Genomic DNA, 52,690 nt, shown 5'->3' with positions numbered 1-52,690 from the left:
TAGCTCAAATTGATCAAACCACTAAGGATAATGTAGAGATTGCTAATGAATCAGCTATTATTTCTAGTACAGTAAGTGATATAGCTAATAACATACTTGAAGATGTGAAAAAGAAAAGGTTTTGATTGATTGTTCACTAACACCTAGTTTGAACTAGGTGTTAGTAGAATTTACAAATAGATAATTTAATAATTTAGTATTTTTTATGCTATGATTTTATTGATTTAAAAATAAGGACTATCAATGAATCTTTGGGATAAAAAAGCTAAGAGCTACGCAAGATACAATCAAAAACTCAATTCCATACAAGAGCAAAGTTTTAAAGAATTAGAAAAACTAAATATAAACTTTAAAGATAAAAAGATTATAGATATAGGATGTGGCACAGGAGTATGGACTTTACACTTAGCACAAAATGCAAAAGAAATCACTGCTCTTGATAATGCAAAAGCTATGTTAGAAATTTTAAAAGAAGATGCTAACAAGCTCCAACTAACAAATATCAAATACGAAAATTGCACTTTTACAGAATGGATAAATAAAAATCAAAACGCTCAATTTGACATAGCATTTTTAAGTATGTCCCCTGCTTTGCAAGACAAAAAAGACTATTTAAACTTTATGCGATTGGCTAAAATTCGAATTTATCTTGGCTGGGCCGATTATAGAAAGAGTGATTTTTTAGATCCTATATTTAAACATTTTAATACAGAATTTAAGGGTATTTATAAACAAGATTTGGAAAGTTATTTGTTAGAAAATAATGTGAAATTTCATAAATTTATCTTTGATGAAACACGCATAGTAGAAAGAAAAAAAGATGAAGCCATAGAAAATACCTTGTGGCATTTAAATATGAATGGAGTTAAAGCTTCTAAGCAAGATTTAGAAACTTTTGTGAAAGGCGATATCAAAGAAACCATACAATCAAAAATCAAACTTTTGATTTTTTAATCCTTGAGATAAAATTCTATCTTAAGGTAGATATATAATCTTGTAATACTGAAATATTTTTATCAAAATGCTCATTTTATAAAATTAAACTTAAAAGTAATTTTAGATTATTTTAGTTATTATTTTGTTCTAATATTATTATAGGAGATTTTATGGATATAAATACTGTATTGATGATGATTTCAGACAAAATTCCATCCAATAGCTTGCCCCTTGTGCAAGATAAGCTTAAAAATGCAAGTGAAGATAAAATCAACTCTCTTGCTATCTTACCTTTTAAAAGTCATATTATAGGTTTGATCTTAGGTCTGTTTTTAGGTGCCTTTGGAATTGATCGTTTTTATAAGGGTGATATAGGTTTGGGTATTGCTAAACTTATAACTTGGTTAGTAGGTGTTGTTACCATTTGGATTTATATCGGTGGTTTAATTTTATTCGTTTTATGGATATGGTGCATTGTGGATTGGTTTTTAGTATGGAAAGGCATCAAAAAAGACAATCTTAATAAAATCTTAGCTGTATTATAAAAATAGCAACTTAGATAAAAACTAGTTTTAAAACTAGTTTTTATTTTACTCTAAATTTTAAACTTTCCCCCGCCATAAAAGGAACTACTTTTTCATTCTCGTTTTTATATTCGTTTGGAACTTGCCATTCTTGATTTTCTAAAACAATGATTTTTTCTTTTTCAAAGGTTAAATTATGCATCTTGCAAGCGTTATCCGAAATAAATCTTTGTAAATTAGCTTCATTTGAATTTTTACTAAAAAGATCAGCCAAAACACAAAGTGCTACACTCGCACTAAATACACCCGCTGCACAACCGCAACATTCTTTTTCATGCTTAGGATGTGGTGCACTATCGCTTCCAAACATCACTTTTTCATATCCACCAAAAGCAAGCTCACAAAGCGCTTCTTTATCTTTATAATGCTTTGCTATAGGCTTGCAAAAAAGATGAGGCTGCATTTTTCCACCGATAACATCATCTAAAGTGATGATTAAATGATGTAAAGTAATGGTTGCATATAAATTTTCATAATCTTTCAAAAGTTCACATAAGGTTTGAGTCGTAATATGCTCCATAACAATCTTAAGACGCGGAAAATTTTTAGCTAAATTTTCATAGATTTTAGCAAAATTGCTTTCCCTATCCATCACAAAATCATTGGTTTCTCCATGTACCAAAAGTGGAATTTGTAAATCACTCATCGCTTCTAAAGTGGGTTTTAAATTCTCTATATCAAAACTTGAAACCCCACCTTTTGAATTTGTGGTAATACCCGCAGGATAAAGCTTGATACCAAAAATTTCATCCTTAGCACTTTCAAGAAATTTTTCATCATAATTTTTAAAAAAAAGAGTCATTAAAGGAGTGAAATTCTCATTTTCACAAGCATTTATTATACGCGTTTTATAAGATTTTAAACTCTCTAAATCACAAAGCGGTGGAACTAAATTTGGCATAATCACACCCGCACGAAAATCTTTAGCACTAAAAGGTGCAACCAAGCTTAGCATGTTTTTATCTCTTAAATGCAAATGCATATCTAGTGGGTTTTTAAGTGTCATTTTTTCTCCTAAATCAATCAGCAAATTTTATCCTATAAAGCTAAAAATAATAATAAAAAGTGGTTCTAAGATAAAGAATACTTAAAATAAAAATTTATTTTCTAATCACAAGGGATGCAAAGTTGATAAAATCCATTTTTCAACTTTTTAAAAAGCTTTTTTTCTTCTAAAAATTTAAAAGTGGCGATGATGGTAGGTTTGCTTTGGTTTAATCTTGCTTCAAGCTCGCTTATTTTTATCATCACAAAACCATTTTCATCCGCATTTTCACATAAAAATTGAAGCAGCTCAAAGCGTTTTTTACCTAAAATTTCTCTCATTAAATTTTCAATTTTTACAGCCATAATTTTCCTAAGATAAATCCCCAAATAAAAAGTGCTAAACACACACTAAAAAATACTGCCGCACTTGCACAATCTTTAGCAACTTTAGCTTTTTCATGCCATTCATTTGTAATCAAATCCACACAAGCTTCAATAGCTGAATTTAAAGCTTCAGTGATTAAGATGAGAATTAAAACAGTGATTAAAAACAAATGCTCCAAAAAGCTTACATCTAAAAAAAAGCTAAAAACGATAGCGGGGATAATCACACAAAGCTCTAGCCGAAAAGCCATTTCATTTTTAAGCAGGGCTAGAATTCCTTCTAGAGCATATCGTGCATTGTTTAAAAGATGATATTTTGGTTTCATTAATTGGCCTTTAAGGTTTGATTTAATAAATCATAATCTGACTCATAAACCATGGTTTTAACATCAAAATAACCCAAAAGTGTGCTGAAAAGATTATCTTGAGAAAGTTTTAAGCCTTTATGATTTTGAGCTGTCATCATGAGTTTTTTATCATTGCTCCAAAAAATGACAGGGATATGAGTTTGATAGCTTGGCGCTATAGCATAAGGCATTCCGTGTAAATAAATTCCATTTTCACCCAAACTTTCTCCATGATCTGAAAGGTATATTAAAGAACTCTCATAATCTTTTTTTTCTTTTAAAAGTTTGATAATCTCACTTAAAAGATAATCCGTATAAAGCAAAGTATTATCATAAGTATTGATTAAAGCTTCACTATCACATTTTGAAAGTTCATTAGTATCACAAGTTGGGATAAATTTTTTAAATTCGCTTGGATAACGCTTATAATAAGCTGGTCCATGAGAGCCTTGTAAATGAAGAACTATGATATTTTGAGTATCTAAGCTATCTAATCTTTCTTTTAAAAAAGGTAACAAATTTTCATCCCAATCACTAGAAAGTTGCTGTTTATCTGATAATCTATCGCAAACCCCTTTACACTCACCTGAATTATTATCTATCCAAGAAGCTTTTACGCCTGTTTTTTGCAAGATATCCATAACATTTTCTTGATATTCACTACTTGAATAGTTTTGACGCTTTGAAAGAGAAAACATACAAGGCAGACTCACCGCTGTAGCAGTGCCGCATGAAGAAAAATTATCAAAAAATACTACATTATCTTTTTTGGTATAAAAATTGGTATCATTTTTAGCATATCCACCCAAAGAGTAATTTGCCGCTCTAGCGGTTTCACCCACTACCAAAACTAAAAGTTTTTTAGTGTGATTGTTTTCTCTATAAGCATCATTAGCTATAGTTTTAAATTCTGGCTTAACTTTTACAAAACGAACACAATAGCGATATACGGCATAAATTGGATAAAAAGGAACATTATACATTCTTATTTCATTGTAAGTTCTAAAAAAAGGTATAAAGGTTTTACTTAAAGGCACAAAGGCGATTAAAAAGATAGAACAACCCAACAAAGCACTTAAAACTCTAACCCGTATCTTTTTAAAGAAACCTTGCTCTGTATTATTTTCAATACGAATTCTTAAAATAAAAACACAAAAAAGCAAGACGACAATAGCCAATAAAACCAAACGCCAACTTAGCAAATCTTTCACTTCTTTTATGTCAGTTTGCATAACATTTTGTATCATATCTGAATCAATTAAAACTCCATAAAAAGTGATAAAATAAAGACTGGTACAGGATGATAAAATAAAAAATATAGACAATATTTTAGTTAAATATTTTACAAAAATAAGTGAAAAAATCATATGAACCAAACCAAAATAAGCTACGATAAAAACTAAAGTAAGCAGTAAATTTTGGGATAATTTTTCATAAACAAATGAATGTAAATTAAAATTTAAAAGTGTAATGAGTATGGAATTAAAAAGTACAAATCCAAACCAAGAAAGTTTAAATTTAAACATATTCTCCCCTTAAAAATAACTAAAAAGCAAAGTTTAGAAAGAAAAAACTAACCATTAGTAATATTTTTTATTAATTATGATATTATTTTTATTTCAAAAATTTAAGGATTAACTGATGAAACTACTTTCATGGAATGTCAATGGCTTAAGAGCTATTTGTGATAAAAATGCGCTTGATTGGATAATAAAAGAAAATATTGATTTTATAGGTTTTCAAGAAATTAAAGCACATGAAGATAAATTTCCTAAAAAAATTTATGAATACCCTTTTAAGCATATGTATTCTAATTCTGCCAAAAGGGCTGGATACTCGGGTGTTATGAGCCTTTGCAATTTTGATAGTGAAGTTAAAAAATGTGAATTTTTTGATGATGAAGAAGGCAGAGTTTTAGAACATCGTTTTAAAAACATAGCACTTTTTAATATCTATTTTCCAAATGGACAAAAAGATGAAGAGCGTTTAAGCTTTAAGATGAAATTTTATGCGAAATTTTTGGTGTATTTAGAAAAACTTTTAAAGGATGGCTTTGAAATTATCATTTGTGGTGATGTCAATACCGCACACAAAGAAATCGATCTTACCCATCCAAAGGCAAATGCCAATACCTCGGGATTTTTACCGATAGAAAGAGCTTGGATTGATGATTTGCTAAAACTTGGTTTTATTGATACTTTTAGAGAGATCAATGGCGATATCAAAGAAAAATACTCGTGGTGGAGTTATAGAATGAAGGCAAGAGAAAGAAATGTGGGCTGGAGAATCGATTATTTTTTCATTTCAACAGGTTTAAAAGACAAGCTGAAAAATGCTTTCATAAGAGATGATATTTTTGGTTCAGATCACGCACCTGTAGGCATAGAAATAGATATTTAATATCCCAAAATGGGATATTATTTTTTAATGAGTTTTTTTGCCCTTTCCCAAAGTCTTACGCCTAACTTTTTAGCTTTTTTTGAATTTAATTCTTTGTATTTTTCCCCTGCTACTTTCTCAAGCTCAAGAATTTCTTGCTTAAAGCGATGCAGTTTTCTTTGAGTTAGTCTATTAAAATCATTGATTTTTGGGTTTTTCTTGATATCATTTAAAACCAAAAGCAATTGCTCCCTACTCTCAACAGCAAGGCGTTTGAATTTAGCAAAAAGATTATCAAGCTCATGCTCTAATAAATTTTCAACTATATCCTTTGATGGATTTTTTTGTTCTTTAATTTCTCTTTTTAAAAGTGCGATAAAATCATCTTCTATGCCTATTAACTCTTTACTTTTTAAACTCACATCTTCTTCGAATTTTGCGTAAGCAAGTGTAGTTTTAAATTTTTCCATAGCTAAAGAAATTCCATCTCTAGTCCCTTTAATCGCACCAAGACAAAGATCTTTAGCATAAGCTATAGATTCATTTGCTATCTCAAAAGCTGTATTTAAAATAATACTTGAAATTTTTAAAATACGCTCTTTTTCAAAATGTGCCTCGCAAATAGCATTGTAAACAAGACTTTTGGCAATTTCACTGCTAGTAAGTTCTATATCTTCAGCTTTTTCAAGAGTAGTTAAAAAAGCACTTTCAGCAGTTTCTTTTAAAATTCCAAGCATTTCTATATCAAATAAAATCGCATCATTTAATCCGCTGCTAAATTCATCGCAAAAAGAACATTCTTGTAAGATATTTTCAAATTCAAGGAAATTATCACTGATTTGATTTTTAATTAAATTCTTTTGATTTTCGATTTGTTTGTTTAATAATTCTGCCTCGCTGATGTATTCATAAAGGACATTTTGAGCATCTCCTACACTAGCTTTTACCAAAGCTTTGATAACTTTTGCAACATTTTCATCATCAAATAAATCAAGTTTTTTCAAAATGGTTAAAAACTCAACCAAAAGTGAATTTAAAATCTTTTTAGTGCTGTGTGGATCTTGTGAAATTTGCTTATACGCAAGATTAAAACTTAAATCCTCAAGCAAGTCTTTCACTTCATCTTTTTTGAGATTGGATAAAGAATTCTCAAATATAATCAAAGTATTTTTCATTTAATCCCTCTTTCTTAAAGCACAAATTTGGCTTTAGCTTTTAATTTTTCAAAAATATCCAAACGATCCTTTTTGCTATCTACATAAACACTGAGTAAAAAACTTTGATATTTTCCACTAGAACTTGCATTAGAATGTTTGTATTTAAAATCTCTTTGTCCCAAAAGCTCTTCAAACAAAGCTCCTGCATGAACATGCGCTTCAAAAATCACCTTATAATCCCAAAAAGTAGGATAATTAACAATAGGCTCTTGTTTAAGATCGCACAAATTTACCACTTTTACCCCCTTCTTTGCTTTCAAGTACAATTTCACTTATTTTCATTGTTTTATCGATGGCTTTAATCATATCATAGATAGTTAAAAGTCCTATGCTAACGCCGCTTAAAGCTTCCATTTCTACCCCTGTTTTACCCTCGCATTTTACCGTTACTATAAGTTTAAAAGTATAATCTTTAGGAAATTCAACTATATCTGTCTCAACCTTAGAAATCATCAAAGGATGACACATAGGGATAATTTCACTTGTTTTTTTAGCACCCATGATAGCTGCTATAACAGCAGTTTGAAGTACGGGGCCTTTTTTAGAAGTATTGTTTTTTATAGCCTTAAAAGCTTCTTCGCTCATACTGATCATACCGCTTGCTGTAGCCACTCTTTTACTTATATCTTTTTGGCTTACATCTACCATTTTAGGGCGGTTGTTTTCATCTAAATGAGTCAATTCCATAATCAACCTTTTTTAAAAAATATAAAAAATTATAGCAAAAGCAATCAAATTTAAGCTAAAATTAGATTTTATTTTGTTTATCAAGGAGTAAATAATGGCTTATGATGATGAAGATTTAGAATTTGATGATTATGAAGGTGAAGAGGATGAGTATGCTCACAATCATCACAAATCCTATAATTATGATGATGATGATTATGACTTTGATGATGAAGCAAATGATGATGATTTTTATGAAATGGATTAAAAATGAGAAAAATTCTTAGTAAAAAAGATATAAAAACGCTAGGACTTTCATCTTTAGGTGGAACCTTGGAATTTTATGATTTTATTATCTTTGCATTCTTTTCAAGTTATATTTCAAAAAACTTCTTCCCTGAAAATTTAAGCCCTTTTTGGCAACTTTTTAATACCTATGGCATATTTGCAGCAGCTTATGTAGTAAGACCGCTAGGCGGTATAGTGATGGCACATTTTGGCGATAAATTTGGGCGCAAAAAAATGTTTATGCTAAGTATTTTGCTTATGGTAATACCAACTTTTGCACTGGCCTTTATCCCTTCTTATGAAAGTATTGGTTATCTTTGTGTAGTATTTTTAATGCTTATAAGAATAGCTCAAGGTATTTCCATAGGAGGAGAATTACCCGGTGCTTGGATTTTTGTATATGAGCATTCACCGCAAGGACAAAGAAGAACTTATATAGGCTTTTTAACAGCTTCTGTGGTGGGTGGAATTTTACTTGGAAGTATAGTATTTTTATTGATGCACAAAATTTACACTCAAGAAGAATTATACGAATGGGCTTGGAGAGTTCCTTTCTTTTTAGGTGGAATTTTTGGACTTATTTCAATATATCTTAGAAAATTTTTAAGTGAAACTCCTGTTTTTGAGCAAATGAGAAAAGAAAATGTTTTAGAAAAATTTCCGCTTAAAGAAGTATTTAAAAGAGCAAAAGCAGGTGTTCTTATCTCTATGCTAATCACTTGGGTTTTAACAGGTTGTATTATTGTAATGATTTTATTTATCCCAAAATATATGGCAGAAATTTTACAATTTGATACCAATTTCCAAACTTATTTACAAATGGGTGGAATTTTCTTTATTTCTTTGGGTTGTATTATAAGTGGAATTTTAGCTGATAAAATAGGTATTTTTAAATCTAGTATTATTTTTTCCTTGTTTTTTGGCTTAGCTTGTGCGTTTTATTTTCACTTTCTTTACAATACAAATGCCGATATAACTCTAGTCAGTATTTTTTACTTGCTAGCTTGTCTTTTTGGTGGAGTGATGAATTTTTGTCCTTTAATAATGAATGAAGCTTTTGAAGCAAAGATTAAATTTTCAGGACTTTCTTTTTCTTATAATATCGCCTATGCCATTGCAGGAGGTATAACCCCTCAACTTACACTTTTATTGCATAAATTTGCATTTGCAAATTTAGATAATGCGTGGCGTTTTTCTTTGGGTTATTATATGTTTTTAATCGTTTTATTGGCTTTATTATCAGCTTTTATTTTTAGATATCTTAATAATACCCAACGCACATACTCTCAGTGATTTTTATACGCTTTTCAAAAGGCGTGGGGCTAAAAAAATGGCATTTTTCTATGTAAATATGCTGATAATAATTTAGCCCTAAAAAATCATAAAATTTTTTTAAATTTACAAATTTAATACCATGAATTTCTTTTAAATCTAAAAGTTTATAGATTGAAGAATTATTTTTTTTTACAAGATGCGATGGAGCTAATCCCGTAAAAGAACAAAAAGCACTTGCTAGCACAAAACCACTTAAATCGCTACATTGTTTTAAAACTTCTCGATGTTTTTCTAAAATGGAATTCTTGTGTAAAAAAATAATACGAGTCCCTTGATATCTACCAATTTCTACTTTTTTCCAAAATTTATAAGCATTTTTTGAAATTCCAGCTAAACGATGAAATTCCGCGTTTAAAACATAATGATCTAAAAATTCATTAGGAGGTAAAATGATACTTTTCATTAATTTAATAAAATAAACAATTTAACCTTCTTTTATTAGGTTTTCTTTAGCTTCTTTTGGAAGTTTTGAAATAAAATTATCAAGATTAAAATCAATCCCTTGACTTCGAGCCTCATTAATCAAAGCGATAGAAGCCTTGATATTAAAAGAAGAAAAATTATTATGAGGTGTAAAAAGATGATCAACAACTGAAAGAGCGTAAGCTGATTTTTTAACCTCATTTCTAGCTGCGTGCGGAGAGCGAGCAAAACAAATAGTTTCAACTAGCATATCATCAAATTTCCAACGATAAAGCAAAAATCCTAAGAATGAAATATGATCAACACCTAAAAATTCATTCTCTACCATAGATAAATCACTAAAATTATTTTTTTCCAATCTAGCTAAGAACTCGGCATCTTTTTTATTTTGAATAAGAAAATTAGAAAAAACTACAATACCAAGTCTTAAAAGCATAGAACAAGGCACTAGTAAATGCGATAGCTTTTTATCCTCATTGCCCAACCAATCCATGATAAAAGAAGTTTCCTCGCTGCATTTATTTACAAATTCTGTCGTGCTTAATCCATAAGGTGATACATCGATTTTAAAACTATCTCTAATTGAATCTGCCATGATAGTATTAACGATATTACCTATACCCAAAAGAGAGACAACTTGAGCCAAAGAGGTGATTTCTCTTGAAAAACCATAAAAGGGAGAATTAGCCAAGCGTAAAAGCTTAGCAGTCATTAAAGGATCACTTGAAATAATATTAGCAATTTCATCAATTTTTACATTAGAACCCGATTCGTTGATATATTTTCTTAGTTTATTTATAGTATCAGGCAAAGGAGGTAAAACTTCAACACTTCGAAGTAAAATTTCATTCATATCAGTTGCCATATATTTTCCTTGGGCTATAATTTTTATTAATCTATTATTATAACTAAATTTTAATTTACTTATACGATGATTTTTAATATATATGCAAGAAAGTTTCTAAAATGGCCTTATTGTGTTACAAAACTCTATGGCTTATAAGTGATATTTTAATTTTATTATCATATAATTTTTATGATTTTATTAATAAATCCTAAATAAAATTAGTTTTTAATGAGTTGTATTTTAAAATTTAAATGCAGTTTATATTGACAATCATGAGTTAAGATTTAAATCTTAACTCATTAAATTAAAGCGCTTTTTTTGCAGCTTCTGCGATTTTTGCAAAAGCAGCAGCATCATTCATTGCTAAATCAGCTAGAATTTTTCTATCAAGCTCAATGCCTGCTTTTTTAAGTCCATTGATAAATTTAGAATAACTTAAATCGTTTAATCTGCAAGCAGCATTGATACGCACAATCCAAAGACGGCGAAAATCTCTTTTCTTGCGGCGTCTATCACGATACGCATAAACAAGACTTCTTTCTAATTGTTCTTTTGCTTTTCTAAAATGTTTGCGGCGTCCGCTATAAAAACCGCGTGCTAATTTTAGAACTTTTTTATGTCTGCGGCGTCTTACAACACCTGTTTTTACTCTTGCCATTTTTATTTCCTTTCATAAAGTGGCGTCCATTTTGGAGCTTGCCCTTAAATTTTTAGCAACTTAAGGAGAGTTTGAATGACTTATGTCAAAAACTTAAATTCCTAGCATTTTTTCTACAGCTTTTACATTAGTGCTGTGCACATATTTAGCTGTGCGAAGATCACGCATTCTTTTTGCAGGTTTTTTAGTCAAAATATGGCTTCTAAAAGCAGAGCCTCTTTTGATTTTATTTTTACCTACTTTAAAGCGTTTAACTGCGCTTTTTACGCTTTTCATCTTTGGCATACGCTTTCCTTTCGGATAAATTTTTAAATTTTTTCAAAAAGAAAAGCTAAATGCTAGCAAATTTTTGCTAATTTTTGACTGAATTTTGTATTTAAAAAACTTGGCACACCTTTTGCTTATAAAAAACTAGCAATATTTTTGAAAGATTTAAAATGACTATAAATTCGGCAAACCCTTATCAAAATTTGGCCCTATCCAATCCTTTACAAAATAGCCAAGCTTTGAATTTAATCAAAGATAAAAAAGGTTCAAATTTAGAAGAAAATGAAAACAATTTAGAAAATTTAAATTATATTTTTAACACCACTTCTTATGCAAGTGAATTTAGCTTTAGGATAGACGAGAAAGGTTTTTTTGAAAAAGATTTAAATAAAATCGCTAATATACCTGAATCTTATAATATCAACATCAAAAGTGTTAGAAATATAGCCAAAGAATTAACAAGACAAGATGCAACTTTAAATTATAACAAAATAGACCTACCCTATCTTTTAAACAGCTATTATAGCTCGCTAAAGTCTGTCAATTTAGAATTTAGCGAAAATGATAATGCTAATTTAAGTCGCGATATGATTTCAAAATTTGCCACCGGATTTTCTACTGAAAATGGGGAATTTTTAGGCAAAATTTCAAGAATTTACAACAATCAAGAAGAATTAAACTCCGCGCTAAACAAAACTCTAAGCCTAAATACTTTAATGCTAGATAACAAAATTACTAATTTTCACTTCGATAGAGCTTTAAACAATACCTCATCTAATGAAATTTTAAAACCTTACCTAACCAAAAATGCTGAAGTTTCAAAATCAGGGCTTTTGATGAATTTTATTTATCATGATATCAAAACACAAAATGATAACGAGCTTAATTTTTTTATGAAACCTGCGAGTTTGGATCTCAATGCTCATACTAATTTTCAAAAAATCCTTAGAGGGGAAATGGATATAAAAGACTATATCAAACAACAAAACGAACAAAAAATGAGCTTTGATTTATATCTTTATGTGAATGGAGTAGATAAAAAAACCGCTTCTCAAGATAAGCTTTCAGTTTTTTTTCAACAATATGTCAATTATCAAAAAGATATGGATTTAAGAGAATTTGCAAATTCAAGCTCTATCTTCCAAATTTATATTGATGAAAATCATAGCGAATTTAACTCTCTTAAAGAAGAATATCAAAGCCAAAATAAAGATTTAGAAAAGCTAGATAATGCTAATAATATGCGTTCTAGCTCCATAGAAAATTTCTTAGATCGTCGTCAAAAACAAGCCAATTTAAATAAGATATTAAATTCTTATTTATCAGTATTACTTTAAAGTAATTTTATAAATATTTAAAAATACAAATTTTAATCCATAATTCTTTGTATTTTTTTACTTTAATATTCATATTTTTGCTATAATTTTTAAACTAGAATTTATATTTTTCTGTTATTATCCATTTTCATAAAAAGATAAAAAATATCCGAATTAAAATTTAAGGAAATTAAAGTGAAAGTATATTTAGATAATAATGCAACAACGATGCTTGATCCAAGCGCATACGAATTAATGTTGCCATTTTTAAAAGACATGTATGGAAATCCAAACAGTCTTCACCAATGGGGCAGCGCAACTCATCCTGCCCTAAGAGAAGCTATGGATAAACTTTATGCGGGACTTGGCGCAAATGATTTAGATGATATAGTTATAACATCCTGTGCTACTGAAAGTATCAACTGGGTGCTTAAGGGTATATATTTTGATCATATTTTAGATAAAGAACGCAATGAAGTGATTATCTCTAGCGTAGAACACCCTGCTGTTGCTGCTGCTGCTTATTTTTTAAAAAGTCTTGGAGTAAAAGTCATAGAACTTCCTGTAAATGAAGAAGGAGTTTCTACTGTAGAAGATTTGCGTAAAGTGATTAGCGATAAAACAGCACTTGTAAGTGTTATGTGGGCTAATAATGAAACAGGAATGATTTTTGATATTCAAAAAATGGCAGAAATTACTCATGAATTTGGAGCGCTTTTTCATACAGATGCTACCCAAGCAGTAGGAAAAATCAAAGTAAATTTAAACCAAGTAGGAGTTGATTTTGCTTCATTTTCAGCTCATAAATTCCATGGACCAAAAGGTGTAGGCGGACTTTTTATCAAAAAAGGTCTTAAGCTTACTCCACTTTTACACGGTGGAGAACACATGGGTGGTCGTAGAAGCGGGACTTTAAATGTGCCTTATATAGTGGCTATGGGCGAGGCTTTGCGTATTGCAAATACTATGCTTGATTTTGAAGATTCTCATATACGCCGTTTAAGAGATAAACTAGAAGATCAAATTTTAGCCTTGCCTGATACAACAGTGGTTGGAAAAAGAGAACACCGTGTGCCTAATACAATCTTAGCAAGCATTAAAGGAGTTGAAGGCGAAGCAATGCTTTGGGATTTAAATAAAAATGGTATAGCTGCAAGTACGGGCTCAGCCTGTGCAAGTGAAGCTTTAGAAAGCAATCCTATCATGGAAGCAATCGGAGCTGAAAATGACTTAGCACATACAGCTTTAAGGCTTTCTTTGTCACGTTTTAACACTGAAGAAGAAATTGATTATGCAGCAAAACAAATTAAAAATGCAACACAGAGATTAAGAGCAATTTCTTGCACTTATGCTTATAATCCAAATAATTACAAATAAGGATGAAAAATGGGAAAAAATAGTTTAATTGGTGGATCCATTTGGGATGAGTATTCACAAAAAGTTCAAGATAGAATGAATAATCCTCAACATATGGGAGAATTTAGCGAAGAAGATGCTAAAGCACGCAATGCAAAATTGATCGTAGCTGATTTTGGCGCAGAAAGTTGCGGCGATGCGGTAAGACTTTTTTGGCTTGTAGATGAAAAAACTGATAAAATTATCGATGCAAAATTTAAAAGTTTTGGTTGTGGTACAGCTATAGCAAGTAGTGATACTATGGTAGATCTTTGTATAGGAAAAACTGTAGATGAAGCAGTAAAAATCACAAATTTAGATGTGGAATTTGCTATGCGTGATAATCCAGAAACTCCAGCTGTTCCACCTCAAAAAATGCACTGTTCAGTTATGGCTTATGATGTAATCAAACAAGCAGCAGCGCATTATAAAGGCATAAGTCCTGAAGATTTTGAAGATCAAATTATAGTTTGCGAGTGCGCTAGGGTAAGTCTTGGAACTATTAAAGAAGTGATTAAACTTAATGATTTACACACTGTAGAAGAAATCACACAATATACTAAAGCGGGTGCTTTTTGTAAATCCTGTATCAAACCAGGCGGACATGAAAAAAGAGATTATTACCTTGTAGATATTTTAGCTGAAACTAGAGCTGAAATAGATAGAGAAAAACTCAAAAATACAATGAAAAGTGATGTGGCTTTTGATGAAATGACCGTAGTGGGACAATTAAAAGCAGTTGAAAGTGTTTTAGATGCTGAAATTCGCCCTATGCTTCATAATGATGGTGGAGATTTGGAAGTGATTGATATACAAAAGGCTGAAGGTGCAGCAATTGATGTTTATATTCGTTATCTTGGTGCTTGTAGTGGTTGTTCTAGTGGAAGTGGTGCAACACTTTATGCTATTGAAACAATTTTACAAGAAGAATTAAGTCCAAATATACGCGTTATGCCAGTTTAAAAAAATAGCAAGATAAAATCTTGCTATTTTATAGCTTTTGCTTGCAAATCAAGGGGTGGTAAATTTTCTATATAAATACTACGACTTGGGAAAGCAAAGGTTAAACCATTTTTTTCAATTATACGCATAAACTCAAGCATTAAACTTTGTCTAGCTTCTCTAAAATCTTTTCCACCTATTTCTTTGATATAAAAATAAAGCTCTATATTAATACTACTATCTGCAAATTCACTTAAAGCCACATAACAAGCATTTTTATAACCCTCAAGATCATTGATAGAAACTAAATTTTGACGATATTTTGTTGTATGATCGCCATACTTTAATGCTCCATCATCTTCATGTGCTACTAAAGGACTTGTATATAAAAGCTCTTTTAAATCTTTCACACAATTTTCTAATTTTTCAGGAGTAGCATCATAACCAACACCCAAATACATTTTAACATGACGCCCCATGCGTCTTTTGCTCCAATTTTTGATATTAGCTCCCATAATAGTTGAATTTGGTAAAAATACAAGACAATTATCAAAAGTTCTAATAGTAGTTTTTCTAAGTCCTGTTTCAACCACGGTTCCTTCTATGCCTGAAACCTCTACCCAATCTCCTTGATTAAAGCTATTATCAAAAAGTAAGAGTATAGAAGCAAAGAAATTTGCAATGATATCTTTCGCCGCTAAAGCAACAGCTAAACCACCAATTCCCAAAGATGCAATAATAGCCGAGATATTAAAACCAAGTTGTGCTAAAATATAAAGAAGTGCGATCACAAAAATAACAAAATATAAAATTTTAATGACTAAATTTACCACTTCTTTTTTGCCACTCTTTTGTGCAAGTTTTGAAACCAAAACCACGCCATATCCATCAAGTATCCTTAAAATCAACCAAGCGATTAAAACAGCATAAACTATGTGGAAAAGATTACTTAAATTAATACTTAAAGGAGCAGGATAAGTTGCTATTGTAAGACAAAGTGAAATGGCATAACAAATAAGCAAAAAACCCACAGGTTTTTTAATATTGTCTATAAAAATAACCTTAATATCATCTGCATCGCTTTTATTGTGATAAACTAAACGAACGAGGATAAAATAAACTATATTTGAAAAAAAGCGTCTTAAAGACATAAAAAAAACTAAAACTAAAATCGAAATAACTATCTTACCCGTATTTATAAAATCAATATTGGCCATTTCATTGATACGATCTATCCATACTTGAAGTTCAAGCAAAGAAAAAATATAATTACTTTCTAACAAATCTGCATTCGCACGCAAATATTTTAAAATTTCTACATAAGCATCCACAGCATTAAAAATCATTTCTTCTTTATTGGAAATTTTCTCTAATTCAGATGGATTATTGATTTTAGCTTTATAAATACTAAGATCTATATTGGTTGAATTTTGCAAATTTTCCATTGCCTTATCGACCGTAGAGATTATACTTTCACTATTTGCTGCATTTTTAAAAAGTCTTTCAAGCTCAAATAAAGACGAATAAAAACTTTTAACAACATCTAAATACATAATATTTAAGGTTGTATCTACATAAACATAAGGTTTGTTTATGCTCTTCTTTTGTAAATCTAACAAATTTTGCCTTGTTTTTAAAAAGCTTTCTACTGCTTTTTCATTGATTTGTTGCTTTACTATCATATCGGGCATTTTAGAAAGAATAGACTTTTTATCTTTTTCAAATTCGCTTAAAATTCCATCATAGGAACTTGAATTTTCATCATTATTTTTTTTAAATTCTTTAATTTGGCGATTTAAATCGATATATTTTTGCACCAAACTATAAACACTCTTATCTTGCGCACTTGCATTGGTATCTATAAGACGAAATTCATCCCCCCAAAGACATGAAATACCTAAAAGAAACAAAATGATTATTTTTTTCATTGCGTTTTCCTATTTTGAATTAATTTAAAAATTTTAGCCTTAAAATCATACTCATATATTTCACCCGTTTCGATGATATAATACCAAGCATGCACTTCTAATCTTCCCTCATCTAAAGCTTCTTGCACTCCAGGATAGGTAAAAATATTTTGCAAAGAATTCACTAAGTTAAGTTTTTCAGTAAGCCAAGAACGCATAGCTATATCATCTCTTGCAAAGATCGTAACATCCCTTTTTATAGGATCAAGCATAGTGAGCCATTTTTTTACATTAGGAATTTTATCCAATTCTTCATCAGAATAGTATAATGCATTACAACCACCACAATTACTATGTCCACATACAACGATATTCTTAATGCGTAAAGAATTTAAAGCATATTCTATTGCTGAAGTAGTCGCTAAATAATCCTGACCCACGCGATAAGGTGGGACAATATTTGCAATATTTCGTATCACAAAAAGCTCACCTGGGCCTGTATTGGTGATTAAATTGGGGATCACTCTAGAATCAGAACAACCTATGAAAAGAGTATGAGGATTTTGCTTATTTTTAAGACTTTCAAAAAGTTCTTCATGCTCTTTAAAATCCTCTTGCATAAATTTGATCGCACCGCTAATAAGATTATCCATATATCAACCTAATTGAAAAATCTTAAAATTATAACAAATTTTCAGCAAAGAATTTCACCTACAAGCAAACATTCGCAAATTAACTCTTTATTAAATTTTTTATGCTAGAGTTCGCTCAAGATTTAAGTTAAAATCGAAATCTTTTAAGGAGGATGAATATGAGTCTTTATGATAGAGACTATTCACGATCAAGAGAATTTGAAAACACTCGTTCAAGTGAACTTGGTATTTTTATTAAACAAACTTATCAACTTTTTGCGGCTTCTCTTTTAGCAGCAACTGTTGGTGCATATGTAGGAATTTATGCTTTAGCGGCATTTTTTATACAATCACAAGTAACCTTTTGGATACTTTTTGCTGTTGAAATAGGACTTTTGATTGCCTTGCAATTTAAAAAACGCGAAGCTCCATTGAATTTAATTTTACTTTTTGGTTTTACTTTTTGTTCAGGCTTAACCCTAACGCCATTACTCATTTCTGTTCTTGCCCTACCAGCAGGTGGAGTAATCATCGCTCAAGCTTTTGCTCTAACAACAGTAGCTTTTGCAGCGCTTAGTATTTTTGCTATGAATACCAAAAAAGATTTCACACTAATGGGTAAAGCTTTATTTATAGTTTTAATCGTGGTTGTAGCGGCTTCTTTGCTTAATATCTTCTTCCAAAGCAGTTTATTAAATTTAGCTATTTCAGCCGTAGCAGCGATTTTATTTTCATTTTATATTCTTTATGATACACAAAATATTATTCGCGGAAACTATGAAACTCCAATTGAAGGTGCTGTAGCGCTTTATCTTGATTTTGTAAACCTTTTTGTATCTTTACTTAATATCCTAAGAAGTTTCAATAGTAGATAATTTTTTGCGGGAAAGTCCCCGCAAAATTCTTAAAATTTCAAATCTTTTCAAGTTTTATTTAGTTACAATATCTAACTCAAAAAATTTTTAAAATTTAGGAAAATTTATGATTACTCTTTTAACTATTTTGCAGTTTGTCATCGTCGTTATTATTTGTATAGCTGTTTTACTTCAAAAGAGCTCAAGCATAGGACTTGGAGCTTATAGCGGAAGCAATGAAAGTTTATTTGGAGCAAAAGGACCCGCAGGATTTTTAGCGAAATTTACTTTCATCATGGGAATTTTACTTATTGCAAACACTATAGGTTTAGGATATTTATACAATAGTACAAGTAAAGATTCTTTAGCTGAAAAAATCAAAATTGAAACAAATACAAGCATTCCTACTGCTCCAAATGCTATAAACGTGCCAGCTATTCCAAGTGCTCCACAAATACCTAACGAATCAAATACAAGTAAGTAATTTATAAGGAAAAAATATGATTAATGAAATTTTAAACAAACAAAAAACTCAAAGTGAAAAAAGCTTAGAAGCTTTAAAAAAAGATTTTACTACCCTACGCACAGGTAAAGTCAATACACATATCTTAGATCATATTCAAGTAGATTACTATGGCTCTTTAACTCCTTTAAATCAAGTTGCAACCGTTTTAGCAAGTGATGCTTCAACAATAAGCATTACTCCTTGGGAAAAACCTATGTTAAAAACTATAGAAAGCGCTATTGCAGCAGCAAATATAGGGGTAAATCCAAACAATGATGGCGAAAGTGTAAAATTATTCTTCCCTCCAATGACAAGAGAGCAAAGAGAAGAAAATGTAAAACAAGCAAAAGCTATGGGTGAAAAAGCAAAAGTTTCGGTAAGAAATATTCGCAAAGATGCAAACGATGCCGTAAAAAAACTTGAAAAAGATAAAGCCATTTCAGAAGACGAAGCTAAAAAAGCCTATGATGAAGTGCAAAAACTAACAGATACTTATACTGCAAAAATCGATGAAAGTGTAAAAAACAAAGAAAGCGAACTTTTAAAGGTTTAAAAATGGATTTAGAGCAAATTTATAAAGATTGTGGGGCTTATTTACAAGGACATTTTTTACTCAGTTCGGGTAAGCACTCTGAGTTTTATCTTCAAAGTGCTAAAGTCTTAGAAAATCCAAAATTAGCAGCAAGACTTTGTGATGAGCTTACTAAAATTATAGCCGAATTTAATATAGAATTTGACAGCATTTGTTCTCCTGCTTTGGGAGGAATTTTAGCAGGATATGAACTTGCTAGAGCTTGTGATAAACGCTTTATTTTTACCGAAAGAGTTAATGGAGAAATGACTCTAAGACGCGGTTTTGAGGTAAAAGAAGGCGAAAGATTTATCATTTGCGAGGATATCATCACAACGGGCGGAAGTGCTTTAGAAAGTGCTAAAATCATAGAAAGCTTAGGAGGAAAAGTTTTAGGTTTTGCAGCATTGGCAAATCGCGGTTTTTGCGCGGTTGAAAATTTAAAAAATCCTAGAAAACCGAGTGCAAAACTGCCTGATAATTTACCTCTTTTTACTTTAGGAAATTTTGATTTTCAAATTTATGATGAAAATGATTGTCCGTTTTGTAAAGAAGGAAGTAAAGCTATTAAGCCAGGAAGTCGCGGAAATTAAATGAAAACTAAGGCAAAAATAGCCTCTAGATGGTTAAGATTTAGAGCTTTGCTTATAGATATATTTTTAATTTATGTCCCTATCTTATATTTATTTTATTTTTTATTGGGCTCTAAGGAGGCTTTTTTAAACAACTCCTATATCACAGCCCTATGTACTTTCTTATTTGGTTTTATTCAAGCTTTATTTTTAGCCTCAAAAGCTCAAAGTCCAGGGCTTAAGGCTTATGATCTTTATCTAATCGATCTAAAAACGGGTAAGAAAATAACTTTTTTTAGAATTTTATTAAGATATATTATATTTATTATAAGTTTTGGGTTGATTTTTGGTTTATTTATAAGCTTTTTAAGAAAAGATAAACTAAATTTACATGATATTCTAACCCAAACTTGCATAGTCACAAAGATATGAAAGAAAGGTAAAAAATGCAAAGAAAAAGAATTTATAATCCAGGCTCAAATGAAACATTAACAGATCGTAAAGTTTTTAGCGGAAATCCTCATGGAATCTTAAATTTTACAAAAGCAAAATACACTTGGGCTTTAAAATTATGGGATTTAATGGAAGCAAACACTTGGTTTCCAAAAGAAGTAGATACGACTAAAGATGCATTAGATTATCGCTGTAATTTAACTGCAGGTGAAAAAAGAATGTATGATCTTGTTTGGTCTCAGCTCATTTCTATGGATAGCTTTCAAACCAACAATCTAGCTGATAATATCAATCCTTACATCACTGCTCCTGAAATCAATGCGGTTTTAGCACGCCAAGCTTATGAAGAAGCTAACCATTCAAAATCTTATGCAGTAATGGTTGAAGCCATTTGCGATAATACGGATTTAATCTATGAAATGGAAAAGCACGATGAAACCTTGCGCGAAAAAAATGATTTTATTTCAAGTATCTATGAAGAATTAGCGGGCGATGTAGATGATAATAAACTTCTTTTGGCCATGGTAGCAAATCAAATTTTAGAAGGAGTATATTTTTATAGTGGATTTACTGCGATTTACGCGCTTGCAAGAGCAGGTAAAATGCTTGGTTCTGCTCAAATGATTCGTTTCATTCAAAGAGATGAAATCACTCATCTTTTACTCTTTCAAAATATGATCAATTCAGTTCGTAAAGAAAGACCTGATTTGTTTAATGAAAACAATATCAACAAAATTTATGATATGTTTAAAAAAGCGGGCGATTTAGAAATCAAATGGGGCAAATACATTACTCAAAATCAAATCATGGGTTTTACAGACGATATTATAGAAGAATACATCCACTATCTTGTAGATCAAAGACTTGTTGCTATCAATCTTGATAAAATTTACAATGCAAAACACCCTATCAAATGGGTAGATGATTTTTCTAAATTTAATGATCAAAAAAGCAATTTCTTTGAAAGTAAGGTCACAAACTATTCTAAAGGTAGTATAAGCTTTGATGATTTTTAAATTTCTTGGAAATTAACTTTTATGAAAAAAGATTCTTATACAAAACCAAATAACACCTTGCTTTGTGATTTTTATGAATTAACCATGATGCAAGGTTATTTTCTAAATGGTTTTGAAAACAAAATAGCTTATTTTGATATATTTTTTAGAAAAATTCCCGATCACGGCTCTTTTGCTATATTTGCAGGACTTGAGGATATTTTAGACTTTGTATCTTGTTTGCATTTTGATGAAGATGATATAGCCTATTTGCACTCTCAAGGGATATTTAAAGAAGAATTTTTAAGATATTTGAAAAATTTTAAATTTAAGGGCGAAATTTATGCCATGCAAGAAGGCGAAATCATCTTTCCTAACGAACCCTTGATGATCATCAAAGCCAATGCTATTGAAGCACAAATTCTTGAAAGCTTCTTACTTTTAAGTATCAATCATCAAAGCCTAATTGCCACAAAAGCCAATCGTATCGTAAGAGCAGCTAAAAATCTTAGCGTGCTTGAATTTGGCACGCGAAGAGCTCATGGAAGCGAGGCGGCACTCAAAGGGGCAAGAGCGGCCATAATAGGAGGTTGCAAAGCTAGCTCTTGCACACTTGCAGGGAAAAATTATAGCATTATGACAAGTGGAACTATGGCGCATTCTTGGGTGCAAATGTTTGATGATGAATTGAGTGCTTTTTGTCATTATTTAGAACTTTATCCTCAAAATCCTACCTTACTCATCGATACTTATAATTACAAACAAGGGCTAGAAAACGCGGTCAAAGCATTTAAAAAATTTAAAATCAAACAATGCGGTGTGCGTATTGATTCTGGAAATTTAGAAATACTTAGCAAAGAAATTCGTACTATCTTGGATAAAAATGATTTAAAAGAATGCAAAATCATCGTTTCAAATTCTTTAGATGAAAAAAGCATAAACAAACTGCTTAAAAATGATGCACCTATTGATGCTTTTGGGGTAGGCGAAAAACTCATCACTGCTTCAAGTGATCCTATTTTTGGCTGTGTTTATAAACTCGTTGCCATAGAAGAAGATAAACTCATCACGCCTAAAATTAAAATCAGCGAAGACAAACAAAAAATAACCCTACCGCATTTTAAAAAACTTTTTAGAATTTATGACAAAAACACTCAAAAAATGCTTTTTGATGAGCTTTATATTTATAATGAAAAATTACCTAAACTTGATGAAAATTTAGAAAGAAAAGAACTTTTAAAATGTGTTTTTAAAGAGGGTAAAATTCTTAATAAACAAAAAAATGTAGAAGAAATTGCCCTATATGCAAAAAGTCAAATTTCAAAGCTGGATGAGAAATTTCTTAATTTTAACAACAAAGAAAAATATAAAATCAAACTTTCAAAAGATTTAACAAAGCTAAGACAAAATTTTACAAACACAACTCTATGAAATTTTGTCGATATAGCTCAAATGCTCCATTTGTCTATTTAAAATGGATAAATTTGAGCTTTTTCATAAAAACAGCGTTGTTAAAATTTTAAATCAATCCAAAAAATCATTTTTAAATTCAACATAATTTAAAGCAGATTGTTTTAAAAATGCCACTTCTTCATCGCTTAGTTCGCGTATAAGTTTTGCAGGGTTTCCAAGTATGAGTGATTTGGGTGGAAATTTCTTGCCTTTGGTTACCACACTACCTGCACCCACTATACTATCATCTCCTATAGCTGCATCATCCATAATCACTGCATTCATCCCCACAAGCACACGAGAGCCGATCTTGCAAGCATGGATCACGCAATTATGCCCTATAGTAACATCATCTCCTATGCAAGTAGGAAAGCCTGCATCTTTTAAACTTCCATCTTTATTAAATTCTCTATGCCACACATGGATAGTGGTTAAATCTTGTATATTTGTTCTTTTACCGATTTTAATAAAATTAACATCGCCTCTTAGAACACAATTAAACCACACACTGCTTTCATCACCTATCTCTACTTCTCCTATAATCTTAGCACCCTCTGCAACAAAGACATTTTGACCCAAATTTGGAAATTTATCTTTAAATCGAATAAGCATTTTCATCCTTTTTTATTTTTAGTATAACCAAAATATCAATAAGAAAAACAAATTTTTTAGTTTTTAATCAAATTTTGAAACTTTATTCGTTACAATTTGTCATTTACGAGGAGAAAAAATGAACGCATTTGAGCAAAAACGATGTCAAAGTATGGCCGAAGAAATCGCACAAAAAATATTCATCAACGAAGAACTTTTTAATGCTTTTTGTCAAATTCCACGCGAAATTTTTTCCCCGCTTAAAGCCCATGCTTATCGTCTTGATGCTTTACCTTTAGCTAATTCTCAATGGATCAGCTCTCCTTTAACCGTGGCTAAAATGACTATGGCTTTAAATTTTAAAGATGCGGACAGTGTCTTAGAAATAGGCTGTGGAAGTGGTTATCAAGCAGCGATTTTAAGCAAGATTATAAGGCGTGTTTTTACCATAGAACGCATAGAAAATTTAGCCAAAAAAGCAGCACAAACCTTTAGAGAACTCGAGCTTTTTAATATTAATGTTAAATTTGAAGATGGACAAAATGGATGGAAAAATTATGCGCCTTATGATAGAATTTTATTCTCTGCTTATACGACACAACTTCCTGAAATTTTACTCGATCAGCTAAGTGATGGGGGCATACTTGTAGCCCCTATTTTGCACAATGGCAAACAATTTATCACTCGCATAACCAAAAACGGTACTCATTTACAAAAAGAAATTCTAGAAGAATGTCTTTTTGTACCCATAGTAGATGGAAAAGAATAAATTTTTATCAATAAAAAATTTATTCAAAACTTTTAAAAACCTTTCTTAGCTTCTCGCTCATTTCATCTATATGGCTTTTTTCTATGATTAAAGGGGGTAAAAATCTCAAATCATTCTCCCCACAACTGATAAGCAAAAGAGAATTTTCTTGACATTTTTTAATCACCTCAGCTACTTTTACACTTTTATCAAGACTAAGCCCTTGCATAAAACCCAAACCTTTTCTTTTTTTACAAAACCTGAATTCTTTGATAAGATTTTCCAAACTTTGCTCTAAATAAGGCGTAAGTTTAGAAACATTTTCTAAAATTTTTTCTTTCTTAAAAATTTCAAAAACCGCATTAACACCTGCACAAACTAAAGGATTTCCTCCATAAGTACTTCCATGATCGCCTGCTTCTAAGGATTTTTGTGCTACTTTTTCGCTCACTACAAAAGCTCCGACACTAAGCCCACATCCCAAAGCTTTAGCAGAAGTCATTACATCAGGTAAAATTCCTGAATGCTCGTAAGCAAAAAATTTACCACTTCGCCCCATGCCGCATTGAATTTCATCAGCGATTAACAATATATCTTTTTCATCGCAAAGCTTTCTTAAAGCCTTGTAAAAATCTTTTTGAGCAGGATTGACACCACCTTCTCCTTGCACACTTTCTAAGATAATAGCGCAAGTTTTTTCATTGACTAAGCGTTCTACGCTTGAAAAATCATTATACTTTGCAAATTTAACACCTGAAATTAAAGGCTTGAATGGTTTTTGGTATTTTTCATTAGCGGTTAAAGATAAAGCTCCTAGTGTTCTTCCATGAAAAGAATGTTTAAAGGCTATAAAATTTCCACCCTTGATACCTTTATTAAAAGCATATTTTCTAGCGACTTTCATCGCTCCTTCTATACTTTCTGCTCCTGAATTTGTGAAAAATACACGCTCTAAGCCACTCGCTTTAGCTAAATGCTTGGCTGCTTGGGCTATGTTTTCATTATAATATAAATTGCTAGTATGTAAAAGTTTATCAACTTGGGCTTTAATCTTAGCATTAAATTCAGCATGGTTATATCCTAAAGCACATACACCTATACCACTTGAAAAATCAAGATATTTTTTACCCTTATCATCTAAAAGGTAAACCCCTTCTCCGCTTTCTAAAACAATATCAAAACGCTTATAAGTAGGGATAATATGACTTTGCTCTTTATAATTCATTTTCATCCTTTAACCCACTAAAGTCCCAATACCCTCATCGGTAAAAAATTCAAGCAACAAAGAATGCTTCACGCGTCCATCTAAAATATGCACTTTCTTAACTCCACTTTCACAAGCATCTATACAAGATTTTAATTTTACATGCATACCGCCTTGAATTTTGTCAACCAAGGCTTTTGCTTGGGTTATAGAAATTTTAGAAATTAAAGAATTTTTATCTTCAAAATTCTCATAAAGTCCTGCAGTATCGGTTAAGAAAGCAAGTTTTTCCGCCTTTAAAGCTTTGGCAATAGCACAAGCTGCATCATCGGCATTGATATTGTAAGTATTGAAATTTTCATCCATTCCAATAGGAGCTATGATGGGTAAAAAATCTTTTTCTAAGAGATCTTGCAAAACACTTGAATTTACCTTTTGTATCTCGCCTACAAAACCTAAATTCTCATCCTTTTGCACGCATTCTAAAAGTCCCCCATCCTTGCCACAAAGCCCTATAGCTTTAACACCTAAATTTTGCAAGCTGTGAACTAAATTTTTATTGATATAATTTAGCACCATACTTGCTACTTCTGTTGTGGCTTGATCACTCACCCTAAGTCCGTTATTAAACTCACTTTTTACGCCTAATTTTTCGCACATTTTGGAGATATCTTTACCCCCACCATGAACGATAATAGGCTTTAAGCCTACAAGCTTTAAAAGAGCTATATCTTGCATCACACAATGTTTAAGCTCCTCATTTTCCATAGCTGAGCCGCCGTATTTTATAAGTATAATTTTTGAGCTGAATTTGCGTATATAAGGCAAAGCTTCGATTAAGACATTTGCTTTTTCTAAATATTTTTGCATGATTTACCCTCAAACATTAAAACTAGTTTGATTGTGAGAATTGAGCGATAAATCATAATAATTCGCATCTTCTCTTAAGGTAAAACCATAATGCTTCCAAAACTCATTACCCAAATCATTGCTCTTAAAGGCTATCAATGCGATCTTGTTAATCTTCTCAGATTTTAATGCCTCAAGGCAAAATTTTGTCATTTCATGGGCTATACCCTTTTTTCTGTGATCTTTATGCACGCACACATGATAAAAACCTCCTGTGCGACCATCATGCCCACAAAGTATACTTCCAACAATTTCTTGATCAATCACAGCTACTGCGCTAAGGTTTGGGTTTCTATCTAAAAATTTTTCTATATTTTCTTTACTATCATCAATCGATCGAATTCCAAAACCTTTGATATCACACCAAAGCTTGTAAACTCCTTCATAATCACTTTTTTGCATTGCTCTAACTTGCAATTTTTATCCTTTACAAATTTGCAAAGAATTTAAGTCCTTCATCTTCATCAAAATCAAACATTAAATTCATATTTTGAACAGCTTGTCCTGCTGCACCTTTGATTAAATTATCAATAGCACCTAAAACAATAATACGATTTGTGCGTTCATCGATGCTGAAATTTATATCCGCAAAATTGCTTGATTTAACCCACCGAGTCTGCGGAAACGACTGCGGTGGTAAAAGCCTTATGAATTTCCTGTCTTGATAATATTTTTGATAAATTTCACGAATTTCTTTTTCACTTACAGAATGTTTTAAATTTGCATAAGCAGTAGTTAAAATTCCCCTTTGCATAGGTACTAGATGAGGGGTAAATTGTAAAGTGATTTTCTCTCCTGCTGCATAGCTTAAATGCTCTTCGATTTCAGGGGTATGACGGTGTGAAGCTAATCCATAAGCCTTGATATTTTCATTTACCTCACAAAAAAGATTTTCTACTTTTGCACTTCTTCCTGCGCCGCTGACTCCACTTTTTGCATCGATAATCACCGAATTTAAATCAATCATCTTTTCTTTAAAAAGCGGATAAAGACTAAGTATAGAGCAAGTAGTGTAGCAACCAGGATTTGCGATTAAATTTGCATTTTTTATCTCTTCTTGATAAAGCTCACAAAGTCCATAAACTGCATTTTTTAAAAGCTCTTGATTAGGATGAGTAAATTTATACCAAAGCTCATAATCTTTAGGATTTTTAAGACGAAAATCAGCGCTTAAATCTATGATTTTCATCTTTTTTAATAAAGACTCGCTAAAAAGTTTAGCACTAAATTCATGCGGAGTAGCGGTAAATAAGACATCAAGTTCAAGTTCATCTAAATTTTTATCTTCAAAATTTAAATTTAAAGGCGTGTTGGGATAAAGCTTCGTATAGCTTTGCCCCACACTTGAACTAGAACCTATATAGGAAATTTCTACTTTAGGATGATTCAGTAAGATACGCACAAGCTCATTACCTGCATATCCGCTTGCTCCCAAAATTCCTACTTTTAATCTCATTCCTAGTCCTTACTGAATTTCAAATGGCTTAATTATAGACAAAAAATGCTTAAAATAACACTTATGGGTTTATAAAATTTGATAGACTCTTACAAAAATACTCATATATCTCAAAAATTATCACGAAGCTTTTTGTATACAAAGACAATGGACGCTAAGATTTGCTACTAGATTTTAATGCCTTTTGATGGATTAATAAATTAAATATTTTTTTTTAAGTATGTATAATTGTTCGTGTATATGAATGGAACGATTTTTAAGATTGCGAGAGGCTCTAAAGGTCGGGTATTTTTGCTCTAAAATTTGACATTTACCTAAGCTTTGCAAACGCTTTAGAAATTTTTCTTTCTTTACAAAACCCTCACAATTATAAGAAAGCAAAATGATTTTGGCTTTTAAATCATTGATAAGCTCAAACAAAGCATCTTCTGCTTGTTTTTCTTTATTAAAAATACTTCGGTTCCAATCTCTTGGTATACCAGAAATCTTTGAAATTTCATCAGGCCTTTGATAATTTGCGATTAAATTAAGCATAAAATAATTCGAACTATAAGGGTGTTGATTATAAGGAGGATCAAGATAAGCCACATCGATATTTTCAAGCTCTTTTGCAAGTAAGTTAGCATCCTTTTGCACCACTTCAAATTCACAAGAAAAATTTGAAAAAATAGGCATTTTAAGCTCGATATCACCTTTGATACGCTTTAAGGCATTTTGCGCCTCTCCACCAAATTTACCCACTCCATCTCTACCCTTATAAAAACCCTTAAAAACTCCACTAGTATTTGAATGCACACTTGCTTCATAGATTAAAGGCGCTATAAAAAAATGCTTTAACTCTTCAGGAATTTCCTTTTCGATTTTTTGTCTTAAAGTATCAAGATATAAAGCATTTTTAAGAGTATAAAAAACGCGTTCATCTTTTTGGATGCAAGCCTCATTCTTTGGAGCATAGAGTTCACTTATAAAACCTGCTTGAAATTCTAAATTTTGGGTTAAAATTTTATGATAATGTTTTAAAAGCTCGGTTAAATTTTTATCTTTATTAGAAAGATAACATTTGTTGATAAGTTTGGAATAATTTTCTAAATCATTGGCTAAAATATAATTTGAGTGTGCTTTTGCAAAACGACTTACAACACCTGAGCCACTAAATATATCACAAAAACTAAATTTATCTTTACCAAGTTCTTTTTTAGCTACCTTAAAGCCCTTATTTAAAAATCCTAAAAGTGCTCTTTTATTGCCTAAATAAGTAATGATTTGTTCTTTTAAAAAAGAGGGATTTTCCTTCAAAATTTTTAAACCTTTAAAAAGCTTATCTGTAAAAACAGATTAAGCTTTTTTTGGAGTTACAAGCATATTAACATAGCGTCCTTCAAAATTTGGCTCTTTATCACGATTAGCATCATTCTCTATCATAGTCCAAATTTTTTCAAGCAAAGCTACACCTGCTTCAGGAGTCGCCATTTCACGCCCTTTTAAGAACACACGAAATCTCACATGCTTACCTTGTTCTAAAAATTCTAAAGCATGTTTTACTTTGTAATTTATATCATTTTGAGCAATTTTCACAGAAAGTTTAATCTCTTTAATATCGATTACTTTTTGTTTTTTCTTTGCTTCTTTTTGCTTTTTTTCTTGCTGATAACGGAATTTTCCATAATCCATAATCTTACAAACAGGTGGCTTTGCATCTGCAGCTATCATTACAAGATCAAGTCCTAAACGATTTGCAATCTCTAAAGCTTCATCACTGCTGATAATGCCATATGCTTTGCCATCATCACCTATACATCTGATTTCGTCCGCTCTAATTTCTTCGTTGAGCAATACTTCTTTTTCTTTACTCAAAAATGTACCTCACTCATTTTCTCCTTAACTAATTTAATAAATTCGTCCAAGCTAAGATTTTTTTGTTCTTTAGCTCTTCTATCTCTTAAAGCAACGCTTCGCTTTGCCACCTCTTCATCGCCCAAAACTAAAATCATAGGTAATTTTTGTTTTTCAGCAGTGCGAATTTTCTTACTTAAGCTCTCATTTTTCTCATATACTTCGCTATCGATATTTAATTCTAGCAAGGCTCTTTGAATTTCTTTCGCATAAGCAATATGAGAATCAGAAATCGGCACTATACCCACTGCGGTTGGTGCGATAAAAAATGGAAACTCCCCTGCGCAATGTTCAGTTAAAATTCCTATAAATCTTTCAAAAGAACCTAAAATCGCACGATGCAACATTACAGGCTGCTTTTTCTCATTGTTACTATCTGTGTATTCTAGCTTAAAGCGTTCAGGAAGATTAAAATCTACTTGTATGGTACCACACTGCCATTTTCTTTTTAAAGCGTCAGTGATTTTAATATCGATTTTTGGCCCATAAAAAGCACCTCCACCCTCATCAATGCCATATTTTAAGCCTTGTTCATCTAAGGCTTCTTTTAAAGCTTTAGTAGCTGTGTCCCAAATTTCATCATCGCCTATAGCTTTAGCAGGTTTGGTTGAAATTTCCATCTCATAACTAAAGTCAAATAATTTCATCAAATTATCAACAAAGGCTAAAATTTCAAGCACTTGCTCTTTGATTTGACTTGGCATACAAAAGATATGCGCATCATCTTGAGTGAATTCTCTTACCCTAAAAAGTCCATGCAAAACCCCACTTTTTTCATGTCTATGTACCACGCCATATTCAAAAAATTTCAAAGGCAAATCACGATAACTTCTTACATCACTTTGATAAATTTTAATATGCCCCACACAGTTCATAGGCTTAATGCCATATTCTTGTTCATCAATTTGTGTAAAATACATATTTTCTTTATAGTTTGCATAATGCCCGCTAATCTTCCATGCATCTGCTTTTAAAAGCTCAGGCCCACGCACAGGCTCATAACCACGCAAGCGATGAATTTTATAAAGCATATGTTCAAGTTTAGATCTAAGTCTTGCACCATTACTCAACCAAATAGGAAGTCCACCCCCTATCTCATCATCAAAAGTAAAGAGTTTAAGTTCGGTTCCTAATTTTCTATGATCGCGTTTTTTAGCTTCTTCTATGATTCTTAAATGCTCTTTTAAACTTTCTTTATCTGCAAAAGCAGTACCATAAATACGCGTAAGCATTTCTCTTTTTTCATCGCCACCAAGATAAGCTCCCGCGACGCGTGTAAGTGAGAAGTTGCGTAAAAATTTGGTATTAGGCACATGAGGACCACGACAAAGATCCTCAAATTCTCCTTGTTTATAAATACTTACTTTTCCATCAGGAATACGGAGTAAAACTTCTTGTTTTAAATCATCGTCTTTAAATTTAGCAATAGCTTCGTTTTTTGTGATTTCATATTTTTCGATTTCTTGTTTGGCTTCGACTAATTCTTTCATCTTTTTTTCAATTTTTGCTAAATCTTCTTCGCCGATTTTAGAATTCACACGAAAATCATAATAAAAACCATCTTCTATAACAGGACCAACGAAAAATTTAGCCTCAGGATACAAACTCTTAATCGCCTGTGCCATTAAATGCGCACAAGAATGACGGATTACTTCTAAACTTTCTTTAGAATTATCAAAATAAATTTCTTTTAAATCAATAGAATTCTTACTTTGAGAATCAACTATTTTTTCATCATCTAAGTATGCAATAACTTCTTTTTCCATAACTTTTAACCTTATTTTGCTCACTGACTCTGTGAGTGTTTATAAAGTTCTAATTTTAGCTTTCTAAGACTTAATTTTTTTTGAAATTCAGCTTATTTTTAAAAAAATCTTAGAATAAATTTAATATTTGTTTATAACTTAAACTCACTCCCAGAATTTAAAATTCCGCTATAATACAAATAAAAAAATAAAATTCCCAACACTATCCTATAAATTCCAAAAGGAATAAAATCAAATTTTGAAATGAATTTTAAAAAGAATTTAATCACAAAAACCGCTACCACAAAAGCTGTAACAAAGCCTATACTTAAAGGGATTAAAGCATTAGCGTTGCTAAGAAGTTCAGGTTCTTTGTAAATACTATAAGCAGTTGCAACTATCATCGTAGGGATAGCAAGTAAAAAGCTAAATTCAGCTGCTGTTTTGCGGTTAAGTCCTAATAAAAGTCCACCTATAATACTTGCTCCACTTCTTGAAGTACCTGGAATCATTGCTAGAGATTGGATAATACCTATGCAAAAAGCTTGTAAAAAACTCACTTTTTCTAAAGAATTGGTTTTGTATTCTTTATTTTTATGAGCTAATTCAATAACAATAAAAACAATACCACCTAAAATAAGCATCACAACTACTACATAGCCATTAAAAAGCTCTTTTAAATACTTATAAAGCACAAATCCTATAAGCCCTGTAGGAAAAAAACCAACTGCAAGTTTAAACCAAATATCAAGTCCTTTAAAAAGCTTACGCCAAAACACAAAAAGCACTGCTAAAATCGATCCTAGTTGTATAATGATTAAAAAACTTTTCCAAAATTCATTAATATCAATACCTAAAATAGTCGTCCCTAAAATCATATGTCCTGTAGAAGAAATGGGTAAAAATTCAGTCAAACCCTCAATGATTCCTAGTATTAAAGCATGTAAATTATCCATATTTTTCCTTAAAATAAAAAAAGAATTCTACAAACTTTTTTTAAACACGACAAAAATATAAAAACAATTTCTTAAAGCAGACGATAAAAATAAACTATTTGTATGAAAAAGCTGATTAATTTTGAGTTTTATTTCTCATTTTACTGGCTTGGGTAAGAATACAATTTTTTACTATTGGAGCATTTTATACTTTGGATCAAGATATTAAAAATAAAGTTACAAGATAAATAAACTAAGAAGAATTTTATAAAAAATTTAAAATTCTTCTTTATGAATGTTTTAAATTCTAATGAATTTTAACAATACGCTTGATAAAATAAAGTATGACTCCTATGAAAAATATCAAACCTAATAATTCATTATTGTGTATATTTAAAAAGCTTAATTTCAAAGGACTTTCACTTCCGCCCATGCTAACAGAAAAAACAGTAATTGCAGCTATAATAACGCCAAAAATACTTTCCCCTACGATGAGTCCTGAGGCAAATAAAGTCCCTTTTTGTTCATGGGTTGCTATTTTTTCATTTTTGTGAGAATTATTTTGATATTTGTTTGCTAAATATCTCATCACAAAATATTTTAAAATTCCACCAATTACCAAAGGGATATTTACAGATGGTGGCAAATAAATACCAATACCCACAGCCAAAGGTGGTAAGGATAAATTGCCATTTTTTCTTAGTATCTTATCTATAATAATGATAAATATACCTACAACTACTCCAAATGCTATATAACTCCACTCTATATTGTGATTAAAAATTCCTTGTGCTATAGTGCTCATTAAATTTGCTTGCGGTGCTGCTAAAGCTGATGAAGCATCCATACCTTCTCTTGGCATTGCTCCGACAAAACCATAGGCTTGATAAAGCAAATTTAAAACAGGAACTATAGCCAAAGCACCAAAAACACAACCTATTAGCAAAGCAACTTGCTGTTTCCAAGGGGTAGCGCCCACTAAATATCCTGTTTTTAAATCCTGTAAATTATCATTTGAAATAGCAGCAGTTGCTACAATTACGCTTGTAGTAAAAATAGCCAAGGCTATAGCAAATTTAGAAAGCATAGGATCATCAAATAAATTTGCACCCAAAAGTAAAATAACCAAGGATGAAACAATAATCCCAATAAGCCCGATTCCAGAAATAGGACTAGAAGAAGATCCTACAAGTCCTGCCATATATCCGCAAGCTGCTGCAACAAAAAAACCTATTAAAACAGAAACTAAAGTTCCAACAAAGGCAAATAAAATTTGATAATAATTATTTAAATTTGCATCCGATACAAAACTATAAAAAGTAATGAAAAGTCCTATAGTCATAATTATAAAAAGTATAAAAATGCTTTTTAAAGAAAGATCTTAATCGGTGCTTTCTTGGCTTTTTGTATTAGAAATTGTAACATTTTTAATAATTTCTTTAATGCCAGAAATCACTGGTTTTAAAAGTTCTATTAAGGTCCAAAGCGCTGCTATAGCAATAGCTCCAGTACTAATAAGTCTAACTTTAGCCGCCCAAACACTAGAAGCAAGTTCACTAGCATTTTTCACACCATCAAATTCAAAACTTGAAAGATAAGGAGTAAAAACTCCCCATGCTAAAAACATCCCTACAAAAAGTGCTATAGCACCTGCTAAACCTACCAAATATCCTGCTCCTAAAAGCGCTAAAGAATATCCTGCTGAAAAACCAAAGGCCATTTTATTCCAAATAAAAGCCAAACTGCTTTCACTTGCAGCAAGTTTAAAACCATTGCTTAACAAACTAAAAAAACAGCTATAAAAGAGCCTAAGGCTATTTCTTTTACACCCTGTTTGCCTTTTTTATCACTTTGAACTTTATTGGCTACTTTTAAAATTTCAGCTGCTACCCTACCTTCAGGATAAGCAAGTTTACTTTCAACTACCATAGCCCTTCTTAACGGTATGGTAAAAAGCACTCCAAGTCCGCCACCACAAAGACATATCATAAAAGTTTGCCAAAGTGGAAATTCACTCCAATACCCACACATAAAAAGCCCTGGGATAACAAAAATAACTGATGATAAAGTTCCTGCTGCTGAAGCTTGAGTTTGAACCATATTATTTTCTAAAATATTTGAAGTCTTAAAAAGACTCAAAACTGCCATGGAGATGACTACAGCTGGAATTGATGATGAAAAAGTAAGTCCCACTTTTAACCCCAAATATACATTTGAAGCTGTAAAAATAATAGTTAAAATACTTCCCAAAAGCAAACCGCGCAAGGTGAGTTCGGGTAAAGAGTATGTTTTTTGCATATTCCCTCGAATCATTTCATCATAAATTCCTATGATGATAAATTTTAAAAATAATACAAAAAAACTCTTATATTTTTATAAATTTTTAAAATTTGTAAAAAAATTATTTAATTTCAAACCAAACCGTATCTTGCTCACCGCTTTGAGAAATAATAAAAAGCTGATATTTGCCTTCTTTTAAATTTAAATTTTGCGTATTTTCATCTCCCTCATAAATAAGTTTTTGATTTAAATACCAAAAAAGCTTTTCATTATTTAAATTAGCTACTTTTGCCACAAGACCTTTCATTCCATTTAAATCTTTGGCTAAAATAAGTTTTAAATTATCTTTAGGATAGATAATCTTAACACCCTTTTTATTTGAAAATTTAAAATTTCTTTGCTGAAAGAAATGGAGTGCATAAGCAGGAAAATCAAGCTTTATCAATGCTTTTGCATCTTTAAAATGAATATCCTTAGAATCAAGCTCCCTACCTTGATACTCATAAACTTTTTTCAAAAAAGGGGAAGTTCTTAAAATATTTGCCCCTTTAGGATATAAAACATTAATATAACTTGTATTTAAATCCTCATCATATCTATATTTACTGATACTATCTAACTTGATTGTCATCAAATCATCAGGCGGCGCAAATTCCAAATCCACCTCATCTAAAAGTCCTAAAATCTCAAAAAGCAAATCTCCTGCTATACTCACGCCATATAAATTTGCATTAGCTTCACCGCTAAAATTTCCTACCCAAACTCCTAAGGTATATTTTGGAGTTGCGCCCATGGCCCAAGCATCTTTTCTACCATAACTTGTGCCCGTCTTCCAAGAAATAATTTTTTCTTTATTGTAATTTTCTAAACCCACTCTTTGAAGTTCTTTCATTGCTTCTAAGGTTAAATACGCACTACCCTTAGAAAACATTCTTGCTACTCCGCTTAAATTTTCATCTCTTATAAAAGAAAGATTGGCAAGCTCTCCATAATTTGCCAAACCCAAATAAAGTTTTATAAGATCCTCAAGACTCAATTCTTTAGTTCCTAAAATAAGCGAAAGCCCATATCGCTTGTAATTCTCATCTTCAAAATTTAAAAAAGCTTTTAATTTATAAAAAAATTTTTCATAACCATAATCTTGCAAAAGCGATACAAAAGGAACATTCAAAGATCTTTGTAAAGCTTCTTTTGCACTGATTATCCCATAATATTTTTTATTTGCATTTTGGGGATTGAAATTAGAAAAAAAGGTTGGAACATCAAGCAAAATTGAATCCGGTGCGATAATGCCTTCATCAATACTTAAAGCATACAAAAAGGGTTTTAAAGTAGAACCCACACTGCGCTTGGCAATATTTCCATTAATTTGTCCTAAATTTGCCATATCATAAAAATCTTGCGAACCCACATAAGCTAAAACTTTGCGTGTTTTAGTATCGGCTAAAATAATGGCTAAATTTTGTATGCCTTTTTGTTGCAAAGTATAAGAAAATTCTTTAGCCTTTTTTTCGATTTTAAGTTGAATTTTTTTATCTATGCTTGAAAAAATTTCTTTATTATCATCACTTAAAAGTCTTAAAGCAAGATGGGGTGCAATATTTTTGCGAGGCTTAAAATTTGGCAAGGGCTCTTTTAAAGAAAGTTCGTAAATATCTTTGTTGATTAACTTTCTTTCATAAAGTTTTGCTAAAAGTTTGTTGCGTTTATCTAAAAGTTTCGTTTTATTTTTTTCTAAATTAATAAGTCCTGGTTGATTGGGTAAAATCGCAAGCAAAGCAGCTTGAGCCCAAGTTAAATCTTTAGGATTTTTATCAAAATAAAATAAAATAGCAGCTTCATAACCGATTAAATTCCCGCCATAAGGAGCATTGCTTAAATAAAGCTTTAAAATTTCATCCTTACTGAAGGCATTTTCCAAAGCTAAGCTTTGTATAATTTCATTGAATTTATTAAAATAAGTTCTATCTTTTTTATCCCAAAGCTTAATCGTTTGCATACTAATAGTACTTGCACCACTTCTTTGAGTAGAATTAAAATTATTTACAAAAGCCCGCATTAAAGCTAAAAAATCTACTCCAAAATGAGAATAAAATTTCCTATCTTCATAATTAATCACAGAGACTTTCAAACGCTTGGGAATATCAGTGCTCTTGATATGCCATTGCTCTTCATCATTTAAAAAAACACTTAAAATTTCGCCATTTTTATCGTATAAAATCTTACTATAACGGCTTTTAAAATCATCCAGTAAGGTATTTTTATCAAAAGAAAAATATACATAAAAAACATAAGCAAGAAAAAAAAGTAGCAAAAAGCTAAAAATTTTTAAAGCATTTTTCATGTTTTATTTAGCGTTTCACAACTACTTTTTCACTTTCACTTAAAGCTCTATAAGTATCATCATACATCGCTTCTACATAAGCACCACTTAAAGTATAACTTCCTGGAGTTATGGCATTAAGTTTTATATAAAAATGATGCGTGCGATTTTTATTTAAACTAAAAAACCACATGATTTTATCATCCCTAACATCAATAAAATCATAGCTTGAATTTTTAATAAAACTTGGAGTGTTATCATCTAAAAGCGTATTGCTCACTTCCCAACCGCTTGGTAAAATTTGTGTTAAAGCGATATTAGAAACATAATTTGCACCCTCATTTAAGCTCGCTGAAATTCTCATATAAAAGGTTTGTCCAGAACCAATCTCGCTAGGACTGATTTTATTACCCTTTTCATCATAAAAAGCACGATCTAAACTGATTTTATTGCTAAAAGCTGAATTTTCACCCGCTTTTACCCCCTCTACTCCAAAACTTACAAATATGTCTTTATTCGCATTTATAATAGCTTTTTCATTATTGAAAGAAAAAATTTGCATTTGGTTTTGATCGATAGTATGTACTTGATCACCTATTTTTAAAGTCGCATCCATAAAATTTTCATTCATATTTTCTAAATTTGCACCCATGGCTAAAGCATATAAAGCATAGCCTGTACTTTGTGTGGATAAATAATCCTTTGAAAGTAAGGTATAGCTGATTTTTTGAAGTAATTCTTCATTATTAGTGCCATAAATTTGTTTATAAGCATTTGCGATAATAGCCTCATCTCTTATTAAAGAACCATAAGTATAAGAAGAATATTTAGAATCAGGCTCTATAGAAATCTTGCTTGCAATCTGTTTTGCAGTATCTTCAACACCTGCAAGTTTATATGCTGCAGCCAATTGCCACTTAGCTTCAGTGCTTAGCGTATTTAAACTATCATAAAGCAAATTCATCTCGCTGATATTAGGTTTTTTTGCCATAGCCAAAAGATATAATGAATTTGCTTTTATATCCATCATATAATCATGATATATACTTTTTTGAACAAAATTTTGCTCATATTTTAACCATCTTTCATACATGGAATCAGGCACAAAATACCCATTTTGCTTAGCTAAAATCAAAAACATTCCCGCATAATTACTTCCCCAAGCATTGCTTTCATCTCCTCCTTGCCAATAAGCAAATCCTCCATCAGCGGTTTGAAAATTGGCATAACGCTCGATGGCTGCATTGATATTATTAATCGCTTTTTGCTTGTCAAATTCCGTGCTAAATTTATCTAAAAAAAGTTGTGGCAAAACTGCTGAGGTAGTTTGTTCTATACAGCCATAAGGATAATTTAACAAATACTTAATTCTTTTATCCATATCTAAAATAGGTGTAGGCGAAAGCTTTAAAGTTGCATTTGTAGTCCCTAAAATATAATCTTTTATAATAAATTCTTTACTTTCTCCTGCTTTAATCAAACTAGTATTATTTTCATATGTATAAGCATTGATAGGTTTGATATCGATTTCAATTTCATTTTTATAAGTATAATTTTCACTTTTTAATTCAAATTCTAAAAGCTCTTTACCAATCCTATTATCACTTACATTTGCATCCATCATCACTTCTAAATTAGTAGCATTTTTAAAGTCTATAGCTTGAGTATCTGGACTTATTTTTATAAGAGAATTTTTACTTCTTACGCTCAAGGTTGCATTTTTAATACGATTTTCTGTTTTAAAAATTTGAGTTAAAAGCGTGAAATTATCGCCTATTTTTAAAGTCCTTGGCAGAGTTTCAAGCAACACAAGAGGTGCACTTACTTGCATATCCTTAGAAATGCTACCATAAGCGTCATTTTCATTGGCCACAACCATCACACGAACCAAACCCATATAAGAAGGCATTTTAAATTTAAGTTTTGCAAAGCCTGCTTCATCGCTTCTTGCAGGAGCATTAAAAAGCACTACAGGTTTAAAACGCTGTGCGCTATCATCACGATTTTTATCTGCTCTCAAATTCCCTATCTTTGAAACACTATCGCCTCCGGTAAATTTAGGGATAATTTGACTATAAGTATCATAAGTTTTTAAAGTAAATCCTGTTTTTGCGTAAAAGCCCTCCCAAATATCAGGGGTTTTAAAATCTGTTAAATCAAGAAGTCCTTCATCTACAATAGCCACAGTATAATTAAAAGCTCTTTTATCTTTGCTTTGAATTTCTATCTCAAAATCACTATTAGGTAAAATTTTATCAGGAGTTTTTAATTCTAAATTAAGCTTTGTATTTTCATCTTCTACATACAAAGGAATTATACCAAAAAGCCTTAGGGCACGATCATTATCAATTTTATTATAATCTTGAAATAAACTCACGCTTACATAGATATTTGGTGCATATTCTTTTTTCATCGCCAATTCTATACTCGTGCTTTCACCTTGAGTATCCATCACAAAACGATCAATAATCTTGGAATTAGAACTTAAAGTTATGAGTGCTTTAGCTCCTGCAACACTTTCAAATTCTATTTTTGCACTTTGTCCTATTTTATATTTGTTTTTATCACTTTTAATTTTTAAAGAACTCACCACATCAGCATAGCTTGGCTCTCCCCAAGAGCTTACATAAAAACTTTGCCCTGCGCTTATTCCACTTTCTTTATCTATAAGCTCAATAAACATTTGTCCATAATAATTGCTTGTGTTAAAGCTAAATTTCATAGGCTCGCTAGAGCTAGTAAGCTCCCCTTTTTCAATAAGTTTGGTATTGTGATCTTGCTTAATAGAGCGCAAAAATTCATCATAAGAATCATAATCCCACCACCAATAATAATCATTTTGACAAATTCTATACTCTAAAGTTTTGCCTGAAACTAAATTTTCTTTTAAATCACTTACAATGGCATAAAAATCGATCGTTTCTCCCTCAGATACATAAGAATTTGTCAAAGCTTTCATTCCCACAAAATAATCATAACGATTTAAATTTACATCCCTAACAGCTTTTACAGATCTGCCACCCTTTTCAAAGACTTCTGAAACAATCCTTGCATTAAAATTGTAACCTTGAGAATTTAAAATATTTTCAGGAATTTCAACACTTGATTGCACCCTGCCCTTTTCATCTAAATTTCCCTTATCATCAGCACTTGCTCTGATAATCAATGAACTTGGATTAATAAAAATATAATCTTTATATTTAGAATTATGATAATTCTTTGGAGAAAAATATACAAAACTTTGATATTTTAAATTTGAAGCTAAGGCTCCAAAAAGATATTTTGAAGAAAGCTCATAGTTTAAATTCCCATCATCTAAACTTCTATTTTCATCAGCATTTAATTCTACCTTAATGCGATTTGGCACCACACTTTGAACTAAAATATCTTTGCTAAATTCCACCCCAGCAATATTAAAAATTGCCCTATAAAGTCCATTAATGGCATTTTTATCTAAATGAATTTGCGTATAGTAAATATCATTTTGACTTTTTAAAATTTGATTTTCTATGACTTTTTGATTTTTAGGATTAATTAAAGTAAAACTTATAGGGTGTTTGAGCGGATTTGTATTTTCTCTTGCAACCACACTTAAATGCACACTATCACCCGCTCTATAAACCCCACGATCTGTGTAAATAAACGCCTTTATCATCTCATGATTTTGATCCCCTTCTACATCATAACCATCTGTGGATAGAGGATTGCTAAATCTTAAAACACTGATTTGATTCTCTTTGCTTGCTAAAATATAGAGTATTTCATCATCTTCTTGAATTTGAAATTTCACATCTCCATTAGAATTGGTATTTTGGCTTTGCAAAATTTGGTTTTGCTTACTTACAAGCTCTATTTTTACATTTTCTAAGGCCTCATTTTTACTAAAGTCTCTTGCGTGAACTACGAGCTGCTTATTTAGGTTTTGAGCACTTAAAGCGATATTAGAAAAAATAAGATTTTTACTGACACTAGCTTTATTTATAATACGATATACATTTTCACCCTTATAATCAAGATCGTTAGCATCAACACTTAAACTCACTGAAAAAATTCCAGTTTTACCTTTTAAATCACTTAAGTCTAAAGCAGTATTTATCCAAGTATTTTTTTGATTTTTAAGCTCTATTTTTTTATCAATGACATTTTTAGCAACATAATTAAAACCATCTGAAGAATAAAACGCTTCTTGAGTGCTATCATCTTTTTTACCCACCAAATTTTTATAACGCAAATACTCACTTATATTGTTTGCAAAAATTTGACTTACTTTTAAATGAATCTTTTTAACATTGCGCGATTTGATATAAACTTGATATTCTGCCCCACTAGGCAAAAATACCCCATCATTTGCAAAAACAAGACTTGGATCTAGGTCTTTTTGTAGGATGATATTTGCTTCTTCACCTTGATTGATTAAGCCTTGATTTGATTTTAAACCTTTTGCGATTTTAACTTTATACTTTTCTCCTGGCTCAAAATTAGCTGAAATTTTTAACTCTTTTCCTATACTCCACGCCCTAAAATTAAGCTCGGGTGATATTTGGATAAAATCTTGAAAGGCTTGATTTTCAGCTAGTTCTTTAGAAAATTTTAAAGTAGCAATTTGATCTTTTTCTTCTGCACTAATGAGTCTAAAATCATTATTTTTTGATTTGCTAGGAATTTGAAATTGAAGCACTTTGGCTTCTTTAAAACCCATGATTTTTTCATCATAAGTTAAAACAAGTTCTTGAGGTCTATCTAAAAGCTTAATATCATCAGTATCAAGACTAAATTCACCCAAGCTAAAGGCTAAGTCTTTGCCATCTAAAGTGATTTTTAAACCTTCTTGTGTTTTATCTTCAAATTGCCAATTATAAGTGCTTCCAAAGCTATAATTTAAATGCAAATAAGCTTTTTCTTCATCTTGCTCTAATTGAGCTTTATAAGTAAAATTTTCTATCCACCCTGTTTGAAATTCTAAAACAATAGGAATATTTTTATAAATAAATTCTATTTTATAATTTTGATTAGCCTCTAAATAAGTTAAATCTAGTAAAAATCTAGAGTCTGATGCCTTTGTAAGTAGAATTTTTGAATTTTTAGAATTGATTTTTGCATCAATACTCATTTCATCAAAATCAACAATAGCTTCTTTAAATTCAACAAAAATTGCTTCATGATTTTTTAGAAGTCCTTGAGATTGTGCACGAATTAACTCGCTTGAATTCTTATTTTTCTCACCGCCACACGCGATCAATAAAAAAGATAAAATCAAACTAATCAATATATTTTTTAACATTAATATTCCTTTGAAAAATTAAGCTCAACATTATTTAAGATATTCTACTTACTTTTAATTAAAAATTCATTGATATTTTTTAAAAACTCAAATCAAATATCTAAAAAATTATATTTTATCCAATTTCACACTCACTTCACTTAAAAATTTTATAATGTCATCACTTTTAAAAAAGGAGACAAAATGAAAAAAGGTATTTTAATCGCATCAGCACTTTTAACAGGCTCTATGCTTCTTGCAGATAGTGTAAAACTTCAAGGTACTATAGCAGAGGTTTATGATAATAATAAAACTTTACTTATAGATTCAATCTATGGCGGGCAAATGGCTGTAAGGATATTGCCAAATACTGAAATTGATATGGATAATTGTGGGATTTTTGGAATGGATAAACACGGAAAATTCAAAGATTTAAAAGTAGGAGATTTTCTTGAAGTAAAACTTTACTATCCTGGATATTCATCTAATCCTACTCAAGCACCTGCGATTCCTGTAGCAAGAGAAATTGATATAGAGTGTTACAAAAAAGCTTATTAATTTGCTTACTTTTTAGTAAGCAAATTTAATTTCTTCAAAATTTAAACTTTTTTTAGCAAGGAATTTGTAAAATAGTACTTAAATTTGTTTAAGGAAAAAAGATTGAAAAAACTACTTATAATTCCTATTATTATCTTTCTTTGCTTCATTGCGCAAATTTTTTATATGGGACATATTAATGAAAGTTTTTTTTATAATCTTACTCAAACACAAAATCCCTATTATGAGATAAAAAATATCAATTTCCATAAAGGTTTTTTAAATTCAAAGGCTGATTTTACCATAGAAGACAAGTATAATTTAGGTTTAATTTCAAAGCTTGATTTTAAATTTAACAATAATTATTTTTCAAAATTTATAGCACAAGGAAAACTTAGCAATCCCTTCAAACTCTTAGATGATAAATTACAAAATAAAGAATTAGCTTGGTTTAAGATACAATCTATTCAAAATGATCTTAATGTATCAATTCAATTTCAAGATATCAATTTAAGCAATGAAGGTGGAAATGCATTATGGGAAAATGTTTTAACTGAAATTTTACTGGATAAAGAAGATTTAAAAATTAAAGCTATTTATTCAAAAATAGGTCAAGTTGATTTTTCTCAATTTTATGCAAAATTCTATCTAAAAAACCTAGACCATCAACAAAAATTTGAAAAACCTATATCGTTTTCTAATTTAATACAATTTAACGAAAGTGTAGAAGAGTTTAAATTTGATTTTTGCGAAATCAATAATCATACAATCTCTTCATTTTATAATAAAAATATCATTTATTTTGATGATGATAATCAAACCTTGAAAATGCATTCTCAAGGCAAAGCAAATAATCTAAATATAGATTTAACTTCTCAAATTTATCAAAGTATTGATTTTGATCAAATCAATTTTGATCTCATTTATAGTCAAAAAAAACCTGATATTTCTGATGATAAATTGATTTTTAAACCTTCCAATGAAGAATTAAACTTACAAATACAAAATATCACTTTAAAAAAAGATAATCAAGATATAAACATCAAAGGAAATATCTTTTTATCAATGCAAAGTCATAAAGCTCATATTCAAATTTCTAGTTTAAAATCGCCCGATGAAATCTTTACTTGGGGGCAATTTTTTGGAGGTTTAAATCAATACTTTATAAAAAATGAAGAGGGTATGTTTATCATGGATCTTCATTATGATAGTGATACTAAAACTCAGCTTAAAATCAATGGCAATGAATTTACGGATATAAATTTAAACTGATGAGTTTAGCTTTAAATTTTCGTCCCAAAACCCTAGATGAAATTCTAGGCCAACAAGAACTTGTAGAAGTATTTAAAAAATTTATCAGTATGCAAAAACTTCCCCATAGTTTATTTTTTGGACCTGCAGGATGTGGAAAAACAACCTTTGCTAGAGTTGTAGCTAAGGATTTTGGGCTTGATTTTTATGAATTTGATGGTGGAAATTTCAAACTTGAGGATTTAAGAAAAATCATAGAAAATTACAAAAACAGCCTTTATAAACCTCTTATTTTTATCGATGAAATTCATCGCTTGAGTAAAACTCAACAAGAAATGCTTTTAATTCCTATGGAAAATTATCGCTGCATTGTTATAGGTGCAAGTACTGAAAATCCTTATTTTGTTTTAAGTTCAGGCATTAGAAGTCGCTCTATGCTTTTTGAATTTAAAAATCTTGGGCAAAAAGATTTAGAACTTTTATTAGAGCGAGTACAACAAAAAATAGCATTTAAAATAGAAGATAATGCTAAAGAATTTTTACTAAAAAGCTTCGATGCTAGAGCAATGTTAAATTTACTTGAATTTGCTTTGGTTTTAAATGAAAAAGAAATCACTTTAGAAAATTTAAAAAAACTTCGCAACGGAGTAAATAGCGAGGGTGTAAGCTCAAAAGATACTCATTATATTTTAGCAAGTGCTCTTATTAAAAGTTTGCGCGGAAGCGATGTGGATGCTGCTATTTATTATCTTGCTCGTTTAATTGATGCAGGAGAAAGTGCTGATTTTATCGCTAGGCGTTTGATTATCTTTGCAAGTGAAGATATATCCAATGCCGATCCTAATGCTTTAAATTTAGCCGTTTCTACTCTTACCGCAGTAAAAAATATCGGCTATCCTGAAGCAAGAATTATACTTTCTCAATGCGCTGTCTATCTAGCAAGTGCTCCAAAATCAAATTCAAGCTATAATGCTATAAACAAGGCCTTAGATTATGTAAAAAACAATCCTGCACTTGAAATCCCCAATTATTTAAACAATAATCATCCTGAAAAGAAAAATTACCTTTATCCGCACAATTTTGGCGGATGGGTGAAGCAAAACTACCTGAGTGCAAATTTAAAATTCTATGAAAGCAAGGGCATAGGAGAAGAAGCGAGATTGCTTGAAAATTTAAGCAAATTAAAAAACATCAAGTCCTGATTTCTTATAAAAAATTTACAAAATAAATGTTAAAATGCAATTTTATCTTTAAGGAAAAAATAAGACACAATGATAAACATAGGAATTTATGGCGCTAAAGGGCGCATGGGCAAACAGATCGAAGAATGTTTAAAAAGTGAAACTAAAGCAAAAGCAGCTGCACTTTTTGATAAGGGTGATAATTTAGAAGAATTTTTTGAAAAAAGTGATGTTATCATCGACTTCTCATCTCCAAATGGCACTCACGAACTCTTAAATTACGCAAGAACAATGCCAAAACCTTTAGTAATTGGCACAACAGGGCTGGATGAAAAAACCCTGCATTTAATGCAAAATGCAAGCGAAGTAATGCCTGTTTTTTATGCGACTAATATGTCTTTAGGGGTTGCAGTTTTAAACCATCTGGCTAGCAAAGCAAGCCAAATGTTAAGAAATTTTGATATAGAAATTTTAGAAATGCACCATCGTCACAAAAAAGACGCTCCAAGTGGTACTGCTATGACTTTAGCACAAGGTGTAGCAAAAGCTAGAAATTTAGATCTTGAAAAAGTAAGAATCAGCGGAAGAGATGGTATCATAGGCGAAAGAAGCAAAGATGAAATTGCCGTGATGAGTCTAAGAGGTGGAGATATTGTAGGACGCCACACTGTGGGCTTTTATGAAGAGGGTGAATTTTTAGAATTAAACCATACCGCAACTTCAAGAGCAACTTTTGCTAAAGGAGCGATTAAAATCGCTATTTGGCTTAATGCACAAAAGCCAAAAATGTACTCAATTAATGATTTTTTAGGAATTTAAAATGTGTGCAGTAGTAGGAGTTATAAATTCAAAAAATGCAAGTACTTATGCTTACTATGCTCTTTTTGCCATGCAACACCGAGGACAAGAAGCAAGCGGGATTAGTGTAAGCAATGGTAAAACTATCAAAACTATCAAAGCCAAAGGCGAAGTAAATCAAATTTTTAACCCTGAGAATCTAAAAACCCTAGAAGGTGAAATCGCCATAGGACACAATCGCTATTCTACCGCGGGAAATTCAAGCTTAAATGATGCCCAACCCGTAGCTGCGACTTCAGTCTTAGGGGATATTGCTTTAGCACACAATGGAAATTTAGTCAACAAAGAAAAAGTAAGATCAAAACTCATCGAAGATGGAGCTATCTTTCAAACCAATATGGATACTGAAAATGTCGTTCATCTCATAGCAAGAAGTAAAAAAGAAAGCTTAAAAGATAGATTTATCGAAAGTTTGCAAGAATGCATAGGGGCTTATTGTTTTGTTTTAGCAAGTAAAGACAAGCTCTATGTTGTAAGAGATCCTTATGGGGTGCGTCCTTTATCTTTAGGGCGCTTAAAAAATGGAGGCTATATCGTAGCAAGCGAAACTTGCGCTTTTGATCTTATAGAAGCAGAATTTATACGCGATGTTAAACCTGGAGAAATGATTATTTTCACTCAAGGAAATGATAAATTTGAAAGCATAGAACTTTTTAAACAAGAGCCTAGAATTTGTGCTTTTGAATATATTTATTTTGCTAGACCTGATAGCATTATAGAAGGAAAAAGCGTGTATGAGATACGCAAAAAAATGGGCGAAGCTTTGGCAAAGAAATTTACTCATAGTGCTGATTTTGTAGTGCCTGTTCCAGATAGTGGCGTAAGTGCTGCCATAGGCTTTTCACAATATTTAAAAATTCCACTTGAAATGGCTATAGTTAGAAACCATTATGTAGGTAGAACCTTTATCGAACCTACTCAAGAGCTTAGAAATTTAAAAGTTAAATTAAAATTAAATCCTATGCATAAAGTTCTAAAAGATAAAGAAATTGTCGTAGTAGATGATAGTTTAGTGCGTGGGACAACTTCTAAAAAAATCATTTCCCTACTTCGTGCCGCAGGTGCAAGTAAAATTCACTTGGCCATAGCTTGCCCTGAAATTAAATTTCCAGATACTTATGGGATCGATACTCCAACCTTTGAAGAACTCATTAGCGCTAATAAAAATTTAGAAGAAGTACGCGAATATGTGGAAGCAGATTCACTTAGCTTTTTAAGTATCGAAGAATTAACTCAAAGCATAGGGGATGAGAGAAAATATTCTTTAATTAGCTTTGATGGAGATTATTTTATCAAATAATCTCTATTTTACATAAGAGGGATAAGTAAAGAAAAACAAATGTGTTAAATTTAAACCATAATGAAAAAATACACTAAGCCACAAACTCTTACTATATCTCCAAGCCATTCCATAAATCAAACCTGCCAAAGAAGCAAAGATTATCATCAAACTACCTGCTTTATAATGCGCCGCTCCAAATGCCAAACTTGCGACTAAAAGCGCTCCTACACCCCCTATCAAACCTTGTAATCTTTGTTGTAAATAACCCCTAAAAAATGCTTCTTCAACCAAAGCAACCAAAAATAAATTAGAAAATAAAAAATACACTATCCAAGAAGGAAAGCCTATTTCCATTTTAATTACACCCAAATACCAAGGGATAGATAAAAGCAAAAAAGGACTTGCAAACAATAACGCTGCTTGAAATAATTTTGGTTTTATTCTATTTAAATTCTCAAACAAACTTGGCATAAGCAAAAAGAGTAAAAAAACACCCAAAGGCTTATCAAAACTAAAATACAAAGTAAAAGCGCTACTATACTCACTTGCATGAACTTTATCTAGAATTTTTACATTATTAACACCTGGAATAAAATGCAAAAATAAAAGCAAGCAAAATGCCACTATCAAAAGCTCTAAAAATACATTTTTATTATTTTTATAATACAAGGACAATAAAAAAAATACACCCACAAAAACAATAAAACTTATTTCTATGATATTATGATAATAAGCCAAAAATCCACTGATTACCAATACTACAAAAGATAATTTTATTTTTTTAAATGAGAGCAAGGCCAAAGCTAAGGCTAATAAGATAAAAGTTAAGATCATATTTTATTTCTCTTTTTTTTTAATTTCATCAAATTTCGCAAAAATAGTATCACTTAAAAAATTAAATATCTATAAAAATCACTCATATAAGTGATTAAAAAAACCCAAGCAAAGCTTGTTTCAATCATAAAAAATATGAATTTATCATAAATAAACAATTTAATTTTTAAAATACATTTAAATTTCATTGATGATAAAATATCAGCCCTATGAGTTTGAAATCATAAGGAATAATATAGAAATATTAAATATTTACATATAGAATAAAAAATATCTTATTAATGAATAATTAATTATTTAAATAATACTATTATAATTATTATCAAAGATTGACAATGAAAATTTTCATTTCTTTTTTTGTCTTGGCGACATGTTTATGGGCTAAGGAAATAGCCTATACAGATGAAGTTGTATCGCTTTATCTTAACAAAGATGATACTAAAGTTACAGGAAGGCTTTTACCTACAAATGCTTTTGAAATTTTAAAAAGTGATAAAGATAGGGTTTTAATAAAAGTTGATGGATATGTAAATCCCAAAGCTCCTTCTGTGATTTATTTTAACGATTCCCAAAGAATCATTGTTGCTGCTTTTTCTAAAAATACAAAACTCAATTTCTCACAAACAAGTGCGGGAAAAAATGGTAAATGGGATAAGGTGAGCCTTGAAATTTGGGCAGATAAAAAAGATTTTGCTAAAGACAATAAAGAAATGTTAAGTCGTGCAAAAAATCTTTTTGCTGAAAATTGCGGAATTTGCCATGCCTTACATCCTGAAAAAGAATTTACCGCTAATGCTTGGCCTGCTGTTTTTCGCTCTATGACAGATAGAACAGGGATTGATAAAAAAGATAGGTGGCTAGTAATACAATATTTACAAAAAAACGCAAAAGATTTTAAAGCAAAATAAAAGGAAAGGCTATGTTAGATAGAAGAAGATTTTTAAAAATTGGTGCAGCATTAAGTACTTTACCCCTTATTCCGACTTTAGGTGCAGGAAAAAGTGCAGAAGCTACAAAAGTAAGTCTTGGACTTGTAAAAAACGGTGAAGTCATCACGGCAGCTCATTGGGGAATTTTAAAGCTTACCATAAAAGATGGTAAAATCATTAAAAGTGAACCTTGGGAAAAAATCACTAAGATGGATAATCCTTTGCAGCATTACACCGCAGATATGGTTTATAAATCTCGCGTAAAATATCCTTATGTACGCAAATCCTATCTTGAAAACCCTGACAATCCTAAACCTGAACTTCGTGGAAAAGATGAATTTGTTCGTGTAAGTTATGATGAAGCTATAAAACTTATCGCAAAAGAACTCAAAAAAACAAGAGAAGCTAAGGGTACAAGTGCTATTTTTGGTGGAAGTTATGGTTGGAAATCAAGTGGTAATATGCAAAATGCTAGAATATTATTACATAGATTTTTAAATGTTACAGGTGGTTTTGTTGGCGCTACTGGAGACTATTCTACAGGGGCTTCTCAGATTATTATGCCTTATGTGGTTGGTTCCATTGAAGTTTATGAACAGCAAACCTCATGGGAAAATATTTTAGAGCATTCTAAATATGTCGTTATTTGGGGCGCTGACCCGATTTCTACTTTACGCATTGCTTGGACTGCATCAGAACAAAGAGGTTTGGCTTATTTTGAAAAACTTAAAGAAAAGAAAATAAAAGTTATTTGCATTGATCCTGTAAAAACCGATACAGCTCAATTTTTAAATGCAAAATGGGTAGCACCACGCCCAAATACCGATGTAGCTTTGATGATGGGTATGGCAAGTCATTTGATTGCTCAAAATAAAGTTAATTATGAATTTTTAGAAAATTATACTACTGGCTTTGATAAATTTAAAGATTATCTTGATGGAAAAGAAGACGGTATCAAAAAAGATGTTAAATGGGCAAGCAAAATTTGTGGTATCGATGAAAAGATGATTAAGAATTTAGCTGAAATTTTCTACGATAATCCTACTATGATTATGAGTGGTTGGGGTATGCAAAGAGCTCATTATGGCGAGCAACCACACTGGATGCTTGTAACTTTAGCTTCTATGATAGGACAAATCGGTACCAAAGGAGGTGGTTTTGGGCTTAGTTACCATTATAGCAATGGAGGTGTGCCAACTTGCAAAGGTGGGGTAATCGGCGGAATCAATGCTGAAAGCTTAGGAATTTGGAAAAATGGCAAATTTCAAGGTTTGGCTAAATCAAACCAAGCAAGCGGTGGCGCAGAATGGCTTCAAAATGCTGCAAGTTATTCTTTCCCTGTAGCAAGAATAGCAGATGCTTTACTTAACCCTGGCAAAACCATAGATCACAATGGTAGCAAAATTACTTATCCTGATATTGATTTTATCTACTGGGTAGGTGGAAATCCGCTCGTGCATCATCAAGATACCAATACCAATGTAAAAGCATGGCGAAAACCTCGTACTGTAGTAGTTAATGAAATTTATTGGACTCCAACAGCGAAAATGGCAGATATTGTAATGCCTGCAACTTCATCTTATGAAAGAGATGACATTACTATGAGTGGGGATTATTCTAATATGCATATAGTGCCAATGAAACAAGCCGTTGAACCGGTGGGTGAAAGCAAAGATGATTATATAATTTTTGCTGATATTTTCAAAGTTTATGGTCAAAATGTATACAATGCTTATACAGAAAAGGGCAAAAAAGCAAAAGACTTCATCAAAGAATATTATGATAGTGCCTTAAAACAAACTCAAAGCTTTGGTGAGGCTTTTGCTACTCCTATGCCAAATTTTGAAGAATTTTGGGCAAAAAACGAACCTATTACTTTTGAAGCCACTGCAGAAAGCTTAGAATGGACACGTTTTTCAGAATTTATAGAAGATCCAATCCTTAATGCTTTAGGCACAGAATCAGGCTTGATTGAAATTTACTCTCAAACAATCAAAAATTACAATTATGATGATTGCAAAGCGCATCCTACTTGGTTTGAACCGATTGAATGGCTTGGAAATGCTACCAAAGAAGCACCTTTTCATCTACTCACGAACCATCCAAAAGATCGCTTGCATTCTCAGCTTTGCCACACAAGTTTAAGAGATACTTATGCGATAAAAGATAGAGAGCCGATTTTGATAAATACCAAAGATGCAAAAAAACTTGGTGTTAAAAATGGTGATGTTGTAAGAGTCTTTAATAAACGCGGAGAGGTCTTAGCAGGTGTAATTATAAGTGATGATATCATGCAAGGCGTAGTAAGACTATGTGAAGGCGCTTGGTATGATCCTGACGAAAATGGGCTTTGCAAATGTGGAAATGCAAATGTCTTAACCATAGATATTCCAAGCTCAAAACTTGCAAATGGTAATATAGCGCATACAGGACTTGTAAATATAGAAAAATTTACAGGCACACTTCCAGCTCTTAATGCTTTTAGCGCTCCAAAAGGTGCTATTTAACTCTATCTTAAAGAAAGTCTTAGGACTTTCTTTAGCTTAAAAACACATAAAAGCAATCTAATCCAAAAAATTAAAACATCTAAATCAAAATGACAATTGTTTCAAATTTAATATGAATTAAAACCTTTATAGGCAAAATATGCGCTCAAAAATCAGTTCAGGAGTGTTTATGCAATTATCAATTCGTAAAAAAATGCTTATGTTGGGAGCCATCTGTTTTATTTCAATGTTGGCAACTTTTGCAATTTTTTATTACAACAATCTAAAAGGAAGTCAAAAAATTGCCCAAACAACAAAAAATTTAATCAACAAGGAAATAGACATTAAAGTTGAACTTTTAACCAAATCAATGGCTATTGCTTTAGGGGATTTAATCAAAGATGTTGATGATGAAAAAGAAAAAATAAAAATATCGCTACCGCAATTGAAAATTTTAGATTTGAAGAGGATTAAAGAAGAGGATTAAAGCGGATACTTTTTTGTCTATCAAAAAACAACCGTCAAAGCCCATCCTGTTAGAAAAGACTTGATTGGCACAGATTTACATAATGCAAAAGATGAAAATGGAATCTTTTATGTTCGAGAATTATACCAAAGAGCATTAGATAAAGGAGGGTTTGTTACCTTTCACTTTACAAAACCTCAACCCAATGGAGAAAATACAATTGCAGAAAAAACAGCATATAGCTATTTAATACCTAACGCAGATGATTTATGGATTTCCACTGGTGTGTACAAAGACACTTTAGAACCTTATATCGATAGAAGTTTGGAAGAATTATTATCATTTTTTTCCAAAAGCTTTTTCAAGACTGTATTGTTTTCTATAATCTTTATATTAATCATTATACCATTTATTTTTATATTCTATAGAAATCTTATTGTTGGAGTTCAAGGAATAGATGCAAATATCACCTCTTTCTTCAACTTCATCAACCATAAAACTAAAAATGTTTCTACTATTGATGTAAAAACCAATGATGAATTTGGTCAAATCTCTAAAGCTATCAACGAAAACATCCTTGCTACTAAACAAGGTTTAGAACAAGATGCTA

The 52,690-nt window shown here is 31.0% G+C and carries 49 protein-coding genes and 3 pseudogenes; 26 read left to right on the top strand and 26 right to left on the bottom strand.

The window, feature by feature from the left end; translation table 11 throughout:
- The 3 genes and pseudogenes from KAR88_RS08315 to KAR88_RS08305 all read left to right on the top strand — a co-directional run.
- Positions 1-125 (top strand): annotated as a pseudogene (locus KAR88_RS08315) (methyl-accepting chemotaxis protein); the annotation flags it as partial.
- Positions 126-243: 118 nt separating this feature from the next.
- The gene (locus KAR88_RS08310; RefSeq protein WP_002838909.1) at positions 244-954 is read left to right on the top strand and encodes a class I SAM-dependent methyltransferase; all 711 of its coding nucleotides are present in this window, start codon (positions 244-246) and stop codon (positions 952-954) included.
- A 152-nt stretch (positions 955-1,106) separates the two neighbouring features.
- Entirely contained in the window at positions 1,107-1,481 is a 375-nt protein-coding gene (locus KAR88_RS08305) for a TM2 domain-containing protein (protein ID WP_002782258.1), read from the top strand.
- 40 nt (positions 1,482-1,521) lie between these two features.
- On the opposite strand, the gene pyrC is transcribed toward KAR88_RS08305, so the two are convergent.
- From pyrC to KAR88_RS08285, 4 genes are all read right to left on the bottom strand, one after another.
- A complete protein-coding gene (gene pyrC, locus KAR88_RS08300; protein ID WP_002804695.1) occupies positions 1,522-2,526 on the bottom strand; it encodes a dihydroorotase in 1,005 nt (334 codons plus the stop codon).
- A 101-nt stretch (positions 2,527-2,627) separates the two neighbouring features.
- Entirely contained in the window at positions 2,628-2,870 is a 243-nt protein-coding gene (locus KAR88_RS08295) for a replication/maintenance protein RepL (RefSeq protein WP_002778019.1), read from the bottom strand.
- Entirely contained in the window at positions 2,861-3,217 is a 357-nt protein-coding gene (locus KAR88_RS08290; protein ID WP_002778018.1) for a diacylglycerol kinase, read from the bottom strand. Before KAR88_RS08290 ends, KAR88_RS08295 begins: the two co-directional genes overlap by 10 nt.
- Positions 3,217-4,764 (bottom strand): phosphoethanolamine--lipid A transferase, encoded by a 1,548-nt coding sequence (locus KAR88_RS08285; protein WP_002794714.1) that lies wholly within the window; start codon positions 4,762-4,764, stop codon positions 3,217-3,219. Before KAR88_RS08285 ends, KAR88_RS08290 begins: the two co-directional genes overlap by 1 nt.
- 115 nt (positions 4,765-4,879) lie before the next feature.
- On the opposite strand from KAR88_RS08285, the gene KAR88_RS08280 reads away from it, so the two are divergent.
- The gene (locus KAR88_RS08280) at positions 4,880-5,638 is read left to right on the top strand and encodes an exodeoxyribonuclease III (RefSeq protein ID WP_002778010.1); all 759 of its coding nucleotides are present in this window, start codon (positions 4,880-4,882) and stop codon (positions 5,636-5,638) included.
- 17 nt (positions 5,639-5,655) lie between these two features.
- On the opposite strand, the gene KAR88_RS08275 is transcribed toward KAR88_RS08280, so the two are convergent.
- From KAR88_RS08275 to moaC, 3 genes are read right to left on the bottom strand one after another with little or no spacing between them, the layout of a single operon-like run.
- A complete protein-coding gene (locus KAR88_RS08275) occupies positions 5,656-6,792 on the bottom strand; it encodes a hypothetical protein (protein WP_002778008.1) in 1,137 nt (378 codons plus the stop codon).
- A gap of 14 nt (positions 6,793-6,806) precedes the next feature.
- Positions 6,807-7,070, bottom strand: coding sequence for a DUF493 domain-containing protein (locus KAR88_RS08270; RefSeq protein ID WP_002778007.1), 264 nt, complete (start codon positions 7,068-7,070; stop codon positions 6,807-6,809).
- Positions 7,048-7,521: a cyclic pyranopterin monophosphate synthase MoaC gene (gene moaC / locus KAR88_RS08265; protein ID WP_002778006.1), complete on the bottom strand. Its 474-nt coding sequence runs from the start codon at positions 7,519-7,521 to the stop codon at positions 7,048-7,050. The genes KAR88_RS08270 and moaC overlap by 23 nt, the downstream gene beginning before the upstream one ends.
- A gap of 94 nt (positions 7,522-7,615) precedes the next feature.
- On the opposite strand from moaC, the gene KAR88_RS08260 reads away from it, so the two are divergent.
- Positions 7,616-7,768 carry a highly acidic protein gene (locus KAR88_RS08260; protein ID WP_002778005.1) on the top strand — a complete coding sequence of 51 codons (153 nt, stop codon included), beginning with the start codon at positions 7,616-7,618 and terminating at the stop codon, positions 7,766-7,768.
- A gap of 2 nt (positions 7,769-7,770) precedes the next feature.
- Positions 7,771-9,081, top strand: a complete 1,311-nt coding sequence (locus KAR88_RS08255) for an MFS transporter (RefSeq protein ID WP_002778004.1) — start codon at positions 7,771-7,773, stop codon at positions 9,079-9,081.
- Here KAR88_RS08255 and cheQ read toward each other — a convergent pair.
- The 4 genes from cheQ to rpmI form a co-directional block, all read right to left on the bottom strand.
- Positions 9,050-9,526 carry a cheVAW transcriptional regulator CheQ gene (gene cheQ / locus KAR88_RS08250; protein WP_002782712.1) on the bottom strand — a complete coding sequence of 159 codons (477 nt, stop codon included), beginning with the start codon at positions 9,524-9,526 and terminating at the stop codon, positions 9,050-9,052. The genes KAR88_RS08255 and cheQ overlap by 32 nt on opposite strands.
- Positions 9,527-9,547: 21 nt before the next feature.
- Positions 9,548-10,411: an HDOD domain-containing protein gene (locus KAR88_RS08245; RefSeq protein WP_002782711.1), complete on the bottom strand. Its 864-nt coding sequence runs from the start codon at positions 10,409-10,411 to the stop codon at positions 9,548-9,550.
- Between the two features lie 286 nt (positions 10,412-10,697).
- Positions 10,698-11,051, bottom strand: coding sequence for a 50S ribosomal protein L20 (gene rplT / locus KAR88_RS08240; RefSeq protein ID WP_002777997.1), 354 nt, complete (start codon positions 11,049-11,051; stop codon positions 10,698-10,700).
- Between the two features lie 93 nt (positions 11,052-11,144).
- Positions 11,145-11,336 (bottom strand): 50S ribosomal protein L35, encoded by a 192-nt coding sequence (gene rpmI / locus KAR88_RS08235; RefSeq protein ID WP_002777995.1) that lies wholly within the window; start codon positions 11,334-11,336, stop codon positions 11,145-11,147.
- Positions 11,337-11,488: 152 nt separating this feature from the next.
- On the opposite strand from rpmI, the gene KAR88_RS08230 reads away from it, so the two are divergent.
- From KAR88_RS08230 to KAR88_RS08220, 3 genes are all read left to right on the top strand, one after another.
- Positions 11,489-12,655, top strand: a complete 1,167-nt coding sequence (locus tag KAR88_RS08230) for a hypothetical protein (protein ID WP_002777982.1) — start codon at positions 11,489-11,491, stop codon at positions 12,653-12,655.
- A gap of 174 nt (positions 12,656-12,829) precedes the next feature.
- Positions 12,830-14,011 (top strand): NifS family cysteine desulfurase, encoded by a 1,182-nt coding sequence (locus KAR88_RS08225; RefSeq protein ID WP_002777980.1) that lies wholly within the window; start codon positions 12,830-12,832, stop codon positions 14,009-14,011.
- Between the two features lie 9 nt (positions 14,012-14,020).
- Positions 14,021-14,992 carry an iron-sulfur cluster assembly scaffold protein NifU gene (locus KAR88_RS08220; RefSeq protein WP_002777977.1) on the top strand — a complete coding sequence of 324 codons (972 nt, stop codon included), beginning with the start codon at positions 14,021-14,023 and terminating at the stop codon, positions 14,990-14,992.
- 23 nt (positions 14,993-15,015) lie between these two features.
- Here KAR88_RS08220 and KAR88_RS08215 read toward each other — a convergent pair whose 3' ends face one another.
- Both KAR88_RS08215 and KAR88_RS08210 read right to left on the bottom strand, forming a co-directional pair.
- Positions 15,016-16,899, bottom strand: a complete 1,884-nt coding sequence (locus tag KAR88_RS08215; RefSeq protein WP_002803138.1) for a mechanosensitive ion channel family protein — start codon at positions 16,897-16,899, stop codon at positions 15,016-15,018.
- On the bottom strand, positions 16,896-17,531 hold the full coding sequence (locus KAR88_RS08210; protein WP_002781884.1) for a carbonic anhydrase: 636 nt from the start codon (positions 17,529-17,531) through the stop codon (positions 16,896-16,898). Before KAR88_RS08210 ends, KAR88_RS08215 begins: the two co-directional genes overlap by 4 nt.
- A gap of 158 nt (positions 17,532-17,689) precedes the next feature.
- Here KAR88_RS08210 and KAR88_RS08205 point away from each other — a divergent pair, with 158 nt between their 5' ends.
- From KAR88_RS08205 to KAR88_RS08175, 7 genes are all read left to right on the top strand, one after another.
- Positions 17,690-18,385 (top strand): Bax inhibitor-1/YccA family protein, encoded by a 696-nt coding sequence (locus tag KAR88_RS08205; RefSeq protein WP_002777968.1) that lies wholly within the window; start codon positions 17,690-17,692, stop codon positions 18,383-18,385.
- A 106-nt stretch (positions 18,386-18,491) separates the two neighbouring features.
- Positions 18,492-18,848 carry a preprotein translocase subunit SecG gene (gene secG / locus KAR88_RS08200; RefSeq protein ID WP_002777966.1) on the top strand — a complete coding sequence of 119 codons (357 nt, stop codon included), beginning with the start codon at positions 18,492-18,494 and terminating at the stop codon, positions 18,846-18,848.
- A 16-nt stretch (positions 18,849-18,864) separates the two neighbouring features.
- Positions 18,865-19,422, top strand: a complete 558-nt coding sequence (gene frr, locus KAR88_RS08195) for a ribosome recycling factor (protein WP_002777964.1) — start codon at positions 18,865-18,867, stop codon at positions 19,420-19,422.
- Between the two features lie 2 nt (positions 19,423-19,424).
- Positions 19,425-20,033, top strand: coding sequence for an orotate phosphoribosyltransferase (gene pyrE, locus KAR88_RS08190; protein WP_002792031.1), 609 nt, complete (start codon positions 19,425-19,427; stop codon positions 20,031-20,033).
- On the top strand, positions 20,034-20,444 hold the full coding sequence (locus tag KAR88_RS08185; protein WP_002777961.1) for an RDD family protein: 411 nt from the start codon (positions 20,034-20,036) through the stop codon (positions 20,442-20,444).
- A gap of 14 nt (positions 20,445-20,458) precedes the next feature.
- Complete coding sequence (locus KAR88_RS08180; protein WP_002777960.1) at positions 20,459-21,481, top strand: ribonucleotide-diphosphate reductase subunit beta; 1,023 nt, start codon at positions 20,459-20,461, stop codon at positions 21,479-21,481.
- Between the two features lie 21 nt (positions 21,482-21,502).
- Positions 21,503-22,891 carry a nicotinate phosphoribosyltransferase gene (locus KAR88_RS08175; RefSeq protein WP_002792024.1) on the top strand — a complete coding sequence of 463 codons (1,389 nt, stop codon included), beginning with the start codon at positions 21,503-21,505 and terminating at the stop codon, positions 22,889-22,891.
- A gap of 93 nt (positions 22,892-22,984) precedes the next feature.
- Here KAR88_RS08175 and KAR88_RS08170 read toward each other — a convergent pair whose 3' ends face one another.
- The gene (locus tag KAR88_RS08170; RefSeq protein ID WP_002781878.1) at positions 22,985-23,524 is read right to left on the bottom strand and encodes a gamma carbonic anhydrase family protein; all 540 of its coding nucleotides are present in this window, start codon (positions 23,522-23,524) and stop codon (positions 22,985-22,987) included.
- 118 nt (positions 23,525-23,642) lie between these two features.
- Here KAR88_RS08170 and KAR88_RS08165 point away from each other — a divergent pair, with 118 nt between their 5' ends.
- A complete protein-coding gene (locus KAR88_RS08165) occupies positions 23,643-24,272 on the top strand; it encodes a protein-L-isoaspartate(D-aspartate) O-methyltransferase (RefSeq protein ID WP_002783642.1) in 630 nt (209 codons plus the stop codon).
- 19 nt (positions 24,273-24,291) lie between these two features.
- Here the strand turns inward: KAR88_RS08165 and KAR88_RS08160 are convergent, their stop codons facing one another.
- The 11 genes and pseudogenes from KAR88_RS08160 to KAR88_RS08110 form a co-directional block, all read right to left on the bottom strand.
- Positions 24,292-25,482, bottom strand: coding sequence for an aspartate aminotransferase family protein (locus tag KAR88_RS08160; RefSeq protein WP_004284757.1), 1,191 nt, complete (start codon positions 25,480-25,482; stop codon positions 24,292-24,294).
- A gap of 3 nt (positions 25,483-25,485) precedes the next feature.
- Positions 25,486-26,325, bottom strand: coding sequence for an acetylglutamate kinase (gene argB, locus KAR88_RS08155; RefSeq protein ID WP_002781872.1), 840 nt, complete (start codon positions 26,323-26,325; stop codon positions 25,486-25,488).
- A 9-nt stretch (positions 26,326-26,334) separates the two neighbouring features.
- The gene (locus tag KAR88_RS08150; protein ID WP_002781870.1) at positions 26,335-26,781 is read right to left on the bottom strand and encodes an N-acetyltransferase; all 447 of its coding nucleotides are present in this window, start codon (positions 26,779-26,781) and stop codon (positions 26,335-26,337) included.
- 10 nt (positions 26,782-26,791) lie between these two features.
- Positions 26,792-27,820, bottom strand: a complete 1,029-nt coding sequence (argC, locus tag KAR88_RS08145) for an N-acetyl-gamma-glutamyl-phosphate reductase (RefSeq protein WP_002783640.1) — start codon at positions 27,818-27,820, stop codon at positions 26,792-26,794.
- A 192-nt stretch (positions 27,821-28,012) separates the two neighbouring features.
- Positions 28,013-29,116 carry a DNA adenine methylase gene (locus tag KAR88_RS08140; RefSeq protein ID WP_002777944.1) on the bottom strand — a complete coding sequence of 368 codons (1,104 nt, stop codon included), beginning with the start codon at positions 29,114-29,116 and terminating at the stop codon, positions 28,013-28,015.
- 39 nt (positions 29,117-29,155) lie between these two features.
- Positions 29,156-29,674: a translation initiation factor IF-3 gene (gene infC / locus KAR88_RS08135; RefSeq protein WP_002781867.1), complete on the bottom strand. Its 519-nt coding sequence runs from the start codon at positions 29,672-29,674 to the stop codon at positions 29,156-29,158.
- Positions 29,671-31,479, bottom strand: a complete 1,809-nt coding sequence (gene thrS, locus KAR88_RS08130; protein ID WP_002777939.1) for a threonine--tRNA ligase — start codon at positions 31,477-31,479, stop codon at positions 29,671-29,673. Before thrS ends, infC begins: the two co-directional genes overlap by 4 nt.
- A 131-nt stretch (positions 31,480-31,610) precedes the next feature.
- Positions 31,611-32,414, bottom strand: a complete 804-nt coding sequence (locus KAR88_RS08125) for an undecaprenyl-diphosphate phosphatase (RefSeq protein ID WP_002781863.1) — start codon at positions 32,412-32,414, stop codon at positions 31,611-31,613.
- Positions 32,415-32,700: 286 nt separating this feature from the next.
- Positions 32,701-34,691: pseudogene (locus KAR88_RS08120) on the bottom strand (oligopeptide transporter, OPT family).
- A gap of 103 nt (positions 34,692-34,794) precedes the next feature.
- Positions 34,795-37,017 (bottom strand): penicillin-binding protein 1C, encoded by a 2,223-nt coding sequence (gene pbpC / locus KAR88_RS08115; RefSeq protein ID WP_002790233.1) that lies wholly within the window; start codon positions 37,015-37,017, stop codon positions 34,795-34,797.
- A gap of 7 nt (positions 37,018-37,024) precedes the next feature.
- Entirely contained in the window at positions 37,025-42,277 is a 5,253-nt protein-coding gene (locus tag KAR88_RS08110) for an MG2 domain-containing protein (RefSeq protein ID WP_002830049.1), read from the bottom strand.
- Positions 42,278-42,460: 183 nt separating this feature from the next.
- On the opposite strand from KAR88_RS08110, the gene KAR88_RS08105 reads away from it, so the two are divergent.
- The 5 genes from KAR88_RS08105 (at position 42,461) to purF (ending at position 47,383) form a co-directional block, all read left to right on the top strand.
- Positions 42,461-42,814, top strand: a complete 354-nt coding sequence (locus KAR88_RS08105) for a hypothetical protein (RefSeq protein WP_002777931.1) — start codon at positions 42,461-42,463, stop codon at positions 42,812-42,814.
- 102 nt (positions 42,815-42,916) lie between these two features.
- Positions 42,917-44,065, top strand: a complete 1,149-nt coding sequence (locus KAR88_RS08100) for a hypothetical protein (RefSeq protein ID WP_002787562.1) — start codon at positions 42,917-42,919, stop codon at positions 44,063-44,065.
- Positions 44,065-45,246, top strand: a complete 1,182-nt coding sequence (locus tag KAR88_RS08095) for a replication-associated recombination protein A (protein ID WP_002781850.1) — start codon at positions 44,065-44,067, stop codon at positions 45,244-45,246. The genes KAR88_RS08100 and KAR88_RS08095 overlap by 1 nt, the downstream gene beginning before the upstream one ends.
- A 69-nt stretch (positions 45,247-45,315) precedes the next feature.
- Complete coding sequence (dapB, locus tag KAR88_RS08090) at positions 45,316-46,044, top strand: 4-hydroxy-tetrahydrodipicolinate reductase (RefSeq protein ID WP_002781848.1); 729 nt, start codon at positions 45,316-45,318, stop codon at positions 46,042-46,044.
- A gap of 1 nt (position 46,045) precedes the next feature.
- Complete coding sequence (gene purF, locus KAR88_RS08085; protein WP_002795813.1) at positions 46,046-47,383, top strand: amidophosphoribosyltransferase; 1,338 nt, start codon at positions 46,046-46,048, stop codon at positions 47,381-47,383.
- A 3-nt stretch (positions 47,384-47,386) separates the two neighbouring features.
- On the opposite strand, the gene KAR88_RS08080 is transcribed toward purF, so the two are convergent.
- Positions 47,387-48,199: a type II CAAX endopeptidase family protein gene (locus tag KAR88_RS08080; RefSeq protein WP_002794814.1), complete on the bottom strand. Its 813-nt coding sequence runs from the start codon at positions 48,197-48,199 to the stop codon at positions 47,387-47,389.
- A 335-nt stretch (positions 48,200-48,534) separates the two neighbouring features.
- Here KAR88_RS08080 and KAR88_RS08075 point away from each other — a divergent pair, with 335 nt between their 5' ends.
- The 4 genes and pseudogenes from KAR88_RS08075 to KAR88_RS08060 all read left to right on the top strand — a co-directional run.
- Positions 48,535-49,107, top strand: coding sequence for a cytochrome c3 family protein (locus tag KAR88_RS08075; protein ID WP_002794818.1), 573 nt, complete (start codon positions 48,535-48,537; stop codon positions 49,105-49,107).
- Positions 49,108-49,118: 11 nt separating this feature from the next.
- Positions 49,119-51,635, top strand: coding sequence for a molybdopterin guanine dinucleotide-containing S/N-oxide reductase (locus KAR88_RS08070; RefSeq protein ID WP_192801276.1), 2,517 nt, complete (start codon positions 49,119-49,121; stop codon positions 51,633-51,635).
- A 169-nt stretch (positions 51,636-51,804) separates the two neighbouring features.
- Positions 51,805-52,165: pseudogene (locus KAR88_RS08065) on the top strand (hypothetical protein).
- On the top strand, positions 52,162-52,690 hold a 529-nt coding region (locus KAR88_RS08060; RefSeq protein WP_192801275.1), incomplete at its 3' end, for a cache domain-containing protein. The pseudogene KAR88_RS08065 and the gene KAR88_RS08060, both read left to right, overlap by 4 nt.

Origin of the sequence: Campylobacter sp. JH23, from assembly GCF_017846595.1 — a bacterium.
Taxonomy (GTDB): domain Bacteria; phylum Campylobacterota; class Campylobacteria; order Campylobacterales; family Campylobacteraceae; genus Campylobacter_D; species Campylobacter_D coli.
The sequence above is the reverse complement of the archived record's forward strand: the minus strand, read 5'-3'. Positions and strand labels throughout refer to the sequence as shown.

Bases quoted from the DNA above. Each gene is read 5' to 3' on its own strand.
- KAR88_RS08170 (WP_002781878.1), bottom strand. From the start codon at position 23,524: ATGCTTATTCGATTTAAAGATAAATTTCCAAATTTGGGTCAAAATGTC.
- KAR88_RS08290 (WP_002778018.1), bottom strand. From the start codon at position 3,217: ATGAAACCAAAATATCATCTTTTAAACAATGCACGATATGCTCTAGAA.
- KAR88_RS08095 (WP_002781850.1), top strand. From the start codon at position 44,065: ATGAGTTTAGCTTTAAATTTTCGTCCCAAAACCCTAGATGAAATTCTA.
- argC (WP_002783640.1), bottom strand. From the start codon at position 27,820: ATGAGATTAAAAGTAGGAATTTTGGGAGCAAGCGGATATGCAGGTAAT.
- secG (WP_002777966.1), top strand. From the start codon at position 18,492: ATGATTACTCTTTTAACTATTTTGCAGTTTGTCATCGTCGTTATTATT.
- KAR88_RS08105 (WP_002777931.1), top strand. From the start codon at position 42,461: ATGAAAAAAGGTATTTTAATCGCATCAGCACTTTTAACAGGCTCTATG.
- moaC (WP_002778006.1), bottom strand. From the start codon at position 7,521: ATGGAATTGACTCATTTAGATGAAAACAACCGCCCTAAAATGGTAGAT.
- KAR88_RS08070 (WP_192801276.1), top strand. From the start codon at position 49,119: ATGTTAGATAGAAGAAGATTTTTAAAAATTGGTGCAGCATTAAGTACT.
- KAR88_RS08230 (WP_002777982.1), top strand. From the start codon at position 11,489: ATGACTATAAATTCGGCAAACCCTTATCAAAATTTGGCCCTATCCAAT.
- KAR88_RS08180 (WP_002777960.1), top strand. From the start codon at position 20,459: ATGCAAAGAAAAAGAATTTATAATCCAGGCTCAAATGAAACATTAACA.
- pyrC (WP_002804695.1), bottom strand. From the start codon at position 2,526: ATGACACTTAAAAACCCACTAGATATGCATTTGCATTTAAGAGATAAA.
- KAR88_RS08275 (WP_002778008.1), bottom strand. From the start codon at position 6,792: ATGAAAAATACTTTGATTATATTTGAGAATTCTTTATCCAATCTCAAA.
- KAR88_RS08245 (WP_002782711.1), bottom strand. From the start codon at position 10,411: ATGGCAACTGATATGAATGAAATTTTACTTCGAAGTGTTGAAGTTTTA.
- KAR88_RS08260 (WP_002778005.1), top strand. From the start codon at position 7,616: ATGGCTTATGATGATGAAGATTTAGAATTTGATGATTATGAAGGTGAA.
- KAR88_RS08160 (WP_004284757.1), bottom strand. From the start codon at position 25,482: ATGAAAATGAATTATAAAGAGCAAAGTCATATTATCCCTACTTATAAG.
- KAR88_RS08280 (WP_002778010.1), top strand. From the start codon at position 4,880: ATGAAACTACTTTCATGGAATGTCAATGGCTTAAGAGCTATTTGTGAT.
- KAR88_RS08075 (WP_002794818.1), top strand. From the start codon at position 48,535: ATGAAAATTTTCATTTCTTTTTTTGTCTTGGCGACATGTTTATGGGCT.
- KAR88_RS08110 (WP_002830049.1), bottom strand. From the start codon at position 42,277: ATGTTAAAAAATATATTGATTAGTTTGATTTTATCTTTTTTATTGATC.
- KAR88_RS08205 (WP_002777968.1), top strand. From the start codon at position 17,690: ATGAGTCTTTATGATAGAGACTATTCACGATCAAGAGAATTTGAAAAC.
- KAR88_RS08215 (WP_002803138.1), bottom strand. From the start codon at position 16,899: ATGAAAAAAATAATCATTTTGTTTCTTTTAGGTATTTCATGTCTTTGG.
- purF (WP_002795813.1), top strand. From the start codon at position 46,046: ATGTGTGCAGTAGTAGGAGTTATAAATTCAAAAAATGCAAGTACTTAT.
- KAR88_RS08285 (WP_002794714.1), bottom strand. From the start codon at position 4,764: ATGTTTAAATTTAAACTTTCTTGGTTTGGATTTGTACTTTTTAATTCC.
- KAR88_RS08210 (WP_002781884.1), bottom strand. From the start codon at position 17,531: ATGGATAATCTTATTAGCGGTGCGATCAAATTTATGCAAGAGGATTTT.
- KAR88_RS08080 (WP_002794814.1), bottom strand. From the start codon at position 48,199: ATGATCTTAACTTTTATCTTATTAGCCTTAGCTTTGGCCTTGCTCTCA.
- thrS (WP_002777939.1), bottom strand. From the start codon at position 31,479: ATGGAAAAAGAAGTTATTGCATACTTAGATGATGAAAAAATAGTTGAT.
- frr (WP_002777964.1), top strand. From the start codon at position 18,865: ATGATTAATGAAATTTTAAACAAACAAAAAACTCAAAGTGAAAAAAGC.
- rplT (WP_002777997.1), bottom strand. From the start codon at position 11,051: ATGGCAAGAGTAAAAACAGGTGTTGTAAGACGCCGCAGACATAAAAAA.
- pyrE (WP_002792031.1), top strand. From the start codon at position 19,425: ATGGATTTAGAGCAAATTTATAAAGATTGTGGGGCTTATTTACAAGGA.
- KAR88_RS08255 (WP_002778004.1), top strand. From the start codon at position 7,771: ATGAGAAAAATTCTTAGTAAAAAAGATATAAAAACGCTAGGACTTTCA.
- dapB (WP_002781848.1), top strand. From the start codon at position 45,316: ATGATAAACATAGGAATTTATGGCGCTAAAGGGCGCATGGGCAAACAG.
- KAR88_RS08165 (WP_002783642.1), top strand. From the start codon at position 23,643: ATGAACGCATTTGAGCAAAAACGATGTCAAAGTATGGCCGAAGAAATC.
- argB (WP_002781872.1), bottom strand. From the start codon at position 26,325: ATGCAAAAATATTTAGAAAAAGCAAATGTCTTAATCGAAGCTTTGCCT.
- KAR88_RS08305 (WP_002782258.1), top strand. From the start codon at position 1,107: ATGGATATAAATACTGTATTGATGATGATTTCAGACAAAATTCCATCC.
- pbpC (WP_002790233.1), bottom strand. From the start codon at position 37,017: ATGAAAAATGCTTTAAAAATTTTTAGCTTTTTGCTACTTTTTTTTCTT.
- rpmI (WP_002777995.1), bottom strand. From the start codon at position 11,336: ATGCCAAAGATGAAAAGCGTAAAAAGCGCAGTTAAACGCTTTAAAGTA.
- KAR88_RS08295 (WP_002778019.1), bottom strand. From the start codon at position 2,870: ATGGCTGTAAAAATTGAAAATTTAATGAGAGAAATTTTAGGTAAAAAA.
- KAR88_RS08125 (WP_002781863.1), bottom strand. From the start codon at position 32,414: ATGGATAATTTACATGCTTTAATACTAGGAATCATTGAGGGTTTGACT.
- KAR88_RS08220 (WP_002777977.1), top strand. From the start codon at position 14,021: ATGGGAAAAAATAGTTTAATTGGTGGATCCATTTGGGATGAGTATTCA.
- KAR88_RS08175 (WP_002792024.1), top strand. From the start codon at position 21,503: ATGAAAAAAGATTCTTATACAAAACCAAATAACACCTTGCTTTGTGAT.
- KAR88_RS08310 (WP_002838909.1), top strand. From the start codon at position 244: ATGAATCTTTGGGATAAAAAAGCTAAGAGCTACGCAAGATACAATCAA.
- KAR88_RS08185 (WP_002777961.1), top strand. From the start codon at position 20,034: ATGAAAACTAAGGCAAAAATAGCCTCTAGATGGTTAAGATTTAGAGCT.
- cheQ (WP_002782712.1), bottom strand. From the start codon at position 9,526: ATGAAAAGTATCATTTTACCTCCTAATGAATTTTTAGATCATTATGTT.